This is a genomic window from Pseudomonas sp. NFIX10, assembly GCF_900111955.1.
GTDB classification, from domain to species: Bacteria; Pseudomonadota; Gammaproteobacteria; order Pseudomonadales; family Pseudomonadaceae; genus Aquipseudomonas; species Aquipseudomonas fluorescens_AA.
The window spans coordinates 1-57671 of record NZ_FOKH01000005.1; the positions used below are offsets into that span (position 1 = coordinate 1).

Sequence of the window (57671 nt, forward strand, 5' to 3'; positions counted from 1 at the left end):
CGTGGCTGCCTGGCGACGCGCCTGGGATCGAGTCGTCCCATTTTTTGTTTTCCCACCGGCCATTCGAAAAGTGATCTACACGACCAATGCAATCGAAAGCATCAACGCTCAACTGCGCAAGATCATTAAAACGAGAGGACACTTCCCAACCGATGACGCTGCAATCAAATTAATCTGGCTGGGCTTGCGCAATATCACGGCGAACTGGGGCAGTGCGGCCCACGACTGGAAAAGTGCCATGAATCAATTCGCGATCCTGTACGGGGACCGGTTCATCAGGCCGACGTGGTAAATGAAGGTCTGCCTAACGGCAGGCCGTTACCGGCCCGCACACAAAAAACCTGACACTCCCGACTGCTGCGCAACCGAGCGGGAGCAAGCTCCCTCGCCACAAAGGACGATGTCAGGCTTCATCCCTCAAACAATCAGCAAATAACTTCACCCTCACCATTCACCCCCTCCAATAGCATCCCTCTGAGACCCGCACGCTCCAGCCGAAGCTTCACGTCCTCGCTAACGATCAATGCCCCCAAGTGTTTCTTGATACGAAAAATATGTTTTCCCTGGACCTTGGCAGGATCAATGACGAGATTCAGAAAAACGCTGTATTCGCCAGCTCGATCAGGTCGTACGGGATCATGGACCTCATATTTTTTGAAAGCGGAGCGTGATTCGTCTACACAATCCAATTGGGTCTCGACAATCATCACATAGTAACGATCATGAGCTTGCTCGCCTGCAACCGACACAGGCTCGAGCACGACATTCATATACGGTTCATCAACGTCGGGAACGCCCAACAATGCATCCCTGGCTTTTTCACTCAAGACCGGCACAGAGGCATAGCCAGCCAAGGAAAAATCCAGACTCACACCTTCCTCACGAACCTCAAGGGCGTAAGTACATGGCTCCATGTACTCAGAAGGGGGGTCGATGAAGAGCCAGTTGTTGCAGTGCTTTATATCTCCCAAATACCAGCGCTCAGGAAACTGCACATCTTCCCGCAACAAGTAATACTTCATTTCAGCTCACCGCATGTCGTTGCTTAACTGAAAAGGGTCGCGCCTACGTTTAAAGCCCGAAGAAACGCTCGTAGGCCGTTTCCACCCGGACAGCAAGCTGATCAGAAATGATGACCAGGTGTTCTAGCGCAGCCGTCTCTGCGGACAATAAAGGGCTCGACACCGCTGGAACAGTTAAACCTAGCTGCTGTCGGACCTGGAAAATCGCGTGGATCTCCACAGGCAACAAATCGAAAGGCGCATATTTGAATTCAGGGTCCCACGCCCCACCGCGGTCTTCCGCATGGGTGAGGTGATATTGACATAGCTCTTCCAGAGCATGAGCCAGCCCTTGTTCATCTGTCCATTTGTCTATCACGTTTTGATAAATCCCCAGATCCATCGACTTGATTTCTGAAAGCGTCTCTCCTTGCGAATAGACTGAATAAAGCCAGAGCATGAAAGGCTCGAATCGACGCTGTTCAAGATAGCTGGAATCCACGGAGCCATTGATAGTCAGCATTCCGGCCAGCACATCGGCTACGGACGCGGCCAGATCTCGACGATCAGCCACTATCAATCCGGCCAGCAAGCATCCAGCAATGCTCAATTGGTTAGTCAAATTGGGGACGGTTTTGACGCCTTGAAGAAAACTCGTTTTTGAGAAAGTCTTGGCGTTGAGCATCAGCGCCCAATAACGGTACATCATCGAGCGCGAAACGTCTTCCCAGCCAGAAGCCTCTCCATCACTGACCGAGACTTCGCCCCGAATGCCGTAATATGTCGCCAGCATCCCCAACGAGTCAGCAACATTGTTCAATCCGCTTAATGAGTCGCTGGCAAGATCCTCATCAATATAGCCAAACTCTTGAGCCATCAGGCCTTCCGACTGGGAAAGCCAACGACGGTGCTGATCAAGCCGGACGTTGATTTCATCCATTTCGATACACTCCTTTTACACCAGCAGGACGTCCTTCCGCTCACCGTGCTCACTCAGGACCGCATCTGTCGAAGGATCGTTAAGTGAACCTCTAAATTGCACTTAACCAACTGATCCAGCGAAGCCGTCCCTCCAAAAAACAATGCAGGCTCAAAGCCATAGACCTCACGCTCGTCAAGTGCACCCAACTTCTCCAGCGCCCGCTCAAATAGAAACTCACCTTGATGATCCTCCAGATCATAACGTTCCTTATCAGACATAGCGAAAAATGTCTGAAGGGCTAGATCCGGATCTTTATTAGGCGTTTTCAGCTTATTCATCAATGCGACGATAGACCCCGTCGGACATGAAACTACAATTTTCTGATTGTATTTCTCCCCCCAAGCATAAAGAGCCCCAAACGCGCTCCTTGCAATAACGTGGTAATTATCTATCTGTGGAAATTCAGTACCCGCGAGCCACATATCGAGCAGATGTTTATACTCATCCGGGTTCACTGTCCAGAAAAGGCCATTGGCATATCCACACCAACCCTCCTCCTGCCAATAGTCGAGCAGCGCGTCAGGGAGCACTTTACGGTACTTCTCAATCTGGGAGTCAGACACCTGTCGATGAGATGTGGCCTCCCCCATCACGCTGATGAAATACTGGAAATCTTCATCCCTCACCTTGCCGACGCTCCTTTGAGTAGCTCTGAAAAGAAAGGGACAGATAGAGCAATCAAATAAATCCGTCCCCTTTTCCCCTCTCTACAGAGCCACCCCCGACTTAGGTATTTTGGAGTATCCACCACCGACAGCTAATTTCTGGCTCAAGTATTATTTTAGCTTCAGACACTGTATCACCGACATCAAACAAAACATGCACCCCCGCCTCAGAGCCGTCCCTCACCAACTTAATCGATCTTACATTTTCTGAAGAAACATTTACCAGTTCATGATCAGAAATACGTAACACGATCTGAAAAGACCTCATGACAGCACTGAAAGAAATATCAACTTCGAGCTGGTCAGACTCTGACTTCTTCATGTATCGGCACAATGCCAAGTCTGGATCCACCTCAACTGGCTCTATACCAAACTCCTCCAAAAAATCATACTCGCTTGGAAACTCCATATAACATCCTCCAGAGAGAAAAGGGGACAGATTTATTTAAGAACAGCGCAATTAAATAAATCTGCCCCCTTTTCCGCTCGAAGTTGAACCTCTCCGACATCAATGACACAAAAATAGTCACCTACTTCATCCTTGCTACAGACCCAGCCCTGTTCACTCAAGATTGAAACAATATCTTTTCTTCCATTACTTCGCCCCAGGAAAATTCATAATCTCTATAGGAATGCCGTTAGGGTAACCTTGATCCTTTAACGGAACCCCCGGCGTCAGGCCAAAGCTTTCAGCCACTTTCCCCCTAGGAATTGAGAAAAGGGGCCAGATTTATTTAAGACCAGGACAACCAAATAAATCTGTCACCTTTTCCCATTAACTCTTGGCAAGAGATACAGAGACTTTTCCATATCTCCAGAGGCAAGAACACGCTCAGTTCTATCAACCAACTCTTACGAGGACGGGAAATAACTAAATATACGTCGAACCTCCTCGGAGCCACTGTGCGCTTTCAACAATCCCAAAAAGTGAGACTTATCAAAAACCGCCCTGTCTTCACAGAAGGCACACCAGCTCGACAACAAAGAACTCATGTTTATTTCTCGCCAGTTTTTGGTGTAGGCGGCAATAAATCCTCGCAACCGTTACTCTTCATCCCAGAATTCCCCTGGTGGTGCATATTCACCGCCCCTCAAGATAGCGCACCAACCAAAACTCCTATAAAACATCTCAAGATCAATTATTTCATAAACCCCACCCCCAATATCCTTCAGAGTAATCAGACCAGAAGCATGATGCGTATACTGACCACCCGCCCCTGCAACAGCTCTTAACTCCAATTCTTTCCGATCCCATCCCAACACCACTCCAGACGATTCAGGAATAGTTTCCGCAAAAAAAACCTCAAACTCGCTGGCTATCTTGCATACACAGGGAATCCGCTTCTGCCGAAGCAACTCATCCGTAACCAAATTATTGGGAAATTCAATTTTCAACTTCATTACAAAGCACTCCGAGGCACAACAACCTCACCTGAAAAATTTTTCTCAAAGGTACTGACAGGGCTAAAATACTGAGTGCCATGCGGATCACGGATGGCAACAACAGGGATATTATTTCTTGTTGTAATTCCATCCACGACAACGAAATGCGAGAAATCAGAGCCTCCGGACTTGTCAAAAATACGGACAACCACTGGAGTCCCTTTTGAAGTGTATCTAGCCAAGTCAGCAACATTCCTGCTCCCAAAGGCACTTGCAGGCACACCTTCAGAATTCATCAGAATAGCAACATCTCGAGCGAAAATCCCTTTTTCAGAAGGAGGAAGCTTCTGGATAAGAGTACCTATATCAACGTTTTTTCCCAACGTATCCAAGACCATACCGCAAGAATTGTGACCGCAAGTAGGTACAGACCCCTGATTCACTGTTAGACGGTCACCGTTTCTCGGTATTGCATCATCAAGCAACGGGTTTTTGGCTCCCGCGCCAGCGATCTCACCAGCTTTCGTAAGCCTGGCCATATCAGCCATCTTTTCAAGCCCTTCCGCCCCCACCTTGATTCCGGCTTTCGCCAGCGCCACGCCACCTTTCGCCGCTCCGCCAACCCCCGTGGCAATACTGCCAACCTGCCAAACGAGTTCGCCAATATCCTGGCCCAGTTGCACGGCCCGGTCGTCGCCGCCGTTTTCCAGAGCGTCTTTCACGCGGTCGAGTTTGGCGTTGAGTTCGTTGACCACGCCATCGCCGAACTGCTTGCGGGCCTCGGGGTCGTTGATCAGGGCTTTGAGGCCGTTGATTCCGTCAACCGGATGGAGGAAGAATTGCGCCAACCCCTCGACGTCGCTCCAGCCCGCCTGCACCAGGCCTTTGCCCACGCCGAAGCGGGTCAGTACGTCTTGCTTCTGGTTGATGTACCCCCATTTGGCGATCACTTGCGCCTTCGCCAGCAGCCCATCGGCCTCGCTGTATTCCTTCTCGGCCTGGACCAATTGCTGGGTCGCCAGCCAGTTGTTGTCCACGGCGGCGCCGGCCGCGCTGGTGGCGGTGGCCGGGTCCAGCGAGGAGCTGGTAGCGGCCAGCCCAGTGACGATGCTGACAATCAGGTTGCGCTTGGCTTCGCGCTGGGCTTCGCTTTCATCGGGGCTGGCTTCGGAGAACAGGCCGGTGAGCAGGCTCGATGCCGCCGCGCCCGCGGCGCCGCTGCCACAGCTCTGGCTGCTGGCCGCGGCCCCCGCGCAGGCGACGATGCCGTGCAGGGCGGCGTGCAGCGGCGAGCCTTCGGTGAGCTTGCCGTCCGCCACCAGGTCGCCGATGTAGCCGGCGCCCTGCTGTTGCACGTAATTGACCACCAGCCCTTGGACGAACGCACTGTTGCCGCCACTGATATTGCCGCTGGCCGCGCCTACCAGGGCGGTGGTGATCTGCCGGTAGGTACCGCCCGCGCCCCACTTGTCGGCGATGCCGCTGGCTTCGGCATTGAGGCGCTGAGCGTTGCCGAGCAGCGCCAGGCGTTCGGTGTCGGTGAGTTGGGCGTTGGGGTCCAGGGCCGCTGCCTGAGCCGCCTCGGCCTGTTTGCGCTTGAGGTCGACTTCCTTGGCCTTGTTGGCGAGCAAGGTGCTGGCCTCGTTGGCGAACGCTCCGACAATCTCGAAACCGGCACGGATTTCGTCTTCGTCGAAGATCGGCTTGAGCGTGTTGGTGGTGTCGCGGTCGCTGGAGACATCGCGGTTGAGGCTGGCGACGGTTTGCTCGCCATTCTTGCCGGTGCGCTTCTGTTGCTCGGCGTCGTTGCTGATGACGATGGTGCCGCCACTGATGCCACTGCGGGTGACGCTGCTGGCGTCGTCGCTGGCACTGATGGCAATCGGCATGGTGGCGCTGAGATCGTTATCGTTCTTCGGCAAGTCGGTGCCAGGGGTTTGCGTGCCGCCGCTGGTGGCGTTGCCCTGCTGGTCCTTGCCGACTTCGCGATAGCCGCCCCCGACGCTGACGGTGCTGGCGTCGTACTCGGCCTTGTTCTTGATGTCGCGGCTGGTGAGGCTGGCGGTGACCAGGCGGTTCTTGCCGTCCTGCACCGCCTTGTCGCTGCTGGCGATGATGCCGCCAACCAAGTCAGTGTTGCCACCCACGCGAATGTCGAAGCCGTCGTCCCCGGCCTTGATGCCCGATTGCTCGGTCACGCTGGCGTAGTTGGAGTCGATATCCGTGGCACCGAAGCTGCCACTGGCACCGCTGACCGAACTCATGCCGTAGCAGAACGGCGGAATGCACAGGCTGATGCCAAAGCCCAGGCTCTTCTCATCGACCACGTAGGTGTTGGTGTCTTGCAGGCTTTCGATGTTCAGGTCGCCGCCGATGTCGGCCAGGACCTGTTTGCCGCTGGCCACCGCGCCCTTGAGGTTGGTGTCGCCGCCGGAGGCCAGCAGCAACTGGTTGCCCGCCTGGACATGGCTATTGGTGTGGGTGAGTCCATCGCCATCCGCCTGGCCGCGACTGCCGGATGCTCCCAGGTCCAGGGTGAAACCGTTGCGGGTACCACCCAGGGAAAAGCCGATACCGATGCTCGCGCTGGTGCCTTTGCTGTCGGTTTCCTGCTTGTCGGTATTGCGGGCGGCGAGCAGGTTGATGTCACCGTCCGCCAGCAGGCTGGCGTTGCGTCCGGCCTTGATATCGCTGCCTTGCACGGTGATGTTGCTGGCGGCCCCGGCGCCCGTGGCGCGCAGGCGGATGTCGTTGCCGGCGGTCATGGTCGAGCCGGCCGCGCTGTCGCTGGTGTAGGTGGTGGTGCTTTGGTTTTTCTTGGTGCCCAGCGACAGGCTGATGTTGATCCCGCCCGCCGAACCCGGGTCCATCGCCACGGCGGTCGCCGCGTTGTTGGCGGCCAGCACGGCGGTGGCGGCGGCCAGGGCCTTCATGCGCCCGTCGTCGGTTTTCTCCGAGGCCTGTTTCATTTGCTGGGACGTCTGGATCGCGCTGATCACCGGGTTGGTCACGGTGAGGGTGAACCCGGTCTGCTTGAACAGGGTTTCACGCTCGCGCTCGCGGGTATTGCGCGCCTCGACGACGTCGATGGTCTGCGCCGTGACGTCGATGTTGCCTTGGGGCGCCGACACCTGGCTGCCCACCTGGCGATAGCCCTTCCCGGCTTCGATCAACACATCGCCGGCGGTCGAGCCGACGGTGCTGGCCGCAGCCGTGTGCTCGGTGGTGAGGTCCTTGACACTCTGTTGCTGGGTCCCCAGGGTGACGGCGATGCCACCGCCGCTGAACAGGCCGCTTTTCTTCACGGACTTGTCGTGGCGCTCGCTGCTGCTGGCGGTGTCGGCTTCGATGTTGACGTTGTTGTCCGCCACCAGAACCGTCTGGGTCGTGGACACCACGTTGCTGCCCTTGAGGTTGATGTCGCGACCGGCCTGCACATAGGTCTGTTCGCCACTCAGGGTGGAGCCTTCGACCGAGGTCTGGCTGATCGTGTCACGGGTGGTGGTGGTCTTGCTGGAGAACATCCCGTTGCTGCCTTTGACCTTGTGCGCTTCATCGGCGAACTGGTAGTTCTGGCCGGCGGTCAGGTTGACGTCGCGCTTGGCCTCGGCGAATACCGCGCCTTGCTCGCTGGTGACACGGGCGGCGCGGGCGTTGAGGTCCTGGCCCGCGCTCAAGCGTACGTCGCCCTGCCCTTGGACCAGGGAGCCGACTTCGGTCCGGCTGGCGTCCTTGCGCCAGTTGCTGCCGTTCCAGGTCAGCCCTTGCTCGTGCGCTTCGCCGACGGTGGCCAGGTTGATGTTCTTGCCCGCCTCCAGCAACGTGCTGCCGCCCTTGCCGGCATTGACCACCTGGGCCCCGGTGAGGTTGAGGTCGTTGCCGGCGCTCACGCCCATCGTGCCCTGGGCACCGCTGACGAACAGCCCGGCGACCCGCGACAGGTTGGTGCGGGGGCCTTGGGCACTGCTGCTGTCCCGGCTGCTGGAGATGACGTTGATGTCCTGCCCGGCCTTGACCGACAGGCTGTCCACGGCACCGATCAGGCCGCCGAGGTTGTTGAGGTTTTCCCGCGCGGTGAGCGACGCCTTGTCGGCCTGGATACGCCCACCAAGGTTCTCGATGTTCTGCGCGGTGATCGCCATGACGCTGCGCCCGGCGAGGCTGCCACTGTTGATCAGGTCGCCGGCGATGTTCAGGTTCAACTGCTGCCCGGCAATCAGGGCGCCGGAGCCGTTGAGGTCGCCCTCCTGGACCCGTACGTACACTTGCGGCACCAGCACGTTGCGGGTGTCACCGTTGGCCAGGGTCACCTGTTTCTGCACCAGCCAGACAATGTCGCTGGTCAACTGGGCCATCTGCGCGGAGGTCAGGGCCACGCCGGGCACCAGTTGCCACTGGCTGGCGACGGTCACGGCGTTGTCGATCAGGGCACGGTATTGCGCTTCGTCATTGGCGTAGCCGTCGATGAAACGCCGGCCGGTGAGTTGCGCCACTTGCTCGCGAATCAGCTTCTGCTCATAGAAACCGTCGCCCAGACGTTGTTGCGTCAGTGCCGGGTCGACTTGCAGGCGCTGCAGCATGTAGTCCGACGACAGCCAGGTGCGATAGCTGGCAAAACGCGGATCGGTTTCGATCAGGTAACTGCTGGTGCTCTGGGGGTTGGTGCTGAACAGGCTGTTATTCGGCAATGCCAGGGATGGCCCGCCGCTGCGTATCTGCTCGGCCACGCCCTTGCCGTTCAGGGTGGTCTGGGCCGCGACCTGAACGATGGGCGCCACTTGATAGGTCCTGTCGACCGGGGCGCTGACCGTGCCTGTGGCGGCGATCTGCTCGCTGACGGCCTGTGTGGCGCGGGCGCTGATCTGGGTGCCGGTCCCGTTGCCAGCGGTGTTCTGGGCGAACACGGTCGGTTGCAGGGTGATGTCCTGGATCAAGGGCGCAGGCGTGTAGGCCGTGACAGCTGTTCCTTGGCGGTCCCGGCCCTTGCGCTGGATGCGATAGAAATTCGTAGCGGTGCCACTGTCGGTGGTGGTGCGCTGGCCGGTCAATTCGGTGTTGGTCAGGCTGGCAATGTTGGCCTGCAACAACCCGCCGGCAATGATGCGGCTCTTGTCGTTGAGCACATCGCCTGCGTTGATCTGCATCGTCCCGCCAGAGAGGATCTGCGCCGGCGCCGAGGTGGCGATCTGGGTTTCCTGGACCACGCGGGTGTAGTCATAGCGGTTCCAGTTGTCTTTGCTCCCCTCAGGCGTGTAGAGGTACAGGACCTCATCGTTGCGCAGGGAAATCTGGTCGCCCTGGTAGCGGTTCGGCGAACCGCTGAGCTGGAACTCCTGCAAGGCCGTGCGGCTGACTTCCACCTGTTGGGTGCTGAAGTGTTCGTTGGTGTTGTGCACGCTTTGCACATCGAGCGACAGGTTGCCGAGGGCCTCGATGGTCGCGCTGGCGTTGGTCAGCAGTTGGGCCCGCTCCTGGGCCTTGTCAGTGGCGCTCAGCGCACCGCCGATGGCGAGGTCTCCGGCACTGAAGATCAGCGCCCGTTCGCGGTTGTCCAGGGTGCCGGTGCCAATGTCCAGCGACTCGCGGGCGGCGATGGTCGCGGCGACACCGTTTTCATCGCGGTTGCTCAGTGCCGAGGTGGCGATCGCCAATCGATCACCGTACAGGCGCCCGGTGCCCAGGTTATTCAGCGCCAGCGCTTGCACACGCACTTGCTGGCCGTCGATCAGGCCACGGTTGGTCAGGCTGTCGTTGACGTTCAGGCGAACCTGGCCGGCGCTGATCTCGCCGTTGGCGGCGTTGTCCAGCGTCTGCGAGTGCACCAGCAGGAGATTGCCCGCCAGCAGTTTTCCGCTGTTGTTGAAAGCCCCATCGGTGCTCAGGTCAACCTTGTTATTGGCCTGGATCTGTCCACTCAGGTCCAGGCCACTTTGCAGGCTGAACGTCAGGTCGCCCAGGCTCAGCGCCCGACCGGTGCCCGCGTAATAGGCGGCGTTGAGGGACAACAGGCTGCCGGCGAGCAAGGTTCCGTCGAGGTTGTGCACCGACTGGCGACGTTGCGCCGGATCGCGGTCGGTGATGGTAAGGCCGGCCCCCGAGGAAATCAGGCCGCCCTGGTTATCCAACGCCTGGCTGACGCCGATGGACAACCCTTGGTCGGCGCGCACGGCACCGGCCTGGTTGCCGAAGGTGTTGAGCGCCAGGCTCATGGCGCGACCTTCGAGCCCCTGGTTGGCACCTTGGGTGGCGCTGTTGTCGAGCACGTCGGCAGTCACGCCCAGGGTGCCCGCGCTGCGCACCAGGCCGCCCTGGTTGTTGAGGGTCTCACCCAGCGACAACTGGACATCGCCGAGGCTCTGCAACTGACCGCCGCGGTTATCCACCCGGGCGCCTTCGACCTGAACGCTCTTCTGGCCAATGATCTGGCCGCCGCTGCCGTTGGTCAGGTTGGTGGCCTTGAGCACCAGCGCGCCCTTGGCACCGAGGAATCCGGCGCTGTTGTTGAACTGGGCGCTGTGGATTTCCACCGCGTCCTGGCCGCTGATGCCTTGGGTGGTGCCAGACTGAAGGTTGTTCAGCGCCTGGCTGCCGGTGTCGATGAACAGCTTGCCCTTGGCCTGGATCAGGCCCGCCGCGTTGCGCAACTCACCGCTACGCAGGTCGAGGGTCGCGCCGGCATTCAACGTGCCCTGGCTGTTGTCCATCAGCAGGCCGTGGCTGTTCAGGTCCAGGGCCTGACCACTGATCACCCCGCCCTGGTTATTCAAACCTTGGGCCGACAGCGTGATATCGCCCAGCGCTTCAAGGCGCCCGCCGCTGTTGTTCAGCGCATCCGCCGAGACGCTGACCAGCAACCCGGACTTCACCGAGCCCAGCACGCCGTTGGTGTTGTTCAACTGCCCGGCGATGATCTGCATGCGCTGGGTCGCGGCCAGCGTGCCACCGATGTTGTTCAAGCGATCGAACGTCGCGTCCAGCTCACCGCCGGCACTCACTGTGCCTTGGGTGTTATCCAGCGCCTCGCCGCTGACCTTTGTCGTACCGCTGGCGGCCAGCGTCCCGCCGCCGTTATTGATCTCTTTGTCGGCCGTGACGGTCAACGCACCGTTATCGGTGGCGAGGACTTTGCCGCCCTGGTTGTTCAACGTGCCGACCTTCAAGACCACCGCTGCAGGACCGCTGACTTGCCCGGCCTGATTGTCGAAGCGTTCACGGGCGGTGACCTGCAACGGTTGCGCGCCGGTCTGGAGAATGCGCCCACGCTGGTTGGACAGGGTCGTGGTGTCGAGCGTGATCTGTTGACCTTGGGTCAGGCCGTCATCGACCACCACCTCACTGGCCTTGACGCTCAACTTGCCATTGCTCGCCAGGGTGCCTTTGCTGCCGGCCAACTGGTTGGCCTGGATGTCCAGGGTGCCTTTGCCGGCGTGCTCGACCTTGCCGTTGTTGTTGTCGAGGCGATTGGCGCCAAGCTTCAGGTTGCTGGCGTTGGAGGCAATACGGCCACCGCTGTTGTCGAGCGTGGCGGCGACGGTGATCGACGTGTCGGCGGTGCCGGTCTGCACCAGTTCACCGCCGGCATTGGACACATCCCGCGCACTCAATTGCAGGTTGCCAGCGCTGACTTTGGCCGCATCGGTGCGCAGGGTCTTGGCCGCTTTGGCGGTCAGCACCTGGGCCGCATCGACTTGGCTGCCACTGAGGTTGGCATCGCCGGAACTGGCCGTCAGCGTGACGTTGCTGCCCAGGGTCTGGCTGCCACTCAGGTCCAGGTCAGCGGCCTCGACGCCGACATCGCCGCCGGCAAGGTTCTGGCCTTGCGCCTTGATCGTGGTGGCCCGTAGCGCGAGGTTGCCACTCTTGCCCAGCTTGCCGTCCGCGCCAACGCCCGCCGCCAGGCTCGACGCCTTGGTGCTGCGAATGGTCTTGGCGGTGAGTGTGGTGTGGTTCTGGCTGGCAACGGTGCCGCTGTTGTCGATATCACCGACGCTGTCGAGCTTCAGGTCGCCCTTGGCGTAGAGCGTGCCGCTGTTTTCGACGCTGGCGGCAGTGATTTGCGTCGCCGTTGCGCTGCTGATCGCCCCCTGGTTTTGCAACTTGCCGTCGGCGCTGATCACCACCTCGCCAGCCATGGCGCCGATCTGCCCGGCATTGCGCACCCCCACGCCGGACTCCGTGCCCACCAGCATGATCTTCCCGGCATACATGCCGCCGAGCTTGGCAACGTCGATGGCAACGGTGGGTTTTTCTCCCTCGGTGCCTGGCAGCGGCGTGGCCTGGGTGTTATCGGCATTGACCTGATTACGTCCGGCGGTGACCTTCAAGTCGTTGGCCCACACCCCGGCGTTGACCTGCACCGAACGGGCAATCAGGTCCGTGTAGTCGGCCTCGCGAGCATCCAGGCCTTTGCCTTCGATGTTGATCGCGCCGCCCTGCACGGTGTAGCCCGTGATGCGACCGTTCTCCAACTGCGCGCGGCCGGTGCTGAGGGTGGCCCGGTCGGCGTTGATGAAGCCGCAACCGTTGCAAGTGATACCGGAGGGGTTGGCGATGACCACTTCGGCGCGCTGGCCGGCGACTTCGACGTAACCACGCAATTGGCTGGGGTTGCTGGAATTGACTTCGTTGAGGATGACCCGCGCGCTGCCATTGCCCAACATCGGGTTGCCTTCGATCCAACCGCCCAGTTTCGTCTGGCTGTTGCCTGCGCCGTTGTTGAGGATCACCCCCCGGCTGTCGACATCGAACTGGTTGTAGGTGTTGCGCGAGACCCCGCCGGCGCTGGGCGCGCGGATATTCACCTGCGGCGTGCCGTTGGCGCTTTGTATCACCGTCGGTTGTTGGCCAGCCGGAGCGCCTGGGTCGGCGACGATGGTGCCGGCCCAGGTCGGTGCGACGCTCAGGGACACCAGGCCGATCGCGGTCATCACGGCAAAGCGCAACGCCCCCAGTGTCGCCGTGCAAGCCGCTACGCCCGTCGTCGGCCCGGAGCGGGTCCCCGGCGCCTTGACCTGGCTGGTGACGTTTTCGGCTACGACCATCAACAGCCCGCGGGCCTTGTTGAAAACGATTCGGTACAGATGCTTGTTCATAGCAATTCCATTTGCGGAGCCTGCCCGCACGACCAGTGGTTGGAGTTACGCGTCGACTGCCAGCGGGTGGGCGGCAAACCAGGCCTGGGCCTGTTCGGGGATGACCCCGATCCCTTGGAATGTCTTGACCCGCAGGCCACGCTCGTCGCCTCGGTGATAGAGGGCTCGGGCGCAGCGATCGATGAAAAGGTGACGTTGCAACAGGCGGCTCAAGATCGCCGTGTGGCCAAAGGGGGCGACCCAGTCGTTGAGCCAGAGACGTTCGCCGCTGTTCCAATCCTCCTGGCTCAGTGCCAGCGGCGACTGGTGCAAGTAACGTCGCTCTGCCGCCTCGTCGAGGTTGAGCCAGGACAGGTAGAACACCGGCTTGCCGTGTTCGGAGCCGAGCACGAACTGGCGATGCTTGAGCGCCGGCAACAGCAACGTCGGCAAGGTGTGCAACGGCGCATCGCGATGGGCCTTGGAATGCATCCACAACCAGGTGGCGGAGCCGAACACTGCGGCTTCGCTCCAGGGTTCGTCGATCAGGCCGGGAGCGATAATGTCTAGCGTCTCGAACTGCATGGGATCACCTCAGAAGGACCAGATGACGGTGAACGCGCTGGTCACGTTGGCCGTCTCGAAACCATCGGGTTTCTTCAACGACGTACCCACCGACCAGTCATAGGACAGGCCCTTGTAACCGCCGCGTATGCCCACCACGGCCCCCGCCAGGCGCTGGCCGATCAGGAACTCACTGGATTGGCCGCTGACTTCGCCATAGTCGATGCCGGTGTAGAGTTCCTGGCCAGTCTGGCCCAGGGACAGGCCGATTTCGTTGCGCAGGGTCCAGCCACGGTCGGCGGAAAGAATGTTTTCACCATCGAAGCCGCGCACGCTGTAGCGCCCGCCGATGGAGAAGCGATCCTGGGGCACCAACGGCGTACGGTTCCATTGCGCGCGCCAGCCACCGATGTAGCGCAGGCGCTGATCACCGACCTGGAACGGCACCTGCAATTGGGCATCGGCGGTGATGATCTGCGAGCGCGACGTACCGGCGTCAAAATCTTCCTCAGGTGCCCTGAGCGCGTCGTGGGCACCGGTGCCGCGACGATAGGCAACGCCCAGGTCAAGAATCGAAGCGCCAATGAACTCCCGATGGTCCAGCCCCAACTGCCAGCCGGCCATGCGGCGTTTCTGGTTGCCGATTTCAGTGTCGTCGATGAAGTTCTCCGATGAGCGCGTCCACAGGCTGCCCCAAGCGGTGGTCTTGCGAACGGCGTCGCGGTACAGCAGACGCGACAGGCGCACCTCGTTGTTACGACTCTCGCCTCGGTACTGATAGGTCTGGTTAGCGCCGGCGACAGACTGTTCGTAGTTGTATTCGCTGCTGGTGAACCCCAACTGCCAGTAGCCGAACGGCAGCGAATAATGCAGCGTGTTGCCATCGGAACCGCGGTGCCCGGACTCGCCGCCGCCCAAGTCATGATTGACGCTGGCGTAGAACAAGTCGTTGAGCGACAGCAGGTTGTCCAAGGACAGCGATACGTTGCCCTGGTATTTGCCCGTGCTCTTGCTGCCGGAATTGTCCACCGACAGGCTCACCCGGGCAGGGAACCGCTGGCTCCAGGCGATCACCACGTCGCTCTCACCGGGCCTGGCGTCGGCGGCACGGGCTGGTGCGATCTTGATGTCGGCCTCTGCGGTCGGCACGCGCTTGAAGTTCTCCAGCGCCTGTTCGATGTCGCGCAAGTTGAGCAGGTCGCCAGGACTGGCCGGCATCGCGTTCCAGGCATTGGCACGGGCGCTGGTACCCTCCTCGAAACGAATCTCGCGAATGCGCCCTGGCACCAGGGTCAACACCAGCACCCCACTGTTCAAGTCCTGGGCTTCGGCGAGTACGCGAGTGGTGACGTAGCCGGCCTCGATGATCGCATTCTGCATGCGCTTCATCGTCAGGTTGATCCCGCCGCCGCCCAGACAACGACCGATGGCGGGATCATCCTCGGGATTGGCGGCGCGCAACGCCCACTGGAATTTTTCCGACGCCTCGCCGATCAGGCGGATGTCATTGATGGCAAAGCAGGGAGTTTCCTTGGCGGGCAAGCGCCCGGCACCTTCATCCACGGGTGCCGCCTGCAGACGCACGTCGGGCCGGGACTCCAACTGATCGCGCAAAACCCGTTCGCGCTCTTGCTGGCGCAACAGTTCTTCTTCAGGTCCGGCCGCCTGCGCAGCGCTCCACGCGCCCGTCATCCACGCCGCTATCAGCAGCAGGGCAAGACGCTTGGCGTTCTGTGCGGATGAACGAGTTCCGCCAGCACAACGGTGAGGGGTGCTTGGTTTACGCGTTCGGCAGGGTGCGGCTGGCTGCATGTCACATCCTTGTGGCCTGAATCGAAGACACGGTGAGTCAGGCCCGCCGAAAGCGGCATTGGCATTGGCACTGACACAGATAAATAACGAGGTACGTAATCCACCGGAAACGAAGGAAAAGCCCTACAGCGTACCGAGACGGTCTGATGGTAGAGAGGGGAGAAAGTTTCCCGTGACCGAAATATGTTCGATACAAATGGGTAAAAATGGGCAGTTGGTCACAGCTTGGGGAAATGAGGCGCTGTGCGAGGCATGAACGACACGCTCAAGCCGAGGTTGAATCGTACGGGGATGGGATTTCAAGCAGGAAAAGTCAGCGGCAATTGCGCTAACCCACTGTTTGTAATGGTGTCCCAGGGCAGGTTCGAACTGCCAACCTTCCCCTTAGGAGGGGGATGCTCTATCCAATTGAGCTACTGAGACACAAGTCGACCACGAGAAACGTGGTGCGCGGGACGGCGTGCATGGTAACGACCTGCCCTGCGTTTGTCATGTCGTCGCTGTTTTTTAAGTGTAGGCAAATGGTACCGCCTGGAAGCCAGACAAGGCCCTGGCGGCCAATAATCGCCACCATTCATCTGTCCCAGGCTCGTTCATCCTAGTAAATCGGCCATTTGCCACTATCCTGTACAAGACAGGGACGGCAAGCGTTTTAGTCCATTTCCGTTATCCGCCAGACGGTATGGCACAACGACACAATTCGACGGTCACAAAATGCGAACCTGTTGTTTTTTCCAACCAGTCCGCATTTTTTGATGAAAGGTGCTGGCATAACGCCTTTACCCGGATCAGAATTTGTCACAGAATTGGCGCCAATGATCTGGCAATTTTGAGGCATGATGCGGGCCTCTTAACAATTCAGGTTGAACATTTGGCAGCAGAGCTTGTCCTATCGACATCCTGCGGCCAATCCCGAGAACCGCTCCCCTGAACTAACCGGTTAAATAAATATGCGCCCAATGACAAAGGCAATTTATTCCAGCCGTACGGCTGACAAGTTCGTCGTGCGTCTGCCAGACGGAATGCGGGAACGCATTGCCGAGGTGGCTCGTAATCATCACCGCAGCATGAACTCTGAAATCATTGCGCGCCTGGAGCAAAGCCTGATTCAGGAAGGTGCACTGGGTGAAGAGCTGAGCATGCGCCTGGACAGTCCGGAGCTGTCTTTGCATGAGCGCGAGCTGCTTCAACGCTTCCGACAACTCTCCCACCGCCAGCAGAACGCCCTCGTTTCGCTGATTGCCCATGACGTAGAGATGGCCGCAGACGCGACCTGATCACAGCCAAAACACTCAAGCCAGCCTCGTGCTGGCTTTTTTGTGCCTGGCGTTTGGCCCAGCTGAAATGCATGACAGCGCACACATCGTGAACACCCACGACCCCCTGTGGGAGCGAGCTTGCTCGCGATAGCGGTGTTACCGTTGCATAGCGGCTGGACCTGCCGGTTGCTCTTGCTTTGGGCGCTTGATCTCGACACCCCGTCATTCGAAAGAAGCTCAAAAAACGGCGCTTCCCATTTCTGAAAGAAGCGCCGTTTTTTCCAAGCGAACAGTTCTACGCCAAACAGGCGGGTTTCTCGATGAGCGACTCAGAGCAGGAAAATCGTCGCCAACCCCAGGAAAATGAAGAACCCGCCGCTATCGGTCACAGCGGTAATCATGACGCTGGCACCCATGGCAGGATCGCGTCCCATGCGGGCCAGGGTCATGGGGATCAAGACCCCCATCAATGCCGCCAGTAGCAGGTTGAGCGTCATTGCGGCCGTCATGACCACTCCCAGCGACCAGCTGCCATAAAGCAGATAAGCCACCACACCAATCACCCCTCCCCAAATCACGCCGTTGATCAAGGAGACCGCCAGTTCCTTGCGCATCAATCGCGATGTATTGCCGGTGCTGACCTGGTCCAGCGCCATGGCACGGACGATCATGGTGATGGTCTGGTTACCGGAGTTGCCACCGATACCGGCGACGATGGGCATCAGCGCCGCGAGCGCCACCAGCTTCTCGATGGAGCCTTCGAACAGGCCGATGACCCGGGAAGCGACAAACGCCGTGATCAAGTTGATCGCCAGCCAGGCCCAACGGTTACGCAGGGACTTCCAGACCGAGGCGAAGATGTCTTCTTCTTCGCGCAGACCGGCCATGTTGAGGACTTCGCTTTCGCTTTCCTCACGAATCAAGTCGACCATTTCATCGATGGTCAGACGGCCGATCAGCTTGCCGTTCTTGTCGACCACCGGTGCGGAAATCAAGTCATAACGTTCGAATGCCTGGGCCGCATCGTAGGCGTCTTCGTCCGGGTGGAAGCTCACCGGATCGCTGGCCATGACCTCGGCCACCTGCTTTTCCGGGTCGTTGACGAGCAAACGCTTGATGGGCAGCACGCCCTTGAGCACGCCGTCGTAGTCGACCACGAAAAGCTTGTCGGTATGGCCGGGCAGTTCCTTGAGACGACGCAGGTAGCGCAAGACCACTTCAAGGCTGACATCCTCGCGGATCGTCACCATCTCGAAGTCCATCAACGCACCGACCTGCTCCTCGTCATAGGACAACGCCGAGCGCACACGCTCACGTTGCTGGCCGTCGAGGGCCTCCATCAGTTCGTGGACAACGTCCCGTGGCAGTTCGGGCGCAAGGTCGGCGAGTTCGTCGGCGTCCATTTCCTTGGCCGCCGCCAGCAACTCATGATCATCCATGTCGGCGATCAGGGTTTCGCGAACCGAGTCCGACACTTCGAGCAGGATGTCACCGTCTCGATCAGCCTTGACCAACTGCCAGACCGTCAGACGCTCTTCCAGGGGCAAGGCTTCAAGAATGTAGGCGACGTCGGCGGAGTGCAGGTCATCGAGCTTGCGTTGCAGCTCGACGAGATTCTGCCGGTGGACCAGGCTCTCGACCCGGTCATGATTCGGGCCTTCCTGGCGATGCGTCAGGTCTTCGACGACCCGCTGGCGCTGCAGCAGCTCAACGACTTGAGCGAGACGATCCTGAAGGCTTTCCTGCGTTTTTTTTACTTCTACTTGGGTCATAGGCGAACTCCACTCCCAGCAGTGGAGCACGCCGGAAGGATCAATCAGTTAATTCATGATTGGCAAAACTAAATATTGAGTAACTACTGGGTAAGTCCATGGAGATATTCCAAAGCCCCGGCGGGGCTGACGGGCGCAATCATACACCGCTTGACGCTTTAAAACGCTAAAAAATCATGGCAAGAACAAGCGCTTGCGAGACAAACCTGAACGCAGGCTGAACCTTGTGCTTTACGACGACTTATCCGGAAAAGAAAACACACGCCTCGACAGAAATGCGGCGACTACCCTGTTCTCCTGCACCGTCAAGGAGGACGACCGGATGCCCATCAACCACTACCTGATTCTGCTCGCCAGCCTGCCCTGCCTGCCTTTGTGGGCCGCCGGGCAAACCGTGCATCGCTGCGAAAGCATCGCGGGGCACGTGACATTCACCACCTTGAGTTGTGGCCCGGGTGAAGCCCTGTCACTCCAGCAGATCCATCCCTACAGCCCAGGTTCGATCGAGCCGACGACCGAGGCGATGCTGCCCGAAGCGGAGCGCTGGCAAACATCCGGCAACACAACCACGCGCAAGGAGCCGACCGTGGTCGGCCAGTTCCAGGACCGCTGCGGGAACCTCATCGATGCCAGGCAACGCCGCGATGCCATCCTGGAACGACGAATCGTCGTCGGCATGAGCCAACAGGACGTCGAGAGCGCCCTGGGCAAGCCAGACTCAGTCAAGATTCGAAATTCGAGCACACGGTATACCTACAAGGCGAAGAAAGGCCGCAGCGCAGAGGTCGTGTTCGATGAAAGGGGGTGCGTGAAAGGCAAATCGTAGACAGCAAAAAGCCCGCGTTAAACGCGGGCTTTTTGGTGTTTGGTGCACTCGACAGGATTCGAACCTGTGACCGCTCGGTTCGTAGCCGAGTACTCTATCCAGCTGAGCTACGAGTGCAAGTTGTGGTTTTATACCAGATCACAACTGGTTGAAGCCAAGTTATTTGCATTGCTGCAAACAACTCTTAAATGGTGCACTCGACAGGATTCGAACCTGTGACCGCTCGGTTCGTAGCCGAGTACTCTATCCAGCTGAGCTACGAGTGCATTTGTTGCCGCGCATTATAGGTCGTCAAATCCTTTTGTAAAGCGCTTTTTTTCAGTAATTTCAATCACTTACTGATCAAGCCAGGTTCTGACGCACTAAACGAATAATGGCGGAGAACGGGGGATTCGAACCCCCGACACCCTTTTGAGGTGTACTCCCTTAGCAGGGGAGCGCCTTCGGCCACTCGGCCAGCTCTCCGCAACACGGGGCGTATATTAACCACCTTCATCCCCGTTTGCAAACATAAAAATCGATAAAAATTAATGGCTTGGTTCGTCGTCCTTCTCTTTCTTGATACGCAGGTAGATTTCCTCCCGGTGTACAGCAACCTCTTTCGGGGCGTTGACGCCGATACGCACTTGGTTTCCTTTGACGCCGAGCACGGTCACGGTGATTTCGCCATCGCCAATAATCAGGCTTTCTGCACACCGACGAGTCAGAATCAGCATACCTTTCTCCTCACGCAATTCACTTAAGGGACAACAGTCTGCAAAAAAAAGGCATTGGACCTACAACCGAAACGGTCGAAGCCTACAGGCCTAGTATTGACCAGCGCGGGCAAAAGAACAGTTTTGGGACGCGCCATTCAGAAAAACAAAGGGCGCGGTCCAGCCGCGCCCTTTGGATAACGCTTACTCGCCCTGCTGGGCAGCAGCGTCGAGCTCGAAAGCCGTGTGCAGGGCGCGCACGGCCAGTTCCAGGTATTTCTCTTCGATCACCACGGAAACCTTGATTTCCGAAGTAGAGATCATCTGGATGTTGATGCTTTCCTTGGCCAGGGATTCGAACATGCGGCTGGCCACGCCCGCGTGGGAACGCATGCCGACACCGACGATCGAGACCTTGGCGATCTTGGTATCGCCCACCACTTCCCGGGCACCGATCTCGCCAGCGGTCTTTTTCAGGATCGCTTCGGCAGACTGGTAGTCGTTGCGGTGCACGGTGAAGGTGAAGTCAGTGGTGTTATCGTGCGAGACGTTCTGCACGATCATGTCGACTTCGATGTTCGCGGCACTGATCGGGCCGAGAATCTTGAACGCCACGCCGGGGGTGTCTGGCACGCCACGGATGGTCAGCTTGGCCTCATCGCGGTTGAAAGCGATGCCGGAAATGATCGGCTGTTCCATGGATTCCTCTTCATCAATAGTAATGAGGGTGCCCGGACCCTCTTTGAAGCTGTGCAGGACGCGCAGCGGAACGTTGTACTTGCCGGCGAATTCGACCGCCCGGATCTGCAACACTTTCGAGCCGAGACTGGCCATTTCCAGCATTTCTTCGAACGTGATCTTGTCCAGGCGCTGGGCCACAGGCACCACCCGTGGGTCGGTGGTGTAGACACCGTCCACATCGGTGTAGATCTGGCATTCGTCAGCCTTGAGAGCCGCCGCCAGTGCTACACCCGTGGTGTCGGAACCGCCACGGCCGAGGGTGGTGATATTGCCCTGTTCGTCCACGCCCTGGAAACCGGCGACAACCACGACACGGCCAGCCTTCAGGTCGCCGCGAATCTTCTGGTCGTCGATCTGCAGGATACGCGCTTTGTTGTGCGCGCTGTCCGTCAGGATACGCACCTGGTTGCCGGTGTAGGACACCGCCGGTACACCACGCTTGATCAGCGCCATGGCCAGCAAAGCGATGGTCACCTGCTCGCCAGTGGAAACGATCACGTCCAGCTCACGGGGAACCGGTTGCTGGTCGCCGCTGATTTGCTTGGCCAGATCGATCAGACGGTTGGTCTCGCCGCTCATTGCCGACAGCACAACCACCAGGTCATCGCCCGCTTCACGGAATTTCTTAACCTTGTCGGCGACTTGTTCGATTCTCTCGACAGTGCCGACCGAGGTGCCTCCAAATTTCTGTACGATCAAAGCCATTTCAAAGCCGCCTCTGCCCATGAAGGGCGCCCAATAAATCACTCAAACAGCGGCCGGGCTCGTCACTAGACCACGAGCCCGGCGACACTGCCTTAAATACCCTGCTCTACGAATGCAACGGTCTGGGCCAGTGCCGCGTCCAGGGCGCCGACGTCGGTACCACCGCCTTGCGCCATGTCCGGACGACCACCGCCCTTTCCGCCCACTGCCGCAGCGGCCTGCTTCATCAAATCACCGGCCTTGAGTTGGCCAGTCAGGTCTTTGGTCACGCCTGCGACGAGAACGACCTTTTCCTCATGGACACTGCCGAGCAGGATCACTGCGCGGCCGAGTTTGTTCTTCAGTTGATCGACCAGCGCCAGCAGCGCCTTGCCATCCTGGCCGTCCAGACGCACGGCCAGCACCTTCACGCCCTTGACGTCCACCGCCTGGGCCGACAGATCGTCGCCCGCGGCACTGGCGGCCTTGGCCTGCAACTGCTCGAGCTGCTTCTCCAGCAGGCGGTTGCGCTCCAGCACAGCCGACAGCTTGTCGATCAGGTTGTCGCGACTACCCTTGATCAGGGTTGCCGCTTCCTTGAGTTGTTCTTCGGCCGCGTTGAGGTACGCCAGGGCCGCGGCGCCGGTGACCGCTTCGATCCGGCGCACACCGGATGCCACGCCACCTTCGCTGATGATTTTCATCAGGCCGATGTCGCCGGTCCGGTTGGCGTGGATGCCTCCGCACAGTTCAACGGAGAAGTCGCCCATGCTCAGCACGCGCACGCTGTCGCCGTACTTCTCGCCGAACAACGCCATCGCGCCCTTGCGCTTGGCGGTCTCGATGTCGGTCTCTTCGGTTTCCACCGGGGAGTTCTTGCGAATCTCGGCGTTGACGATCTCTTCCAGCGCCTTGAGTTGCTCAGGCTTGATGGCTTCGAAATGGCTGAAGTCAAAGCGCAGGCGCTGACTGTCCACCAACGAGCCCTTCTGCTGGACATGCTCGCCCAGCACCTGGCGCAACGCCGCGTGCAGCAAGTGGGTGGCGGAGTGGTTCAGCGACGTGGCATGGCGCACCTCGGCGTCGACATGGGCGGCCACCGGGGCGGCGATCATCAGGCTGCCCGACGCCAGCACGCCGTGGTGCAGGAACGCACCGCCGGTCTTGGTGGTGTCACGCACGTCGAAACGCGAGTTGCCCGCCTGCAGGTAACCGCTGTCGCCGATCTGGCCGCCGGACTCGGCGTAGAACGGGGTCTTGTCCAGCACGATCACGCCTTCCTGGCCTTCGCTCAGGATGTCGACCGATTGCCCGTCCTTATAGATGGCAACGATCTTGGCCGAGCCGGTGGTACCGGCATAACCGGTGAACTCGGTGGCCACGTCTACCTTGACCAGGCTGTTGTAGTCCATGCCGAAGGAGCTGGCGGAACGCGCACGCACCCGCTGGGCTTCCATCTCGCGCTCGAACCCTTCCTCGTCGAGAGTCAGGTTGCGTTCGCGGGCGATGTCGCCGGTCAGGTCCATCGGGAAGCCATAGGTGTCGTACAGCTTGAACACCACGTCGCCCGGAACCACGTTGCCCTTGAGTTCGGCCAGGTCCTGCTCGAGGATCTTCAGGCCTTGCTCCAGGGTCTTGGCGAATTGCTCCTCTTCAGCCTTGAGCACGCGTTCGATATGCGCCTGCTGGGACTTGAGTTCCGGGAAGGCGTCGCCCATCTCGGCCACCAATGCCGCGACGATCTGATAGAAGAAGCTGCCCTTGGCGCCCAGCTTGTTACCGTGACGGCAGGCGCGACGGATGATCCGGCGCAGCACATAGCCACGGCCTTCGTTGGACGGCAGCACGCCGTCGGCAATCAGGAAGCCGCAGGAACGGATGTGGTCGGCGACCACTTTCAGCGAGGCCTGGTTGTCGTTGGTGCAACCGATGGCCTTGGCCGACGCGCTCAGCAGGCTCTGGAACAGGTCGATTTCGTAGTTGGAATGAACGTGCTGCAGCACCGCACTGATCCGTTCCAGGCCCATGCCGGTGTCCACCGACGGCGCTGGCAGCGGATGCAACACGCCATCGGCGGTGCGGTTGAACTGCATGAACACGTTGTTCCAGATCTCGATGTAGCGGTCGCCGTCTTCTTCCGGCGAGCCGGGTGGGCCGCCCCAGATGTCGGCGCCGTGATCGTAGAAGATCTCGGTGCAAGGGCCGCATGGGCCGGTGTCGCCCATGGTCCAGAAGTTATCGGAGGCGTAAGGCGCGCCTTTGTTGTCGCCAATGCGCACCATGCGCTCTGGCGGGACACCGACCTCTTTGGTCCAGATGTCATAGGCTTCGTCGTCGGTGGCGTAGACCGTGACCCAAAGCTTCTCCTTGGGCAGGTTCAGCCACTTGTCGGAGGTCAGGAAGGTCCAGGCGAAGGTGATGGCGTCACGCTTGAAATAGTCACCGAAGCTGAAGTTACCCAGCATTTCGAAGAACGTGTGGTGACGTGCGGTATAGCCGACGTTTTCCAGGTCGTTGTGCTTGCCGCCGGCACGCACGCACTTCTGGCTGCTTACCGCACGGGTATAGGCACGTTTTTCCTGGCCCAGGAAGCAGTCCTTGAACTGGTTCATCCCCGCGTTGGTGAACAGCAGGGTCGGGTCGTTGCCCGGAATCAAAGAGCTGGAGGCTACTCGGGTGTGGCCTTGCTCTTCGAAGAAGCGAAGGAAGGCTTCACGGATTTCTGCGCTTTTCATTAGGTTCTTCCACGGAGGCTGCGGCCAAAGGCCTGTGCAAAACGTCAACAGACGAAGCAACGGCAAAGGGCCGCATTATATCGGCCCTGCGCGTGGGGTACAGCGTGTTTATGCGATAGAAACTGTCAATTGGCCCGGTTGACGGGTCAGTGGCGGGAAAATTCGACGAAAGTGGCGACCACCTGGTCGATTTGCGCCGCACTCACGTCCATGTGCGTCACCATTCGCAGGCGTGGCGCCGCGCTGAGCTTGACGCCCCGTTCATCGGCAAACACCTTGATCGCCTCGGCCCGCTCGCCCATTTGTACGTAGACCATGTTGGTCTGCACCGGCTCGACCTCGTAACCCGCCCCACGCAGGCCCTCGGCAAGCCGCTGGGCATTGGCGTGGTCATCGGCCAGGCGCTGGACCTGATGCTCCAGGGCATACAGCCCGGCTGCCGCGAGGATCCCGGCCTGGCGCATGCCGCCACCGACCATCTTGCGCAGCCGGCGGGCCTTGCCGATCAACTCGACGCTGCCGCACAGGACCGAGCCCACCGGAGCGCCAAGGCCCTTGGACAGGCACACCGACACCGAATCGAAATGTTGCGTGATTTGCCGGGCATCGACATTCAACTTGACCGCGGCGTTGTACAACCGCGCCCCGTCCAAGTGCAGGGCCAGGCCATGTTCCTGGGTGAAACGCCGGGCCCGGGCCAGGTATTCCAAGGGCAGCACCTTGCCCTGCATGGTGTTTTCCAGGGCCAGCAGGCGGGTACGGGCAAAGTGAAAGTCATCGGGCTTGATCGCCGCGGCGACGTGCGCCAGGTCCAGGGAACCGTCCGCCTGCACCTCCAGAGGCTGGGGCTGGATCGAACCGAGCACCGCCGCACCGCCACCCTCGTATTTGTAGGTATGGGCCTGCTGACCGACGATGTACTCATCGCCGCGCTCGCAGTGGGCCATCAACCCCAGCAGATTACTCATGGTGCCCGACGGCACGAACAGCGCCGCCGCGAATCCCAGACGCCCGGCCAGTTCGGCTTCGAGGCGATTGACGGTCGGGTCTTCGCCATACACATCATCGCCGGTTGGCGCGCTGGCCATGGCATCCAGCATGCCGGCGGTAGGTTGGGTGACCGTATCGCTGCGAAGATCGATAACACTCATGAATCTGGCCTCGGGTTCTGGCGGGGGAATTCCCTTTCGAAGGGCAATTACTGCGGGCAGGGCGGGAAATAATCAAGGCTGGTCGACGGAAAGCCTGAAGATTATCCAGAACGCCTGTGGGAGCGAGCTTGCTCGCGATGGCGGCAGCGCATCCAGCATCAACACAAGCTGAACCACCGCTATCGCGAGCAAGCTCGCTCCCACAGTAGGTTATGTGTTAAAAATCCTCCGCCGCCAAAAACCATGGCGGCAAAACGTTCTCAGGGCGGGGTGTAACTCCCCACCGGCGGTAATTGCACGCAACGTGCATAGCCCGCGAGCGCTTGGCGGTACACCGCTTTTTGGGGTGTAGCGGCAAGGTCAGCAGACCCGGTGTGATCCCGGGGCCGACGGTCATAGTCCGGATGAAGAGAGAACGGGATTGATACCCAAGGGCCGACTGCGACTGTCTTGTACGCGGCGTACCCTCGAATCCCCTTCGATTCATGACGCCCTGTTTTTCACACAAACAGGAACCAGAACATGCAACCCACTGCAATCGACAGCAAGAGCAAAAGTCATCCGGGCGAGCGCGTCGCGTTCATCCAGGCCTGCTGGCACAAGGAAATCGTCGACCAGAGCCGTAAAGGCTTCGTCGCCGAAATGATCATCCAGGGTTACCAGGAAAGCGATATCGACTTCTTCGAAGTCGGTGGTGCCTTCGAGATTCCGCTGCACGCCAAGCTGCTGGCCAAGTCAGGCCGCTACGCCGGCATCGTCGCCGCCGGCCTGGTGGTGGACGGGGGCATCTACCGTCACGAGTTCGTCGCCCAATCGGTGATCAGCGGCCTGATGCAGGTTCAGTTGGAAACCGAAGTGCCAGTGTTCTCGGTGGTGCTCACGCCGCATCATTTCCATGCGGGGGAAGAACATCAGAAATTCTTCTTCGAGCATTTCGTGCACAAGGGCCAGGAAGCGGCGAAGACTTGCGCCGATACCCTGCACAAGACCCGGGCGTTGCGTCGCAGTGAGCAGCGGGCGGTAGCGGTCTAAAACCACTAAAAAACCTGTGGGAGCGAGCTTGCTCGCGATGACGGAGTACCAGTCACCTGCAACATTGACTGGAACACCGCCATCGCGAGCAAGCTCGCTCCCACAATGGTTCGGTGTAGGTTTTAGGCCAGGTTTTCGTCAGTCGCCGGTACGATCAGGATCCCGGCCCGCAAGCCATTCTTGACCTTGGGGTTCGGGAAGATGATCCGGGCGCCCTCCTCTTCGATCACCCAGCGGGTCTGGGCGATGTCCTCGGCCAGCACATAACCTTTTTCAAGCTCGGAGAAGTTCTCGATGTCCGCCGGCAGGTTCAAGCGGAAGCTGTCGCTGTGCTTGATGATTTCCCGCGCCACGCTGAACAGCTGCAAGCCATCCAACCCTTCGTCCAGCTCAGGCTCGTTGCCTTCGATGATCTGTTGCAGGCGGGTCTCCAGCAGGCCGACGTTGACCCCATCGTTCTGCCCGAAGGGCCGGGCCTTGCCCAGTTCCAGGGTGAAGGACTCGGCGCCGAGCTGGTCGTAGGTGTAGGCACTGAAGACGATGGACGGCTTGTTCTGCAGCAACACCGCCTCCATGCCCGCAGCACGCAGGCGCGCCAGCTCACGGCGTGAATGCGCGCGGCCTTCCTTCCAGGGGTAAAGGGCAAACTGCTCGATCTTCGAGCCGCGGATAGCGGTGTGCAGGTCGTAATGCAAGCGACTGCGCTCCGGCCGACTGAAGAAACTGGCGGCCAGCCGCTCCAGCTCGCAGGCCCGCAGCGCTTCAGCACCGCCACTGAGCTCATGGCGACCATTGAACAACCGGTTGACGTCCTGTTCGACGAAACGCTCACCGCGCCGGATGGCCTCGGGGTTGCCGAACAGGAACAGAATGCGTGCCCGCGGCTTCAGGTCGCCACGGGCAATGTCGTGCAGCAGGCGATCGAGCAATTCGATCGGCGCGGTTTCATTGCCGTGGATACCGGCCGACAGCAGCAGGTCCAGGCCGTTATCCCGGGCTTCGGGCGGCTTGACCTCCAGCGCGCCCTCGCTCAACCAGCGCATCCGTACGCCTTCGACAGTCAGTTGAGTCTTCTCCGCCGGTTCACGGCCGGCGAGGGTCAGTTCAAGCAGTTTGCCGAGGGCGAGCATAGCGCGGTTTCCTTAGTGGTCGTGGCCGCAGTCCGGGCCATGGACATGGTCATCGTCGCCAACGTCCGCCGGTTCCATTTCCAGTTGCAGGCTGACCAGATTGGTCGCCAATGGACGCAACAACAGGTTGGCGTATTCCTCGTCCCCTTCCTCGACATCGACGCCGATCAGCAACTGACCGCGGCCATCCTGCTGGATCCACAATTCCTTGCCTTGCCACATCACCGCGACACGGGTGCAGGAGGTTTCCAGTTGGGTGCCGTCGGTGTCTTCAAGGATCAGCTGCAGGGTATCGCTCATGTCTTTACGTTCTCGTCTGGGGATAAGGCAACGCGCCCTGCTTTGACTGTAGTCAGGTCGCGCGCGCTTTCAATTGATCTGGAAAGGATAAACCGCGCCAAGTTTAAGGATTTGTGTCAGTTCATCCAGTGCCCCACGGCATTCGAGCAGCAACTGCGGGTCTGCCAGGTCATTTTCGGTCATGCGATCGCGGTAGTGCCGCTCGACCCATTGGGTCAGCGAATCGTACAGCGGCGCGGTCATGATAACCCCTGGGTTGACGGCCGCCAGCTCGGTTTCATTGAGGGCCACGCGCAACCTCAGGCAAGCCGGGCCGCCACCGTTCTGCATGCTTTGCTTGAGGTCGAAGACCTTCACTTCGCGAATGACCCCGCCAGCGCCCGTCAGGCCTTGCAGGTATTGCCAGACGCGTTCGTTGCCACGGCACTCTTCCGGCACGATCAAGAGCATGGAGCCGTCGGGACGCGACAGCAACTGGCTATTGAACAGGTAGGAACGTACTGCGTCATCGACAGTAACCGCCGAACGCGGCACGCACACCGACTGAAATTTCCCACCGACCTTGGCGAGTTTGCTGCTCAACTCGGCCAACATCTTGTCGGTCTCGAGAAACGCGTCCTCGTGATAGAACAGCACTTCGCCATTGCCCACCGCGATCACATCGTTGTGGAACACACCCTGGTCGATCACCGACGGATTCTGTTGGGCGTACACCACGCCCTCCTCCGCCAGCCCATGCAGGCGCGCAACGGCCTGGGAGGCTTCCAGGGTCTGGCGCGCCGGGTATTTCTGCGGTGCGGGATAACGGGTGTCGAAGGCGCTGCGACCGAAGACGAAGAATTCGACGCCGGCCTCGCCGTAGGCGCGGCAGAAACGCGTGTGGTTGGCCGCGCCTTCATCGCCGAACTGCGCCACCGCCGGCAACGCGGCGTGGTGGGCGAAGTGCTGCTGGTCGGCAAACATGGCCCCCAACACGCGACTGGTGGTCGGATGCTCGATGCTGCGGTGGTATTTGCAATTCAGGTTGGCGGCGGTGAAATGCACGCGTCCATCGGCGGTGTCGGCACTCGGGCTGACGGTGGCGGCGTTGGCCACCCACATGCTGGAGGCCGAGCAGCTGGCGACCAGCAACGGCATCGCTTCCTTCGCGGCCTGCTGGATGACCTGGGCATCGCTGCCGGCAAAGCCCAAGCGGCGCAGGGCCGCCACGTCCGGACGCTCCTGCGGCGCCAGCACGCCTTGCTGGAAACCCATGTCCATCAACGCTTTCATTTTCGCCAGGCCCTGCAACGCCGCTTCCTTGGGGTTGGAGGACTGCTGGCTGTTGCTCTGGGACGCGACGTTGCCGTACGAGAGCCCACCGTAGTTATGGGTCGGCCCCACTAGACCGTCAAAGTTGACTTCATAGGATTTCATCAGCGAGGCTCCACGAGAATCTGTTTTTTATAGGCATCAAATAACAACCGCATCGCGGCCTTCGCGAGCAAGCTCGCTCCCACATGGATTGCGCAGGACCCTGTGGGAGCGAGCTTGCTCGCGATCGGGGTTCACACCATTCTCACGCCGGGGGTCAGGGCAGCCGGCATGACAAGGCTTGGCGTCTCCAGGGAAGCCACCGGGTACGCGCAATAATCAGCCGCGTAATAAGCACTGGCGCGATGGTTGCCCGAGGCACCGACACCGCCGAACGGGGCGCTGCTGGCGGCACCGGTCAGCTGTTTGTTCCAGTTGACAATACCGGCGCGGCTCTGCAGCCAGAATTGCTGGTAACGCGCCTGGGAATCGGACAGCAACCCGGCGGCCAGGCCATATTGCGTATTGTTGGCCTCGGTGATGGCGGCAGCGAAGTCCGTGTAGCGGATCACTTGCAGCAACGGCCCGAACAGCTCTTCATCAGGACGCTCGGCCACGGCGGTCACATCCAGGATACCCGGCGTCAGCAATGCCGCCTGGGGCTGCGGCTGGGTCATGGCCAACAGCGGCACGGCGCCTTTGCCCAGCAAATGGTTTTGCGCGTCCATCAACGCCTTCGCCGCGCCCAGGGAAATCACCGATCCCATGAACGGTGCCGGTTGCTGGTCAAAGGCACCGACTTCAAGGGTCGAGCTGACCGCCACCAGGCGCGCCAGCAAGGCATCGCCCCAGGCGCCTTCCGGCACCAGCAGGCGGCGCGCACAGGTGCAGCGCTGTCCGGCGGAAATGAAGGCCGATTGGATAATGGTGTAGACCGCCGCATCGACGTCCGCCACCTCATCCACCACCAGTGGGTTGTTACCGCCCATTTCCAGCGCGAGGATCTTGTCCGGGCGCCCGGAAAATTGTTGATGCAGCAGATTGCCGGTGCGGCTGGAGCCGGTGAAGAACAGCCCGTCGATACCTGGGTTCGCCGCCAGGGCGATACCGGTTTCCCGCGCGCCTTGCAGCAGGTTCAGCACACCCGCCGGCAGACCGGCCTCGATCCAGCACTTGACCGTCAGTTCGGCGACTTTCGGCGTCAGCTCGCTCGGCTTGAACAACACGCTGTTGCCGGCCAGCAGTGCGGGCACGATGTGGCCATTGGGCAAGTGCCCGGGGAAGTTGTAGGGGCCGAAGACCGCCACCACGCCGTGGGGCTTGTGGCGCAGCACGGCGGTGGCGTCGCCCAGGGGGCCGCTCTTCTCGCCGGTCCGCTCGCGGTAGCTCTTCACCGAAATGGCGACTTTATTGACCATGCTGGTCACTTCGGTCGCCGCTTCCCACAACGGCTTGCCGGTTTCTTCACCGATGCACTGGGCCAGTTCGTCAGCGTGATTCTTCAGGGCCGCGGCAAAAGCTTCCAGCACCTGGATGCGTTCATCCAACGAGCGCCGTGCCCAGTCCGGAAACGCCTGGCGCGCGGCCTGCACCGCCGACTCCACTTGCGCCGCCGTGGCGCCGTTGCCCGACCACAACACCTGCTGGGTCACGGGGTTCAACGACTCAAAGAGGTCGCCCTGGCCTTCCAGCCAGCTACCTGCGATGTACAACGAATTCATCATTTCGACTCCCTGGCGGCGGACAACGCAACGGCACGCACCTGATCGCCGGCATTGAGTTGAAGACGTTTGGCGGTCAGCGGATCGACCACCAGAGTGCCTGCGGCGAAACGCGCCGGTGCAGCCGTGATGCGGCAGTCTTCGCGCTTGCGGTTGTGGATGAGGAACGGCGTGGCGTCATCGCCCGGCGTGCCGATGGCCAGCACCAGCGCCTGGCTGTCGCGAATCGCGCGGATCTTGCCGGTTTCGCACTCCACCGCCGGGCCGGCGTCGAAGATGTCGACGTAACCCTGATAGCTGAAACCTTCGCTCTTGAGCATCGACAAGGCCGGTTCAGTATCCGGATGAACCTGGCCAATCACGGCCCGGGCATCTTCGGACAAGAAACAGGTGTACAGCGGGAATTTGGGCATCAGTTCAGCGATGAACGCTTTGTTGCCCACGCCGGTGAGGTAATCGGCCTGGCTGAACTCCATTTTGAAGAAATGCCGGCCCAGGCTTTCCCAGAACGGCGAACGGCCGTTGTCGTCGGACATGCCGCGCATCTCGGCAATGATCTTGTTGCCGAACAATTGCGGAAACTCCGCGATGAACAACAGCCGCGCCTTGGCCAGCATCCGACCATTGAGGCCACTGCGGTAGTCGGCGTGGAGAAACAGCGAGCACAGCTCGGAATTGCCGGTCAGGTCGTTGGCCAGGAACAGAGTCGGGATTTCCCGATAGATGTTCAGTTCCTGGGAAGCGCTGACCGTCAGGCCGACCCGAAAGTTATACCAGGGCTCACGCAGCCCCACGGCACCGGCGATGGCGGAAATGCCCACCACTCGACCGTCATCGTCTTCGAGCACGAACAGGTAGTCCGCGTCACCGCGCCCGGCTTCGCCGCGAAAGGTCTTCTCGGCCCAACCCACCCGATGGGCCAGGCGCTCTTCGTTGGCCGGCAAGGTGGTCAGGCCGGTGCCCGTGCTGCGGGCCAGGGCGATCAGAGCGGGTAAATCGCTGCTGCGTACGGGACGAACGATCATGCTATCTCCTCAAACGGGCCGCTTGCGCCACCCGCGAAACTCATTAAACCGCCACCAGGCGCACGCTGGCGCCTTCGCCAACGCCCAAGGCTTCGGCCGCTTCCATATCCAGGGTCACCGGTTTGCCCGGCGCGTAGTCGAGTTCGAGCAGCACGGCGCGGTAATCCTGCAACTGGGCATTGGCCACCAGGTATTGGCGGCCGGCGCCCTTGACCGGCTCGCCGATCTTGACCGGCACCACGCGGCTCTGGGCGATCGAGCGGATGCCCGAGACGCGGGCATGCAGGGTCGGGCCACCGTCGAAGATGTCGATGTAGTGATCGGTCTCGAAACCCTCGCGCATCAGGATGTCGAAGGTGATCTGTGCCCGCGGATGCACCTGGCCCATGGCTTCCTGGGCGGCATCCGGCAACAGCGGCACGTAGATCGGGTAATGGGGCATCAGCTCGGCGAGGAAGGTACGGCTCTTCAGCCCGCACAGGCGCTCGGCGGCGGCATAGTTGAGGTCGAAGAAGTTGCGACCGATGGCGTCCCAGAACGGCGAGTCGCCATTCTCATCGCTGTAGCCGACGATCTCGGTCACCACCGAATCGGCGAACCGCTCCGGATGGCTGGCGACGAACAGCAGCCGCCCCCGTGAGTTGAGCTCCGACCATGGCGAGCCGACCAGTTCCGGCACCACGTAGAAACTGGTCAGCAGGCTGTTGCCGGTCAGGTCGTGGCATTGGGAGAGCACGTGGATCTTGTTATGGATCTTCAGCTCGCGGGAGGCATGGACGAAGGTCTCGTTGCGAAAGCTGTAGAACGGTTCGGAATAACCGGCCGACGCGACAATGGCCGAACAGCCCGCCAGCTTGCCGGTCGCGGTGTCTTCGAGGACGAAGAAATAGCTCTCTTCACCGTTGAAGCTGACTTCGGCGGCAAACGAGGCTTCGCTTGCAGCGATCTTGTCGCTCAGGCGTTCCACGTCATCCGGCAAGGAAGTGACACCGATCGGACTGTCCGCAGCCAGACGCTGTACCTCGCCCAGATCCGCCATTTGCGCGGGGCGCATCACCAGCATGGTGTCACTCCTTAACTTGAAATAAAGGGTTCGACCATTGGGTCGATACACAGAAAAAAACTAAACGAACACGCGGCTCCGCATTGCATCTGCCGCGGTCTTCGATTTTCAGCCGCAGCAAGCCCCCTGTGGGAGCGAGCTTGCTCGCGATAGCGGTGTATCAGTCAACATCGATGCTGGCTGGTCCGACGCCATCGCGAGCAAGCTCGCTCCCACAAGGGGTCCAGCTTCAGCGTCAGGCCTGGGTCAGTTTCGCCGCGGCCCGCTCGAAGCGGTCCAGGCCGGCGTCGATGTCGGCGTCTTCCACCACCAGGCTCGGGGCGAAGCGAATCACGTCCGGGCCGGCTTGCAGGATCATCAGGCCTTCCTGTTCGGCGGCGTTGAAGATGTCCTTGGCCTTGCCTTTCCAGGCATCGTTCAGCACGCAACCGATCAGCAGGCCCAGGCCACGCACTTGGGTGAACAGGCCGTACTTCTCGCCGATCTGCTCCAGGCGCGCCTTGAACTTGGCGTGCTTGGTTTTGACACCACCAAGCACCTCAGGCGTATTGACCACATCGATCACCGCTTCGGCCACTGCGCAGGCGAGCGGGTTGCCGCCATAGGTGGTGCCATGGGTGCCGACCACCAGGTGCTTGGCCAAGGCTTCGGTGGTGAGCATCGCCGCGATCGGGAAACCACCGCCCAGGCTCTTGGCGCTGGTGAGGATGTCCGGGACCACGCCGTAATGCATGTAGGCGAACAGATGACCGCTGCGGCCCATGCCGGTCTGCACCTCATCGAACACCAGCAGCGCGTCGTGGGCATCGCACAAGTCACGGGCGCCTTGCAGGTAGGCCTGCTCGGCCGGCAGCACGCCGCCCTCGCCCTGGATCGGCTCCAGCACCACGGCGCAGGTCTTGTCCGAGACAGCGGCCTTCAACGCGGCCAGGTCGTTGTAAGGAACGTGGGTGATGCCAGTGATTTTAGGCCCGAAACCGTCGGAGTACTTCGACTGCCCGCCGACGTTGACGGTGAACAGGGTGCGACCGTGGAAGCTGTTGAGCGCGGCGATGATTTCGTATTTCTCGCTGCCGAAACGATCGAACGCAACGCGACGGGCCAGCTTGAAGGCGGCCTCGTTGGCTTCGGCGCCGGAGTTGCAGAAAAACGCGCGCTCGGCAAACGTCGCGTTGACCAGCTTGTGGGCCAGGCGCAAGGCCGGCTCATTGGTGAAGACGTTGGAGACGTGCCACAGCTTGTTGGCCTGTTCGGTCAGTGCGCCGACCAGCGCCGGGTGGGCGTGGCCCAGTACGTTGACTGCAATACCGCCAGCGAAGTCGATCAACTCACGACCGGATTGGTCCCATACGCGGGAACCGGCACCACGCACAGGTATGAAGGCAGCAGGTGCATAGTTGGGAACCATAACCTGGTCGAAATCGGCGCGTTGTACCGCGGCTTGCTCAACGGACATCGGAGTCTCCTGATGAGGAACACCCGCCTGGAACTGGCGGGCTTGGTAAGGATTGTAAGGACAGTTTTCAGCCCGGCCTTGCCGCCAAGCGACAACTTCTTATAGCGCCAACCCACGTTTTGCGCGGGTTTACGGCAATGCGACAAATAGCGTCGCAAAGGCGCAGTTTAAACGTTGCCGAGGGATTTGAGGCGCCTGCGTCCACATTTCCGCTGCCAGACACAAAACACCTGTGGGAGCGAGCTTGCTCGCGATAGCGTCGGCTCAGCTGGCATTAGCGTCGACTGATAACCCGCCATCGCGAGCAAGCTCGCTCCCACGATTTTTTGTGTCGACCGCCCTATCCGCAGCCTTACCGCCTAGCCGCGCTCGGACGGCACCGACGACAATTCGAACGGGCTGCTGCTGCGTCGCTGATTGCGGTCTTCCCGCGGCGTGGCGCCGAAGAAGTTGCGGTAGGCACTGGAGAAGTGTGGCCCCGAGGAGAAACCGCAGGACAGGCCGATCTGGATGATGGATTTGCTGGTCTGCATCAACATCTGCCGGGCCTTGTTCAGGCGCAGCTCCAGGTAATACTGGCTGGGCACGCGATTGAGGTATTGCTTGAAGATCCGCTCCAGTTGCCGGCGGGATACACACACATGCTGGGCGATTTCGTCGGTGGTCAGCGGCTCTTCGATATTGGCCTCCATCAGCAGCACCGCCTGGGTGAGCTTTGGATGGCTGGAACCGAGACGGTTCTGCAAGGGGATGCGCTGGCGCTCGCCGCCTTCACGAATGCGCTCGACCACCAACTCTTCCGACACCGCGCCGGCCAGTTCCGCACCGTGATCCCGGGCCAGGACCGCCAGCAACAGGTCCAGCACCGACATGCCGCCGCAAGCGCTCAGGCGATCGCGATCCCAGTCGAACAGATGGCTGGTGGCGATGACCTTGGGGAAACGTTCGGAGAAGTCGTCCTGCCAACGCCAATGCACGGCGGCACGGTAACCGTCGAGCAAACCCAACTGGGCCAAGGGATAGACACCCGCCGACAAACCACCGATCACGCAACCGGCACGCACCAGTTGCTTGAGGGCGCTGCTCAGGGGCGCGGCCAGTGCGGTCGGCGGCTCATCGGCCAGCAGGAACAGCTTCTGGAACCCCTCGAGCTTGCCGGCCCAAGGCTCGCCCGGCAATTGCCAGGCGCCGGCGGCCGCTGGCTCGGCCTGCAAGAACGACAGCTCGTAGACCACATCCGGATGCACCCGCTGGGCGACACGCAAGGCCTCCTCGGCCAGCGCCAGCGTCAAGGCTTTAGTGCTGGGCCAAATCAGGAAACCTATTCGATGGGCAGTCATGGCGGGCGATCCGAAGCGAAAACAGTGTTAAAGCCAAAAGCGGCTGCAACCAAATTAGACCATCTGGCACGCGGTGCGCAGCATGACCCAAATCAGGTGCGTAACGGGAGCGATTACTTGAGGCTGCCCGAAAGAAATTGTTGCAGGCGCTCCGATTGCGGATTGACCAGCACTTCACGCGGGTTGCCGCTTTCTTCGACGATGCCCTTGTGCAGGAACACCAGTTGGTTCGAGACCTCGCGGGCAAAGCCCATTTCGTGGGTCACCACCACCATGGTCCGACCTTCCAGGGCCAGGGCCTGCATCACCTTGAGCACGTCACCCACCAGTTCCGGGTCCAGCGCCGAAGTCGGTTCGTCGAACAGCATCACCTCAGGTTCCATCGCCAGCGCACGGGCAATCGCCACGCGTTGCTGCTCGCCGCCGGACATGTGGCCCGGGTAGGCATCCTTGCGATGGGCCACGCCGACCTTGTTCAGGTAGTGCTCGGCCTTCTCCCGCGCTTCAGCCTTGGCCACGCCCAGTACATGCACAGGCGCCTCCATGATGTTTTCCAACGCGGTCATGTGGGACCACAGGTTGAAATGCTGGAACACCATCGACAGCCGCGACCGCATGCGCTGCAGTTGCTTGGGGTCCGCGGCCTTCATGGCGCCATCCTTGCCGGCGACCAGTTTCAGCTCTTCGTTGTTGAGCAGAATCTTGCCGGCATGGGGTTGCTCGAGCAGGTTGATGCAACGCAGGAAGGTACTCTTGCCGGAGCCACTGGAGCCGATGATGCTGATCACATCGCCAGCGGCGGCCTTCAGGGACACACCCTTGAGCACTTCGTGACTGCCATAGCGTTTATGCAGGTCTTGGACTTCAAGCTTGTACATGCGGTCGGTTCTCACAAAACGTCAGTCGTTGAGCAGTCGATCGGATCGATGCGTTATCAGTGCTTGCGCGGGGCCAGGTAACCCAGCCAGCGGCGCTCGGCCAGTTTGAACAGGCGCACCAGAATGAAAGTCAGGCACAGGTAGAAAGCGCCGGCCGTGATGTAAGCCTCGAACGGCAAGTAATACTGCGCATTCACCGTGCGCGCCGCGCCGGTGATGTCGATCAGGGTCACGATGGAGGCCAGGCTGGTGGTCTGCAACATCATGATCACTTCGTTGCTGTATTGCGGCAGCGCCCGACGCAAGGCCGACGGCAACAGGATCCGGCGATACAGCTTGTAGCGCGACATGCCCATGGCCTTGGCCGCTTCGATCTCACCGTTAGGCGTGGCCCGCAGGCTACCGGCGATGATTTCGGCGGTGTAGGCGCTGGTATTGATGGCGAACGCCAGGCACGCGCAGAAGGTCGCACTGGACAGCCACGGCCAGAGGAAGCTTTCGCGCACGATCGCGAACTGCGCCAGCCCGTAGTAGATCAGGAACAGCTGCACCAGCATCGGCGTGCCGCGGATCACGTAGGTGTAGAGCCAGGCCGTCATGTTGACGATCGGCTGCTTGGACACCCGCATCAACCCCAGGGGCAACGCCGCCAGCAGGCCGAAGAACAGCGACAGGGCCAACAATTTGAGGGTGGTCAGCAAACCACTGAAATACAGCGGCAAGGCCTCATAGATGACGTTGTAGTCGAAGATCATAGATCAGCCGCCCTTACGCCTACCGAGTAGCGCTTCTCAAGGTGACGCAACGCCAGCAACGAGACACTGGTGATCACCAGGTACATCGCCGCCACTGCGAGGAAGAAGGTGAAAGGCTCGCGAGTGGCATCCGCCGCCTGCTTGGCCTTGAACATCATGTCTTGCAGGCCCACCACGGAAATCAGCGCGGTAGCCTTGGTCAATACCAGCCAGTTGTTGGTGAAGCCCGGAATCGCCAGGCGGATCATCTGCGGCACCAACACCCGGAAGAACACCTGGAAGCCACTCATGCCGTACGCCATGCCCGCCTCGGCCTGGCCCTTGGGGATCGCCATGAATGCACCGCGAAAGGTCTCCGACAGGTACGCACCGAAGATGAAACCCAGGGTGCCGATACCGGCCGCCAGCGGGTTCAGGTCGATGTAGTCGTCATAGCCGAGCATCGGCGCCACGCGATTGAGCAAGTCCTGGCCGCCGTAGAAAATCAGCAGGATCAGCACCAGGTCGGGAATGCCGCGAATGACCGTGGAATACAGGTCGCCCAGCCACGCCAGCCAGCGCACCGGAGAAAGACGCAACGCAACGCCGATCAGACCCAGGACGATGGCCAGGGCCATGGACGACAAGGCGAGCTCAAGCGTCAACCATGCGCCATCGAGGATGACAGCCCCGTAGCCTTTCAACATGATTCAGGTCCTCGAAAGTGGGATGAAAAAATGGCGCAAACCGCAGAGATCCTGTTGCTTGCGCCATTTCGCACGAGTGGCGGGACGTCGTTACTTGCCGTAGATGTCGAAAGCGAAGTACTTGTCCTGGATTTGCTTGTATTTGCCGTTCTCGCGGATGGCGGTGATCGCGCCATTGATCTTGTCTTTCAGCACATCGCCCTTGCGAACCGCGATACCGATGCCGTCGCCGAAGTACTTCTCGTCGGTAAAGGCTGGGCCTACAAATGCGAAGCCCTTGCCGGCATCGGTCTTGAGGAAGCCGTCATCCAGCAGGGTAGCGTCTGCCACGGTGCCGTCGAGGCGACCAGCGGAGACGTCCAGGTAGATTTCGTTCTGCGAACCGTACGGCTTGATCTCGGCACCCAGCGGGGCCAGGACTTCACGGGCGAAACGCTCGTGGATCGAACCGCGCTGCACGCCGATGTTCTTGCCCTTGAGCTCGGCGAGGTTGTCGCTGACCTGGGTACCGGCCTTCATCACCAGACGGGCCGGGGTGTTGTAGTACTTGTTGGTGAAATCAACGGACTTCTTGCGATCTTCAGTGATCGACATGGACGACAGGATCGCGTCGATCTTGCGCACCTTCAGCGCCGGGATCAGGCCGTCGAACTCCTGCTCGACCCAGACGCACTTGACCTTCATTTCTTCACATAGCGCGTTGCCGATGTCGTAGTCGAAACCGACGATGCTGCCATCCGGGGCTTTCGAGGCGAACGGAGGGTAAGCCGCTTCGATACCAATCTTCAGGGGTTTCTCATCAGCGAAGGTCGGCAGGGACAGCACGGACAGTGCCAGGGCGCCAAGCAGCACAAGTTTCTTCATCTTGGGACTCCATCGGTAAAGGGCGAAAACGGCAGAGTGAGCGACAGCCCAATATGCGAATGGGTGGAACGAACGTGGGTGCTGCGTCCTGGGAAGCTCACGGTTTATCCGACGCGAGCCACGACGAGCGAGTGATCGGCATTCTAACGACAGGCCCGAAGCCGATATTTCTTCAATGCGACAACAAATTACAGAAGCACCGAGAAAGCGGTTCGAGCACATTGACAGCCCCGCAAATTCATGCAAGAGCAAAAGAAGGGAAACCGATCCATGCTGCAAATAGCGGGCCCATTATTCGCAAACCCTTCTAATCCGGCAAGCACAGCGTGTCGGCTTATTTTCCAAGACGCCCGCAGCCGCCCTATGACGGCGCTTCGCGTTTCACATCGCCCCGTTGTGGCGCCTTTGGTTACACATTTCGAAACACCGGTAACGCTCAGACACCTCCCACTTTAAAGATCGATATTTATTCGCCGACCGGGCTTTGCCGAACTATGAGCTATGAGCTATGAGCTATGAGCTGTGAGCTATGAGCTGTGGGAGCAAGGCTTGCCCGCGATGCAGACGACGCGGTCTTTCGGAAACCGAGGCGCCTGCATCGCGAGCAAGCTTTGCTCCCACAAGCTTTGCTCCCACAAACGAAAAAAGCCCCGCTCGGCAAAACCGGGCGGGGCTTTTCGGTGTTACTGGTTACCGTCAGGCAACGTTCATGGTCTTGTGCGTCTCAATCAAGTGCGCCACCACACCCGGGTCGGCCAGGGTGGAGATATCACCCAACCCGTCGTATTCCGCCGTGGCGATCTTGCGCAGGATGCGGCGCATGATCTTGCCGGAACGGGTCTTCGGCAGCCCTGGTGCCCACTGGATCACATCCGGCGACGCAATCGGACCGATCTCCTTGCGCACCCAGTTCTTCAGCTCCAGGCGCAGGGCCTCGCTGGTTTCTTCACCGGCATTGAGGGTGACGTAGACATAGATGCCCTGCCCCTTGATGTCGTGCGGCACCCCCACCACCGCCGCTTCGGCGACTTTCGGGTGAGCGACCATGGCGCTTTCTATTTCGGCCGTGCCCATGCGGTGGCCGGACACGTTGAGCACGTCATCCACTCGACCGGTGATCCAGTAGTAACCATCCTCGTCGCGACGAGCGCCGTCACCGGTGAAGTACATGCCGCTGAAGGTCTTGAAGTAGGTGTCGACGAAGCGGTCGTGGTCGCCGTACAGCGTACGGGCCTGGCCTGGCCACGAATCGAGGATCACCAGGTTGCCTTCGGCGGCGCCTTCGATCAGGTTGCCGAGGTTGTCCACCAGCGCCGGCACCACGCCGAAGAACGGGCGAGTGGCCGAACCTGGCTTCAACGCCGTGGCGCCTGGCAATGGGCTGATCAGCACGCCACCGGTCTCGGTCTGCCACCAGGTGTCGACGATCGGGCAACGTTCCTTGCCGACATTCTTGTAGTACCAGTCCCAGGCTTCCGGGTTGATCGGCTCGCCCACCGAACCCAACAGGCGCAAGCTGCTGCCATCGGCGCCTTCGACGGCGGCGGTGCCCGAGGCCATCATCGCGCGAATAGCCGTCGGCGCGGTGTAGAGGATATTGACCTTGTGCTTGTCGATGACCTTGGCCACCCGGGTGATGTCCGGGTAGTTCGGCACGCCTTCGAACAGCAGCGTGGTCGCACCGTTGGCCAGCGGGCCGTAGACGATATAGCTGTGGCCGGTGACCCAACCCACGTCGGCGGTGCACCAGTAGACCTCGCCTGGCTTGTAGTCGAACACGCGCTCATGGGTCAGCGCTGCGTACAGCAGGTAGCCGGCCGTGGTGTGCTGCACGCCCTTGGGCTTGCCGGTGGAACCGGAGGTGTAGAGGATGAACAGCGCTTCTTCGGCGCCCATTTCCTTCGGTGCGCAAACAGTGCCGGCCACTTTCATCAGGTCTTCGTACCAGATGTCGCGGTGCTGGTTCCACTTGATGCCACCACCGGTGCGCTTGCATACGATGACTTTCTGGATGCTGCTGGTTTCCGGGTTGGTCAGCGCGTCATCGACGTTGGCCTTGAGCGGGATCTTCTTGCCGGCGCGAACGCCTTCGTCGGCGGTGATCACCACTTTGGATTTGCAGTCGATGATCCGGCCGGCCAGCGCTTCAGGGGAGAAGCCGCCGAACACCACCGAGTGAATCGCACCGATCCGGGTACAGGCCAGCATCGCGACCACAGCCTCAGGGATCATCGGCATGTAGATGGTCACCACGTCGCCGCGATGCACGTCCTGGCCACGCAGGGCGTTGGCGAACTTGCAGACTTCTTCATGCAGTTCGCGGTAGGTGATGTTGCGGCTCTCGGACGGGTCATCGCCCTCCCAGATAATCGCAATTTGATCGCCGCGCTCGGCCAGGTGACGGTCGAGGCAGTTGTAGGACACGTTCAAGGTGCCATCGGCGAACCACTTGATGTCGACATGGTGATCGTCGAAGGAGGTCTGCTTCACCGTGGTGAACGGTTTGATCCAGTCGAGGCGCTTGGCCTGCTCGCGCCAGAAGCCATCCGGGTTGACGACCGACTGCTGATACATCGCCTTGTAGGTCGCCTCGTCAGTCAACGTACTGGCCGCAACCTCGGGGCGAACGGGATACAGAGAAGCCGCACTCATCTTTACTTACCTCGGAGACATAGTTGTTTTTGTATGGTCCCGTTGTAGCCCGGGGCGGGCCTATAGAACCATTCGACGATGGTAGTAACAAGTCCCTACAAAATGTCGGTACTAACCGGCAACCCCCTGCCTGCAGGCATTTTCCTGTGTGGGAGCGAGCTTGCTCGCGATGACGGCAGCACCTCCAACATAGATGCCACAGACAACCCCACCACCTGCAGCGATTATTACCAGATCAACCAACAGTGTTTATCAAAACCAAGGCTTTTTGTGCCCAGCCCCACTCCCTAAAATTCATCTCGCCAACCGGCAAATACGATTAACGCAACACAGCCCCCACGAAGGCCGTTAATCCAACTTCCAATACTTGCTCCACACGCAGCCCCAAAAAGGTTGCGTGACCCCACTCGACCTCAAGAAAGGTGAATCAGATGAAAGCTTTATGGGTTCTGGTCCTCGGCAGCCTGTGCGCCACCGCGATGGCGGACGAGGCCCCGACCGATGTCGCACAGCAAAAACCGGCCATTGAGGAGTACACCTACTCCACTCACCTGGACATCGCCAAAGTCATCTCCATGAGCAACATCCCGAATGTCTGCGAAGTGGTCCCGGCGAAGATGGAATACGACGACTCCAAGGGCCAGCGCCACATCCTGCGCTACAGCGTCATGGGGACCGGTTGCTCCAACGGCTGATCACAACTGGCAATTTCCACGGCCCGATTTCGCTCGGGCCTGGTTGTGTCTGGAGCCACCAAAAACGCCCCACAAACACAACATGTAGTGCAAAACCGCAAAAAACGCTGATTTTTTGATCAAAAAAATCTGCGATCCGCTTCGTGCAAAAAAAATCTTAAGCGGCCAAAGCCTTGTAAACCCTCGCTCCCACGCGGATATGCCACCCGCCGCCCCTTCTGTGAGCTATTTCGCCGCACCACGTAGGCAAAAAAGTCCTTATAATGCCGCCTTAAACGGGCCTGCAATATTCCCTTACAGGGGATCACGCTTACTGGGAGCCTACGCAGAGGCCAATCGCCTCCTCGCGTTCACCGCCGCTCCGGTATGACCCGTACATTTTTCTGTTTATTGCCTGCGTCAGCTGCTGCAACAAACGATTTTTCCAAGATCCATCGCGGCCAGTAGGCCTTCATCGGGCATCTGGCCCTCACGCAGGAGACGACACGTCATGCTGAGCTGGGACGAATTCGACAAAGAAGACGGCGAAGTTGCTGTAAAAGGCGCCAACGCCGGCCACGCTTCTGAAGCCAACATGGACCGCCTCGACAGCGCCGGCGGTGCCGCCGCCCTCGAAGCCCGGGCCGTGACGGCCAGCGACTCGGCCGCGATCATTCGCGCCAAGGCCGCCCTCGACAAACTCGACGTCGCCGAAGGCCTCGCCGAACTCGAAGGCGCCTCCGCCCGTGTCGCCGTCGATGAAAAGCGCATGATCAACTGCCGCGCCGACCTCAACCAGCTCGTACCTTTCAAATACGACTGGGCCTGGCAGAAGTACCTGGATGGCTGCGCAAACCACTGGATGCCGCAAGAAGTCAACATGACCGCCGACATCGCCCTCTGGAAAAACCCGGAAGGCCTGACCGACGACGAGCGCCGCATCGTCATGCGCAACCTGGGCTTCTTCTCCACCGCTGACTCCCTGGTTGCCAACAACCTGGTCCTGGCCGTGTACCGCCTGATCACCAACCCGGAATGCCGCCAGTACATCCTGCGCCAGGCCTTCGAAGAGGCGATCCACACCCACGCCTACCAGTACTGCATTGAATCGCTGGCCATGGACGAAGGTGAAATCTTCAACATGTACCACGAGATCCCATCGGTCGCGAAAAAAGCCGCCTGGGGCTTGAAGTACACCCGTTCGATCTCCGATCCGAAGTTCGAAACCGGCACCCCGGAAACCGACAAAGAGCTGCTGCGTAACCTGATCGCCTACTACTGCGTCCTGGAAGGCATCTTCTTCTACTGCGGCTTCACCCAGATCCTCTCCATGGGCCGCCGCAACAAAATGACCGGCGTCGCCGAGCAGTTCCAATACATCCTGCGCGACGAATCCATGCACCTGAACTTTGGCATCGACGTGATCAACCAGATCAAGATCGAAAACCCGCACCTGTGGGATGCCGAGATGAAGGAAGAAGCGACCCAGATGATCCTGCAGGGTACGCAGCTGGAGATCGAATACGCCCGTGACACCATGCCTCGCGGCGTGCTGGGCATGAACGCGGCGATGATGGAGGACTACCTCAAGTTCATCGCCAACCGTCGCCTGTCGCAGATTGGTCTGAAAGAAGAATATCCAGGCACGACTAACCCGTTCCCTTGGATGAGCGAGATCATGGACTTGAAGAAAGAGAAGAACTTCTTTGAGACGCGAGTGATTGAGTATCAGACGGGTGGGGCGTTGAGCTGGGATTGATGTCGAACGATCCTAAGCAGAACCCGCCGAGTTACTTGGCGAGCGCTTAACTAAAAACCCCGTAAAAACGGGGTTTTTTGTGCCCCGCAGAATCAGCCGTGTTTAGCTTCAGGGCAAGCATGCCTCCTTTCCCCTACGAAAAAACCAGAATTTTTCCGCATTGACGCCGTATCGCCTGGTTACCTATCTTATTCGCAGGTGCCTAAGAAACGCCCAACGTAGTAGCTAATCGCCAAACATCGAACCGCGTACCGTCCGAGGACGTATGCGACTCCGTGGTGAGAAATAGCTTGTTGGGATCTTCTTACACCCTCTACGTCGGGCTCGCGCCGCTAACTTCATACGTAGAGGTCGTTATGCTTAGAAGAAATCCAACCTGCTCTCCGCACACCTCGGAGAGTGATCATGCGTGACGCTTACATTCCGGCAGTTTTCACCCGTCACAACCTCCACCTCCACGCCCTCCTCCTGGAAAACCAACCTTGGTTCTGTGCTCGCGATCTCGGTCGTTTAATGGGTGTGCATCTGAACGACCGCATGGTCAGCAAGCTGGATGAAGACCAGCGACACATCCTGCCGATTTGTTACCACGGCCAACCTGAAAAGCGGCTGATGCTCAGCGAGTCCGGTGTATACGCCTTGTTGGTTTACCACTACGCGCCCGGAAATCGCTTGTTGCGTGAATGGCTCACACATCATGTAGTGCCAGCGTTGAGGGACGCACAGACCCCAAGCGATACCGAGCGGCCAATGCTGAGCGTTTTGGATTGGCCGGAGATGTCGTTGAGTCTACTGCATTGGCAAAACGACGGTTGGATTCGGCTGCGGGACATGCCGTATCTGTTGCTTAACCGGACTCGGGGTCGAGCGAAGGTGGTTAAGCCTTGGTGGCGTAGGTTACTTGAGGCTTTTCATGAGGCTGGGCATTCAGTCTCCTAGGATCCATCCGAACGAAAACTGAGCTTTTTCTGTAGGAATTTTCGTAGACAGCCGTAATGGCCTGTCAGTATCGTCCGAGGGTTTTTAACCCTCGGCGAACGTATGGATACCCCAAAGGAAAAAAGCGGTTGGAGCGACAGAGAGCTTGAGGCTTCGATTGATGCTTATTTGAAAATGCTAGATCGAGAGTTAAACGGCCAGACCTTCAAGAAGTCGATTGAAAATCAGCTTCTGCGTGACGGACCGCTGAGCAAGCGCAGCGCCTCGTCGGTTGAATACCGCATGCAGAATATTTCGGCAGTGTTGGAGCAAATGAGTCTGCCGCGAATCAGTGGCTACATGCCTGCCAAAAATATCGGTGCAGGTGTTGCCCAGCGAATTCGTAAGGTGCTTGCCAGCAAGGTGATGCCTAGCGCGGGAGAATTCGCTCCGACATCTGATCAGCGAACGTTAATCAGCAGAGCCTCGAATCTGCAGAAGAAAGGACTCAAGGTCGAGCCTTTAGGCAATCCAAATCCACAGCAAGTCAGCACGACCACGACGTCCTACGTTCGGGATCCAAAAATCCGGGCATGGGTTGCTGAACTGGCTAAGGGTGTCTGCGAAGGTTGCGGCCAGAAAGCACCGTTCGAGGTTGATGGGTTACCCTTTCTTGAGGTGCATCATGTGAAGCATTTAGCTCAGCAAGGATCGGACAGCATTACCAACGCGGTTGCGTTGTGCCCGAATTGTCATCGGCGTTGTCATCTTGCCAGTGATAAGGAGGCGTTCACTTTGTCGCTGTATGGGAAGGTCAGTCGGTTGGTTGCTGAGTGAAGATTGGGGCTGCTTCGCAGCCCAGCGGGAGCAAGCTCCCTCGCCACGGGGATGGGGCAAGGCTTCAGTCCGACTTCTACTGGAGATATTTAATGGCTGACGAATTCAAAGTGAGGCCTTCGAGTCGATTCACAGCTCGGCCGAAGCCCTGCTGAAAATCGACGCTATCGACGAGGCGACCATGGGGGAATTCGACCAGGCTTGCATTGCTGAAGTGCCTGTTGATCCGCCTATTGGCGACGAGGCTTAGTGCCACGAATGGGCGCATTAGAGACAGGCTTTTCCTGCCCAAGCGGCGGCGTGTAAATGGTTTGTGGCGCTCTGGTCAGCCCGAGACGCAGTCCGAACTTCCTCATGATGGCGTCAATGGTGCTGAGGGTCGGATTACCCTTGTCCTTCTCGATCTGGTACAGGGCTTTGGTCGACATCTTGCACATCAGTGCAAAGGTTTCCTGGTCCAAACCGGTGACCTCGAGTCGTAGTCGGCGAACGGCGGTTCCCAGGGTTTCGTTTCCCGTCGCGTGCTGGGTCGAGATATCTTCAAGCAGTGCCTGGCGACCTTCGGGGGTGTCTTCTTTCATTGATTTTCTCGTTCGACCGGGCGCTCAGCTTTCAGCAATATAATTCCGGTTAGCCAAGGGTTTCACCGCGTAACCGGCATTATGATGCCGGTTGTCTTGGGGCTGCTTCGCAGCCCAGCGGGGCGGTGCGACGTTTCGCTAAATCCCCTCGCCACAGGGGCGGTGGCGGGTTTGGAGTAATCAGTGTTCTTGAGCCTGGGCAATCAACATTTGCTCATAGGGATCACGAGGGTTCCAGGGGACCGCCCTCGAATCCATCGATGATGTCGTCGAGGGTCTGGTTGAATTCCGCAGACATCCGGACCCTACCCTTCAACCGCCCAGGCTTGCGCACCCGTGGTGTATCGGGATGAGGCCGCAGCTCCAGATATAGCTGGCCGGCTCTGGTGATCACCACCTTGTCGCCACGCCATACACGTTCAGCCAGTTGGGAAAGTTGGGACTTGGCCTAGCCGTATATCTACTTGCACCCGCTCACTCATAATTACCTCCCTGGGGTTCGCTAAGCTAGCCCACCCCGGAGATTTCCGATAGCCACCGGACGCCTCACGCCCGAGCAGCTTGGCCCTCCCGAAACCTCGGTTCACCTAAAGGCAACGGCGACCGCCCTCCTCCCCACCACGCTTCCCCCCATTTATGGGAAACCGCCTTGCGCTCTTCGCTATAACCTTAGAAGCAACTGCGAATTAGACTTGCCGGAGTTAAGTCCGCGTTGTGATTAAGGAAGACAACATGCAAGAAATTTTCAGCATCAACTGGTTGCTTTGGCTATCGACCATGGTTCCGCTGACCCTGAGTGCGGGCCCCGGCAACTTGATGGTGGCGACGTCGGGTGCGCAAAGCGGTGTGCGTCGTTCGGTGCGGTTTATCGTTGGGCTCGACATTACTTACTTCCTGATCGCCGTGCTGGTCGGCTTAGGCCTTTATCACACGCTGATGAACAATCCGACGCTGGTATGGGCGCTGCAAGTGGTGGGCAGTTTCTACATCTTGTGGCTGGGTGTGCGCATGCTGCGTCGTCCATTGAAAGCGCCCACCGACAAGGCTATGCACCTGCAATTTCGGGACGGCATTGTTATACAGCTGGGCAACGTGCAAGGGATCGTGATGTTGCTGGTGATGTTTTCCACCTTCATGCCTTCCGGCGAGACCAGCAGCACTGTCGTGTTGATCCTCAGTGCGGCGCTGATTTCGCTGAACTTCTTCTCCCATGTCATCTGGGTGTCGATGGGTTCGACCGTGCAGAAACTGATCCAGTCCCGCCCCAAACTGCTGATGTTTCAGAACGCGGCGTTCGGTCTGATGCTGATAGCGGTTGCCGTATGGATTTTCCTGCGCATCGGCCCGCTTTAAGGAGGCTCCCATGACCCAGACCCACGGAATTGTCTTCGCCGCCCCCGGGGCACCCAACGTCATGGAATTGCGCAAATATCCACTGCGTACCACCGGCCCTGAAGAAATCACTGTGGCCATCGAAGCCGCCGGCGTGAACTTCATCGACCTGCACCGGCGCTCCGGCGTGCTGGACGATGGTTCAGCCTTCCCCCGGGGTTTGGGCATGGAAGGTGCTGGGCGTGTCGTCGAATGTGGATCGCAGGTGAAAAACCTGGCTATTGGCGATCGAGTGGCCTTCGTCGACAGCTCGACCGGCAGCTACGCCGATCACGCGGTCGTTCGCGCTTCGCGGGCGATACGCTTGCCCGACGGCGTGCCGAGCGAAGTCGCGGCGGGCATCATGTTCAAAGGGCTGACGGCCGAATACCTGACGCATCGCTGCGTGCCGCTGGCGCCTGGTGACTTTGTGGTGTGGCACGCGGCGGCGGGCGGCGTGGGCAGCATTGCCACAAGCTGGTTGGTCGCTCGCGGTGTACACGTGATAGGTCTCGCTTCGACCGAAGCCAAACGCCGTCAGGTTCTGGATGTGGGGTGCATCGCGGCCCTCAATGCCGAAGCGCCAGACACACAGGGGTCGATCCGTGAATTGACCGATGGCAAAGGCGCCCATGTCGTATTCGACTCTATCGGTAAAGATACCGTAGAGCTGTCATTGGCGAGTTTGCGTCCGCGCGGCCACCTCGTGCTGTTTGGCAATGCTTCGGGCGACGTGACGGATTTCAACCTGTCCCGGCTCGGGCAAATGGGTTCGCTGCATGTGACGCGGCCGTCGTTGAAGCACTACATCGGCGGCGACGCTGAATTGACCCACGCGGCCGAACGTGTGCTGCAAGCCGTGGCCAGCGGCGCGATTCGTTTGCCGGCAATAGCCCGCTTTCCCCTCGCGCTGGCTGCCCAGGCCCACTGCGTCATGCAATACCGCCAAACCCAAGGTTCATTGATTCTGGTGCCATGACCTCGCGGTAAGACGGTCGTCAGTGCATGCCGACCGCTTTGCCGTGAAACAGCTCCGTCAGATATTCCACCACTCGATCAACGCGGCTCACACCCTGGGTCGCCTGATTGCGCAGCAACCAGATTTCCGAACGGCGAGCAGGGTGATTGGCCAACACCTGGCACAGACCGGACTGGTGTCCGACATAGACGGGGAGCGCGGCAATCCCCAGATCGGCTTCGACGGCCTTGAGCTGCGCATTCAGGTTTGAAACACGCATCCACAGCTTCTGGTCTCCGGACATTTCGCTCAACCATTGGGCGAGCGGCATATACGACATTTCTTCGGTCCAGCCGATCAGGCTATGGTGCTTGAGGTCGGCGGGTTCGGCCGGCAGACCGTTGGCATCGGCATAAGCCCGGGAACAGAAAAGCCCCTGCATCAGGGTCCCGACCCGGCGCATGGTGAAGTTACCGTTCTCCGGTCTGCGCAAGCGGATAATGATGTCGCTGTGGCTCTGCGTGAGTTTCGACGACACCGCCGAGTTAATGAAGTCGAAGCTGATCTCCGGGTGCTGATCATGAAATACCGCGAGTTGCGGAATGATCAAGTGCGTGCCCATCAGTTCCGGACAATCGATGCGCACCTGTCCCGCCATCCGATCACCCGGTTGCGACATCTGCCGCTCGATCAGTTTGAAACGCTCTTCCGTTTCCAGTGCCAATGGCAGCAACGCTCTTCCTGCTTCGGTCAGGAAGTAACCGTTGGTCTTCTTCGAAAACAATACCGTGCCGAGCGATTCCTCAAGCGCCGCGATCTTGCGCGACACCGTCGAGGCCGAAACCTTGAGCGAGATTCCGGCCTCGGTCACGTTGTTCGATTTAGCCACGAAGATAAAAACCTTCAGATCATCCCAATCCATGTCGATGACATACCCAAAAATGGAAAATCGATCCCCACCTATTTCTATTCGAAATATCCAGAGGCCACGTTACAGTTTTTGCATGGAGCAAAACCCTAGAGGAAACATGGATGATACGTAACTCAATGCGCGCCCTTCCAGGGTTCATGCAGCCGTTTCTGAGTTGGCTGACAGCCAAGCCTCTGCCCGAAGATCTCGATAAAGTCCGTCCTCTGAAGCCGTTCCACCATATCGTTGTGTCGGCGGGATTAATAGCCGGCGGCGCACTGTTGGCCGGTATCGGTTATTCGCAAGCCAGCATTGCGCTGTGGCTGCTGGGCTTTGTCCTGGCCACCGGTGGCATCAAGCAGATGCAAGTGATGATCTGCCACAACTGCGCCCATGACATGGTCTTCGAATCGCGCGAGACCAATATGACCGTCGGCCGAATCATTTCCGGCGTCCTGATGCTCAAACCCTTCGATACCTACAAGCGCGAACACGCGCTGCATCACAGTTCGAAAACGCTGCTGACCGACGATGACGATACCCTCTCCTACCTGCAAAGTGTGGTGGGGTTGAAACCGTCCGACAGCATCGCCAGCATGTGGATCAAACTGGTCTCGACCGCGCTGTCGCCACTGGCCGTGCTGCGTTCGTGCTGGGGCCGATTGAAAGGCACCGCCACGGCTGAAAACCGCCGCGTCGCAGCATTGACCCTGGTCTTCTGGGTGGGCCTTGCACTGCTGTCGGCAGCCTTGGGCCATTTCGATCTGTTCATCGTGGCGTGGGTGATTCCGATCTTCGCCGGCTACCACATCAGCACCACATTTCGCCTGGCGGCCGAGCACACCTGGCCCAGCGTGGACGTACTGGAACGGCGCGGCATCGACTTCATTTGCGAGAGCACCACCGGCGTATTCATCGGCGAAGAACTGCGCATCCCCGAGGGTGCGGGGACTGTTCGACGCTTCGCCCATATCAGCGTTTGGCTGATCAAGATGCTGGCGTTCCACTTGTTTGTCCGGGTGTTTGTGATGGTCGGCGATACACCGTGTCACGACTTCCATCACCGGCGCCCACGATCCAAAGACTGGCCGAACTACATCACTGCCCGCGAACGCGACAGGATCGAAGGTTCCAAACCCTTTCCCAGGAACTATGCCGAGACCTGGGGCTACATCAACTCGGTGACCACCAACTTTCGCAACTTTCAACGGGCACTCCCGTACTACGCAACCAGGACAGCAACTTAAAAAGGGACTTTACGATGACTTTCAGCAAAACCGCTCTGCTCACCACCGTGCCTTCGGATTCCCATAGCTGGAATCTGGTGTTCATGGAGTTCCTGCTCACGGACATGGGCTGCAACGTCGAGAATCTGGGACCGAACACGCCCATGGATGAAGTGATCGCGCGGCTCAACCGCCACGCCAGTGCCATGGTCGTCGTCAGCACGGTCAATGGCCATGGCTACATCGAAGGCGCTGAACTCGCGCGGCGTATTCGTAGCGAAACCAAACACACCGACGGGGTGTATATCGGCGGCAAGATCTGCACCGAAAACGATCCTCAGACCATTGCCCGACATAGCGACACATTGCGCGCCGCCGGTTTCGATGAGGTGTTCGACGACAGCGTGGCCAATAGCTTCGATGCCTTTCAGCAATTGGTGTCCGCCCAGTTGTATCCAGAGCATTACCTGGAGAAACGGATCGCTCACTGACCCGTTGCACCCTTACCGATTCGCAGAAAAAGGCAGATCAGGATGATCGATTTCAACACTCATGTTCTTGAGCGCTTCAACGCGCATGGCCCGGTGCTCCAGCCGCGAATGGGCTTCAGTGACCCGACCCGGATGCAAGCCGGCCTGGAAGCCACGGCAGCGAGCCGGGCGAACACGGTGTGCACCATCACCCTTGATGCGTTCACCCGGGTAAACAATCTTGAAGCAGCGCAACGGGCCATCGACAGCGAATCGATGCTCAACGGTTATCCGATCGTCAACCATCCGCCAGCGCAGACCCGTGCCATGATCGACCAGATCGATGCGCGCTACCGCCTGCCCGTGCAGGTGCGTCATGGTTCGCCCGACCCCTTGCACATTTTCGAGCGCATGGTCGAAGTCGGTCTGCCCACCACCGAGGGCGGGCCAATTTCCTATTGCCTGCCATACAGTCGCACGCCGTTGCGCGAGGCGTTCGGGCATTGGGAAAAAGCCTGTCAGGTGCTGTCCAGCGGCGTCGACAACAGTCACATCGAAAGCTTCGCCGGTTGCATGATGGGACAGATGTGCGACCCGGTGATTCTGGTGGCGCTGAATATTCTTGAAGGGTTGTTCTTGCGCTCCCATGGCATCAAGACGCTGTCGTTCTCCTACGCTCAAGGCACCTCGCCGGTGCAGGATCGTGCGGCGGTGACAGCCCTCCAGCAACTCGCGGCCGAATATTTTGCCCCGGGCAGCTATCACTTTGTCGGTTATGTGTTCATGGGGTTCTTCCCGCGCTCGCTTGGCGGTTTTTGCCGAATCACTGGCGATGCGCTGGCGATGATCCGCGCCACGGGTGTGCAGCGCGTGATCATCAAGACACCGGTGGAATCAAGGCGCATTCCCCGGGTGGAGGAAAATATCGCGGCGCTGGAGTACTGCGACTACTGCCTGAACACCGACGGCGTCTTACCGCAGATTCCGTTCGATTCCCAGGAACACGGACGCGTCCTGCGCAGCGCGAAACGCCTGATCGAAGGTACGCTGGCCCACGACAGCAACTTGTCCGAAGCCCTGCTCGGTGCCTTCGACAGTGGTTTTCTGTCGATCCCTTACTGCCTGCACCCCGACAACAAACGCGGTGCCGGCACCGTGCTGACGCCGGAAAGCTATTACCATGGCTTCCAGGGCGAGCGGGTGGAAAACGCCTTCTCGTTTCTGGCGGCGCTGAGACAGAACATCCGCACTTACGACTGCGTGCTTTGACGCTGGAACGACCCGCTCGCTGCCTTAACTGGGGGCTGCTGCGCAGCCCAGCGGGGATAAATCCCCTCGCCACAGGGTTGGTGTCGAGCTGGGGATATCAATAAAGTCTCGGGTGCTGTCCATGGCCGGGGTCTTGCTGCAGATTTTGCACTGAGCTGAAAACAGTCAGTGCAACCCACCCCGTCTCCCGCTATTAATATCCTTTCCCCCTCAAGGTCCCGAGTCCGCAATGAAATTCGACCTCGCTTACTGCCGCAGCCTCGACGACAAGCTGTCGATCTATGACGTGCGCGATCTGAATTTCGACGAGACGGTGGCGTTCGATTCCGCGAAAGAACAGTTCCAGTGCCCCAACGATGCCTGTCGGGCGGCGTTTGATGAGGAGAATCGGCTGACGACATTCAATGCCAAGAACGTCAATTACATTCGCACGCCACATTTCAAGAACCAACCAACGACCCAGCATATCGAGGGCTGCCCTTATGTCAGTCCGAAAACGCCGGGGTTGGGTGCTCAGAGTGACGAGGCGGAAACGGATGACGACCGCGAAGAGCATTTTCCGTCGGAGCTGTTGCTGACTCGGCGTCAGTACGTGCGTCAACCGTCCGATCTGCCGAAGGATGTTGAAGCGACTCGCCCTACGCCCCTCTCTGTATCGCCCCACGGTGATAACACTCATTCCGCCCAGGACTCGACACCGGACAAGACCAGTGTCTTCGCACACCCGGTGGAATGTTTCGTCTCGAATTTCGATAACAAGGATCTGCTCAAGCGCATGCCGCTGAAGATCGGCGAGCACACGGCGCCCTATGGATCGTTCTTCAAGAAGATCGAGTACTTGCAGGACAACAGGGGCTTGATCTACTGGGGCAAGATCAAGGAGATCAAGGATTACACGCTGAGCTTTCGCATCGATTTCGAAGCAAAGGTCTGGTTCAAGCAAGCGGACGAGGCAAAAAAGAAGCCTTACTCAGTCAACGTTTACCTGAGCAAGAAGCTGATCGACAACTACCGCAAGCGCAAAGCGTTCCTGGCAGAAATCAAGCACGCCATCGACAGTGATGCGCCGTTGTACTGCTTCTTTTATGGCGTGACGCCGGAGTTCAAGCAGGTGCCGAGCAAGAAAAACCCCGACCAGACGTTCGGGGTGTTCAGTGCCAATATCGAGAACCTGGACCACTTCATTATTCGGGAAGCGCCGGGGTTGGCCGACAAGTAACTTCGTCCAGGGTGGTTGTAGCGCTACGCCTTCTTCATTGCGCTCCTTGAGCAAGTTGCCGTTCGAACGCCCATATCTCTCGTTTCACTTCCATACGCCGCTCACGGCTGCCTGGGCGGCGGACTCATCCAGACCGCCGTAACGCCGCAACCAGTGCACGATCATTTCCTCATCCGGAAAGTAATAGCCCTTATGACCTTTGCTGCTTCTCGGGGTGTCGTTCATATCGCCATCGAAGCGGCCCACAGCGTATTCATCTGCGGGTAACGTGCCCCATTCGGCGGCACAGTCCTCGAAAATCCAGGAAATTTCGTTGATGTGCTTTTGCGCACCGCGATGACCGCGTTTGTAAAAAGCGTACTCACGGCAACTTTTCTGGAAGCGCTCCATCATCGGTTCGTCATCGACCCAGCGAAGGAGGTCGTGCTGTCCCGCGTGACGCATCAAGCCATTGATCCATCGCTCTGAAAACCGTTGGACAAAACCTTCAACATCGGCTTTTTAGCATCGGCGAAAATCATGCAATAACGGGTTTGCACATGGATGACGAACAACACATATTTGCGTTGCACAGTGATTGCATGAACCAGCCACTGTTCGGCGAACTCACCCACCTCATCATCCTCTATGACGGATGAGGGTGGCTTTTCCACTGGCGTGATTTTCTTACCTTTGTTTACACGGCTGAAGAAGGCGCAGGCCGCTTCAGTACAGTTGAAGATCAACATTCAGGTTCTCTGGAAAAGACTTGAAAAAACTAGGCGTCTTCAGCCCATTCAATCTCATACGGCTGGCGAACAGCGTCGGAAATCCTTTCACGTAACTCGTCACTCAGAACCGCCAATTCCTGATCGTCCAGCAGGTCATAGGCAATCATCAATCTCAGCGATAAGGAAATCTCTCGGCGTCGGCCTACATTGAATGCCATTGCCATGTCCTTGTCCCGATTCCGCATAAAGCGATAGAGCGTACGATATCGCGCTTGAGCTGATAGCGCGTCGTTCTGAGCGATCGTCTGGGCATTAGCAAGAACTCCTTGGCAAAAGCGGTCCAGCGCCAGATCGTAAAGGTGGTTGTAGTTTTTCCAGTCACTGTCGGATGTTGGCATGGAGCCCCCTCACTAGATGAGCAACGCCGTACAGAAGCCTTACTCTGTCAACATAATCAGCATCACGATACCTAACAATCCAATATAGACCCAAGCATGAAGTCGATCCGGTATCCGCCCGATCCACGGCGTTGCCAGGCCGATGCCCACTAGCGCCCCGAGCGTGAGTACAGCGAAGGCCAGCAAGTCGACATAACCGACGAACCACGGCCCCAAGTCTGTTCCGGTGAAAGCGGCCAAGACCATGTAGGTCACGGTGCCGGCCAGAGCGACAGGCAGGCTCAGCGGATTGGCCATGGACGTGGCCTGGGACATGTTCAAACCACATCGGCGCAGCAGCGGCACGGTCATGACACTTCCGCCAACCCCCAGGAACGTGGCAATGATTCCGACAGCGGTCCCCCCCAACGCCGTTTCCATTGCCGTAAGGGGTCGTGGGACAGCATCGCAGGCGCGTGTCAGAAAACCTCGGCGCAACAGGCAGTCCAGAATGGTCAGGCCCAAGTAGACAATGAAGGCGTAGCGGATAATCTCGCCGCTCATCCAGGTGGCAGCCGTGGCGCCGAGGGTCGCGCCCAGGGCGATGAAGCCGCCGAACGGCCACAAGTAATGAGGAAGCAGCTGACCGGCGCGGTGATGTTTTCCAGTGGCAACCAGGGCGTTGACGATCATGACGCAAGTGGAAGTGGCCACGGCGATGTGCATCGCCGATTCACCGATAACGTCACCTGCGTGGCGAGCCATCAGCAGGCGGTAGATCAACGGCACCACGACAAAACCACCGCCGAACCCAAACAGCACCGCGGTCACGCCACTCAAGCAGCCGAAACAGGCGAGCAATAGATAGTACATTTAGGGAAGTCCGTGGAATGGGGAGGCGTCCACGATAGGTAAACGAGGGTTGGCCCGCTCTAGAAAACCGGCCAATAATGTTCGCGTTTACGCCAATCGCGAGTCACCCTTCGATGCGCAACACTTCGATCGATTTGTTGGATGCGACACCCAGAGCGGTCGTCGCCATTGGTACCGATTACCCCCCCGGGCATTTGCTGCCGTTGCACCGTCATCGCCGGGCACAGTTGCTCTACGGTGCCACCGGGGTGATGCAGGTCAGTACGGCAGATGGCAATTGGGTGGTGCCGCCGCAACGAGCAGTCTGGATTCCACCGGGGGTCGACCATGAAGTACTGATGCTGGGCGTGAGCACCCGCAGCCTGTACATCGAACCGGCGGCGGTAACGGCCATGGGCACGTGGTGCCAGGTCATCAGCGTGTCGCCCTTGATGCGCCAGTTGCTGATGGAGGCCGTGGAGCTTGCGCCGGACTACGACGAGGCTGGACGCGATGGCGCGCTGATCGATCTGCTGCTGCACGAACTGCTGCGCAGCGCCCATCTGCCGCTGCACCTTCCACTGCCCCAGGACCCGCGCCTGCTCGGCCTGTGCCAGGCGTTCCTGAAACACCCCGACACCCATGCCTCGCCCGTGCAATGGGCGGCGCAACTGCATATCAGCTTGCGCTCATTCAATCGCCTGTTCAGCCGGCAGACCGCGCTGAGTTTCAGCCAGTGGCGGCAGCAGGCGTGTGTCATGGCGGCGTTGGCTCGTTTGGCCGAAGGGGATTCGGTGACGCGCATAGCCCTGGATCTGGGCTACGACAGCCCCGCTGCGTTTTCCACCATGTTCCGTCGGGTACTGGGTCACGCACCGAGCGCCTGGCTGGAGAAGACCACCGGTCATTGATCAAAAAATGAGATTGATCAGGATTCAAAACAACTGTACAAAAACACAGTATTTTTTTGAATCCCACAGCTTTGGAGCACCCCATGGCCTCTCTCGCAATCAAAACCACCCTGGAACGCATCGCTGTCTATCAATTCACCCCTGCTCACAGTGCGCAGGCCCGAGCCATGCTGGGCTGGAGTGTCGAGGAGCTGTCCCGGCAATCCGGCGTTTCGGTCCAGGCCATCCGCCGCTTCGAGGCCGGTGGCGAGTTGCTCGATGTCACCCGCTTGGCCCTCGCGTTTCGCCTGGAGGCCGAGGGCCTGGTGTTCTTCCCCGGCTTCGCACCGGGGCGCGGCATGAACATCAAAGGCGCGACGCCAGACCCGATGGGGCGCTCCGATTACGCGATGATCGAATAACACCCACTGCGCAGGTGCTAGGCAATACCGGCCCGGTCCGGGTACGCCGAGGTTTCTACGTCCAGCCACCAGGCGCGGCCACGTTGAGGCTGCGCCAGGGTGAATGCTTCGCCCATTTGCGGAGTGGTGATGCACACGTTGCGCTCCCAGGCCAAGGCCAGGATGCGATCGAAGGGTTCATACCAGGCATGCATCGCCAGGTCGAACGTTCCGTTGTGGATCGGCAGCAGCCAGCGGCCCTTCAGGTCGATATGAGCCTGCAGGGTCTGCTCCGGCTGCATGTGGACATGGGGCCAATCGACGTTATAGGCGCCGGTTTCCATCAGCGTCAGGTCGAAGGGGCCGTATTGTTCGCCGATGCGTTTGAAACCCTCGAAGTAGCCGGTGTCGCCGCTGAAGAAAATCCGCGTGGCGCCATCGATCATCACCCACGAGGCCCATAAGGTGCTGTTGCTGTCGAACAGACCGCGACCGGAAAAATGCTGGGAGGGCGTGGCGATGAACTCGATGCCGTCCACCTCGGTGCCTTGCCACCAGTCCAACTGACGCACCTTGCTGGCATCGACACCCCATTTGATCAGGGTATCGCCCACGCCAAGGGGGGCCAGGAAGTGGCGAGTCTTGGCCGCAAGCTTGAGGATGGCCTGATGATCGAGGTGGTCGTAATGATCGTGGGAAAGGATCACCGCTTC

General features: G+C 59.5%; 48 protein-coding genes, 4 tRNA genes, 1 pseudogene and 1 riboswitch (1 of these 54 running past the window's edge). Of the genes and pseudogenes, 16 read left to right on the top strand and 37 right to left on the bottom strand.

Annotated elements, in window-relative coordinates; all coding sequences use genetic code 11:
* A partial coding sequence (locus BM321_RS05990; RefSeq protein ID WP_139230455.1) for a transposase occupies positions 1-292 on the top strand: 292 nt, incomplete at its 5' end.
* A gap of 133 nt (positions 293-425) precedes the next feature.
* Here the strand turns inward: BM321_RS05990 and BM321_RS05995 are convergent.
* The 10 genes from BM321_RS05995 to BM321_RS06035 all read right to left on the bottom strand — a co-directional run bounded on the left by BM321_RS05995 (position 426) and on the right by BM321_RS06035 (position 15901).
* Positions 426-1022, bottom strand: a complete 597-nt coding sequence (locus tag BM321_RS05995; protein ID WP_092169904.1) for an imm11 family protein — start codon at positions 1020-1022, stop codon at positions 426-428.
* A 49-nt stretch (positions 1023-1071) separates the two neighbouring features.
* Positions 1072-1941 carry a hypothetical protein gene (locus BM321_RS06000; RefSeq protein ID WP_092441888.1) on the bottom strand — a complete coding sequence of 290 codons (870 nt, stop codon included), beginning with the start codon at positions 1939-1941 and terminating at the stop codon, positions 1072-1074.
* 53 nt (positions 1942-1994) lie between these two features.
* Positions 1995-2609 carry a GAD-like domain-containing protein gene (locus tag BM321_RS06005; RefSeq protein WP_092441889.1) on the bottom strand — a complete coding sequence of 205 codons (615 nt, stop codon included), beginning with the start codon at positions 2607-2609 and terminating at the stop codon, positions 1995-1997.
* A gap of 100 nt (positions 2610-2709) precedes the next feature.
* Positions 2710-3057, bottom strand: a complete 348-nt coding sequence (locus BM321_RS06010; protein WP_092441890.1) for a hypothetical protein — start codon at positions 3055-3057, stop codon at positions 2710-2712.
* A 32-nt stretch (positions 3058-3089) separates the two neighbouring features.
* On the bottom strand, positions 3090-3263 hold the full coding sequence (locus BM321_RS31205; protein ID WP_371856611.1) for a DUF6990 domain-containing protein: 174 nt from the start codon (positions 3261-3263) through the stop codon (positions 3090-3092).
* Positions 3264-3692: 429 nt separating this feature from the next.
* Positions 3693-4049, bottom strand: coding sequence for a hypothetical protein (locus tag BM321_RS06015; protein ID WP_092330541.1), 357 nt, complete (start codon positions 4047-4049; stop codon positions 3693-3695).
* On the bottom strand, positions 4049-13123 hold the full coding sequence (locus BM321_RS06020; RefSeq protein ID WP_092441891.1) for a two-partner secretion domain-containing protein: 9075 nt from the start codon (positions 13121-13123) through the stop codon (positions 4049-4051). The genes BM321_RS06015 and BM321_RS06020 overlap by 1 nt, the downstream gene beginning before the upstream one ends.
* Before the next feature lie 45 nt (positions 13124-13168).
* Entirely contained in the window at positions 13169-13687 is a 519-nt protein-coding gene (locus BM321_RS06025; RefSeq protein ID WP_092441892.1) for a toxin-activating lysine-acyltransferase, read from the bottom strand.
* A 9-nt stretch (positions 13688-13696) separates the two neighbouring features.
* Positions 13697-15358 carry a ShlB/FhaC/HecB family hemolysin secretion/activation protein gene (locus tag BM321_RS06030; protein WP_092441893.1) on the bottom strand — a complete coding sequence of 554 codons (1662 nt, stop codon included), beginning with the start codon at positions 15356-15358 and terminating at the stop codon, positions 13697-13699.
* A 466-nt stretch (positions 15359-15824) separates the two neighbouring features.
* Positions 15825-15901 (bottom strand) — tRNA-Arg (locus BM321_RS06035).
* 527 nt (positions 15902-16428) lie between these two features.
* Here BM321_RS06035 and BM321_RS06045 point away from each other — a divergent pair.
* The gene (locus BM321_RS06045) at positions 16429-16755 is read left to right on the top strand and encodes an Arc family DNA-binding protein (protein WP_092169876.1); all 327 of its coding nucleotides are present in this window, start codon (positions 16429-16431) and stop codon (positions 16753-16755) included.
* A gap of 311 nt (positions 16756-17066) precedes the next feature.
* Here BM321_RS06045 and mgtE read toward each other — a convergent pair whose 3' ends face one another.
* Complete coding sequence (gene mgtE, locus BM321_RS06050) at positions 17067-18509, bottom strand: magnesium transporter (RefSeq protein WP_092441895.1); 1443 nt, start codon at positions 18507-18509, stop codon at positions 17067-17069.
* A 322-nt stretch (positions 18510-18831) separates the two neighbouring features.
* Here mgtE and BM321_RS06055 point away from each other — a divergent pair, with 322 nt between their 5' ends.
* Positions 18832-19335 carry a cell envelope protein SmpA gene (locus BM321_RS06055; protein ID WP_092330552.1) on the top strand — a complete coding sequence of 168 codons (504 nt, stop codon included), beginning with the start codon at positions 18832-18834 and terminating at the stop codon, positions 19333-19335.
* A 40-nt stretch (positions 19336-19375) separates the two neighbouring features.
* Here BM321_RS06055 and BM321_RS06060 read toward each other — a convergent pair.
* The 7 genes from BM321_RS06060 to ltaE all read right to left on the bottom strand — a co-directional run bounded on the left by BM321_RS06060 (position 19376) and on the right by ltaE (position 25341).
* Positions 19376-19452 (bottom strand) — tRNA-Arg (locus BM321_RS06060).
* A 72-nt stretch (positions 19453-19524) separates the two neighbouring features.
* A tRNA-Arg gene (locus BM321_RS06065) sits at positions 19525-19601 on the bottom strand.
* A gap of 108 nt (positions 19602-19709) precedes the next feature.
* A tRNA-Ser gene (locus BM321_RS06070) sits at positions 19710-19800 on the bottom strand.
* Between the two features lie 62 nt (positions 19801-19862).
* Positions 19863-20051 carry a carbon storage regulator CsrA gene (gene csrA, locus BM321_RS06075; protein ID WP_003178872.1) on the bottom strand — a complete coding sequence of 63 codons (189 nt, stop codon included), beginning with the start codon at positions 20049-20051 and terminating at the stop codon, positions 19863-19865.
* 183 nt (positions 20052-20234) lie between these two features.
* Entirely contained in the window at positions 20235-21476 is a 1242-nt protein-coding gene (locus BM321_RS06080) for an aspartate kinase (RefSeq protein ID WP_060741016.1), read from the bottom strand.
* 92 nt (positions 21477-21568) lie between these two features.
* Complete coding sequence (gene alaS / locus BM321_RS06085; RefSeq protein WP_092333564.1) at positions 21569-24190, bottom strand: alanine--tRNA ligase; 2622 nt, start codon at positions 24188-24190, stop codon at positions 21569-21571.
* Between the two features lie 146 nt (positions 24191-24336).
* Positions 24337-25341: a low-specificity L-threonine aldolase gene (ltaE, locus tag BM321_RS06090; protein ID WP_092441896.1), complete on the bottom strand. Its 1005-nt coding sequence runs from the start codon at positions 25339-25341 to the stop codon at positions 24337-24339.
* 252 nt (positions 25342-25593) lie between these two features.
* A riboswitch (FMN riboswitch) is annotated at positions 25594-25762 on the top strand.
* A 101-nt stretch (positions 25763-25863) separates the two neighbouring features.
* Here ltaE and BM321_RS06095 point away from each other — a divergent pair.
* Positions 25864-26373, top strand: coding sequence for a 6,7-dimethyl-8-ribityllumazine synthase (locus BM321_RS06095; protein WP_024618891.1), 510 nt, complete (start codon positions 25864-25866; stop codon positions 26371-26373).
* 122 nt (positions 26374-26495) lie between these two features.
* On the opposite strand, the gene astE is transcribed toward BM321_RS06095, so the two are convergent.
* The 13 genes from astE to acs all read right to left on the bottom strand — a co-directional run bounded on the left by astE (position 26496) and on the right by acs (position 41536).
* Complete coding sequence (gene astE, locus BM321_RS06100) at positions 26496-27503, bottom strand: succinylglutamate desuccinylase (RefSeq protein WP_092333560.1); 1008 nt, start codon at positions 27501-27503, stop codon at positions 26496-26498.
* 12 nt (positions 27504-27515) lie between these two features.
* Complete coding sequence (locus tag BM321_RS06105; RefSeq protein WP_003178862.1) at positions 27516-27803, bottom strand: hypothetical protein; 288 nt, start codon at positions 27801-27803, stop codon at positions 27516-27518.
* A 69-nt stretch (positions 27804-27872) separates the two neighbouring features.
* Positions 27873-29219, bottom strand: coding sequence for an N-succinylarginine dihydrolase (astB, locus tag BM321_RS06110; RefSeq protein WP_092441897.1), 1347 nt, complete (start codon positions 29217-29219; stop codon positions 27873-27875).
* Between the two features lie 131 nt (positions 29220-29350).
* Positions 29351-30820 carry a succinylglutamate-semialdehyde dehydrogenase gene (astD, locus tag BM321_RS06115; RefSeq protein ID WP_175534904.1) on the bottom strand — a complete coding sequence of 490 codons (1470 nt, stop codon included), beginning with the start codon at positions 30818-30820 and terminating at the stop codon, positions 29351-29353.
* Positions 30817-31842 (bottom strand): arginine N-succinyltransferase, encoded by a 1026-nt coding sequence (astA, locus tag BM321_RS06120; protein WP_039591862.1) that lies wholly within the window; start codon positions 31840-31842, stop codon positions 30817-30819. Before astA ends, astD begins: the two co-directional genes overlap by 4 nt.
* Positions 31843-31885: 43 nt before the next feature.
* A complete protein-coding gene (gene aruF / locus BM321_RS06125; protein ID WP_003178851.1) occupies positions 31886-32905 on the bottom strand; it encodes an arginine/ornithine succinyltransferase subunit alpha in 1020 nt (339 codons plus the stop codon).
* 235 nt (positions 32906-33140) lie between these two features.
* Positions 33141-34361, bottom strand: a complete 1221-nt coding sequence (locus BM321_RS06130) for an aspartate aminotransferase family protein (RefSeq protein ID WP_060741008.1) — start codon at positions 34359-34361, stop codon at positions 33141-33143.
* A gap of 359 nt (positions 34362-34720) precedes the next feature.
* Positions 34721-35701: a GlxA family transcriptional regulator gene (locus tag BM321_RS06135; protein WP_092333552.1), complete on the bottom strand. Its 981-nt coding sequence runs from the start codon at positions 35699-35701 to the stop codon at positions 34721-34723.
* 113 nt (positions 35702-35814) lie between these two features.
* A complete protein-coding gene (locus BM321_RS06140; protein ID WP_053124413.1) occupies positions 35815-36579 on the bottom strand; it encodes an ABC transporter ATP-binding protein in 765 nt (254 codons plus the stop codon).
* 56 nt (positions 36580-36635) lie between these two features.
* A complete protein-coding gene (locus BM321_RS06145) occupies positions 36636-37334 on the bottom strand; it encodes an ABC transporter permease (RefSeq protein ID WP_060741005.1) in 699 nt (232 codons plus the stop codon).
* A complete protein-coding gene (locus BM321_RS06150) occupies positions 37331-38020 on the bottom strand; it encodes an ABC transporter permease (protein WP_060741004.1) in 690 nt (229 codons plus the stop codon). Before BM321_RS06150 ends, BM321_RS06145 begins: the two co-directional genes overlap by 4 nt.
* 90 nt (positions 38021-38110) lie before the next feature.
* Positions 38111-38884, bottom strand: coding sequence for an ABC transporter substrate-binding protein (locus tag BM321_RS06155; RefSeq protein ID WP_092441899.1), 774 nt, complete (start codon positions 38882-38884; stop codon positions 38111-38113).
* 696 nt (positions 38885-39580) lie between these two features.
* Entirely contained in the window at positions 39581-41536 is a 1956-nt protein-coding gene (gene acs / locus BM321_RS06160) for an acetate--CoA ligase (RefSeq protein ID WP_092333548.1), read from the bottom strand.
* Between the two features lie 431 nt (positions 41537-41967).
* On the opposite strand from acs, the gene BM321_RS06165 reads away from it, so the two are divergent.
* From BM321_RS06165 to BM321_RS06180, 4 genes are all read left to right on the top strand, one after another.
* Positions 41968-42231 carry a DUF2790 domain-containing protein gene (locus BM321_RS06165; RefSeq protein ID WP_092441900.1) on the top strand — a complete coding sequence of 88 codons (264 nt, stop codon included), beginning with the start codon at positions 41968-41970 and terminating at the stop codon, positions 42229-42231.
* Between the two features lie 490 nt (positions 42232-42721).
* Positions 42722-43969: a ribonucleotide-diphosphate reductase subunit beta gene (locus BM321_RS06170; RefSeq protein WP_024776511.1), complete on the top strand. Its 1248-nt coding sequence runs from the start codon at positions 42722-42724 to the stop codon at positions 43967-43969.
* Positions 43970-44374: 405 nt separating this feature from the next.
* Positions 44375-44908 carry a BRO-N domain-containing protein gene (locus BM321_RS06175; protein ID WP_092441901.1) on the top strand — a complete coding sequence of 178 codons (534 nt, stop codon included), beginning with the start codon at positions 44375-44377 and terminating at the stop codon, positions 44906-44908.
* Between the two features lie 102 nt (positions 44909-45010).
* The gene (locus BM321_RS06180; RefSeq protein ID WP_092441902.1) at positions 45011-45724 is read left to right on the top strand and encodes an HNH endonuclease; all 714 of its coding nucleotides are present in this window, start codon (positions 45011-45013) and stop codon (positions 45722-45724) included.
* A gap of 230 nt (positions 45725-45954) precedes the next feature.
* On the opposite strand, the gene BM321_RS06185 is transcribed toward BM321_RS06180, so the two are convergent.
* On the bottom strand, positions 45955-46305 hold the full coding sequence (locus BM321_RS06185; RefSeq protein WP_092441903.1) for a helix-turn-helix domain-containing protein: 351 nt from the start codon (positions 46303-46305) through the stop codon (positions 45955-45957).
* A 732-nt stretch (positions 46306-47037) separates the two neighbouring features.
* On the opposite strand from BM321_RS06185, the gene BM321_RS06195 reads away from it, so the two are divergent.
* Together BM321_RS06195 and BM321_RS06200 are read left to right on the top strand one after the other, a co-directional pair.
* Positions 47038-47658 (top strand): LysE family translocator, encoded by a 621-nt coding sequence (locus tag BM321_RS06195; RefSeq protein ID WP_092201650.1) that lies wholly within the window; start codon positions 47038-47040, stop codon positions 47656-47658.
* 10 nt (positions 47659-47668) lie between these two features.
* Positions 47669-48655 carry a quinone oxidoreductase family protein gene (locus BM321_RS06200; protein ID WP_256573380.1) on the top strand — a complete coding sequence of 329 codons (987 nt, stop codon included), beginning with the start codon at positions 47669-47671 and terminating at the stop codon, positions 48653-48655.
* Between the two features lie 19 nt (positions 48656-48674).
* Here the strand turns inward: BM321_RS06200 and BM321_RS06205 are convergent, their stop codons facing one another.
* Positions 48675-49556: a LysR family transcriptional regulator gene (locus BM321_RS06205; RefSeq protein WP_092441905.1), complete on the bottom strand. Its 882-nt coding sequence runs from the start codon at positions 49554-49556 to the stop codon at positions 48675-48677.
* 110 nt (positions 49557-49666) lie between these two features.
* Here BM321_RS06205 and BM321_RS06210 point away from each other — a divergent pair, with 110 nt between their 5' ends.
* The 4 genes from BM321_RS06210 to BM321_RS06225 all read left to right on the top strand — a co-directional run bounded on the left by BM321_RS06210 (position 49667) and on the right by BM321_RS06225 (position 53728).
* Positions 49667-50791, top strand: a complete 1125-nt coding sequence (locus BM321_RS06210; protein ID WP_175534905.1) for a fatty acid desaturase — start codon at positions 49667-49669, stop codon at positions 50789-50791.
* 14 nt (positions 50792-50805) lie between these two features.
* Positions 50806-51261, top strand: coding sequence for a cobalamin B12-binding domain-containing protein (locus BM321_RS06215; RefSeq protein ID WP_092441907.1), 456 nt, complete (start codon positions 50806-50808; stop codon positions 51259-51261).
* Positions 51262-51303: 42 nt separating this feature from the next.
* On the top strand, positions 51304-52509 hold the full coding sequence (locus tag BM321_RS06220) for a methylaspartate mutase (RefSeq protein ID WP_092441908.1): 1206 nt from the start codon (positions 51304-51306) through the stop codon (positions 52507-52509).
* Positions 52510-52738: 229 nt separating this feature from the next.
* Positions 52739-53728 carry a hypothetical protein gene (locus tag BM321_RS06225; protein ID WP_092441909.1) on the top strand — a complete coding sequence of 330 codons (990 nt, stop codon included), beginning with the start codon at positions 52739-52741 and terminating at the stop codon, positions 53726-53728.
* A gap of 34 nt (positions 53729-53762) precedes the next feature.
* On the opposite strand, the pseudogene BM321_RS06230 reads toward BM321_RS06225, so the two are convergent.
* The 3 genes and pseudogenes from BM321_RS06230 to BM321_RS06240 all read right to left on the bottom strand — a co-directional run bounded on the left by BM321_RS06230 (position 53763) and on the right by BM321_RS06240 (position 55688).
* Positions 53763-54456: pseudogene (locus BM321_RS06230) on the bottom strand (hypothetical protein).
* 29 nt (positions 54457-54485) lie between these two features.
* Positions 54486-54836: a hypothetical protein gene (locus BM321_RS06235; protein ID WP_092175476.1), complete on the bottom strand. Its 351-nt coding sequence runs from the start codon at positions 54834-54836 to the stop codon at positions 54486-54488.
* 39 nt (positions 54837-54875) lie between these two features.
* A complete protein-coding gene (locus tag BM321_RS06240; RefSeq protein ID WP_092441910.1) occupies positions 54876-55688 on the bottom strand; it encodes a sulfite exporter TauE/SafE family protein in 813 nt (270 codons plus the stop codon).
* A gap of 113 nt (positions 55689-55801) precedes the next feature.
* Between BM321_RS06240 and BM321_RS06245 the strand changes: the two genes are divergently transcribed.
* Complete coding sequence (locus BM321_RS06245) at positions 55802-56578, top strand: AraC family transcriptional regulator (RefSeq protein WP_092441911.1); 777 nt, start codon at positions 55802-55804, stop codon at positions 56576-56578.
* 83 nt (positions 56579-56661) lie between these two features.
* Entirely contained in the window at positions 56662-56979 is a 318-nt protein-coding gene (locus BM321_RS06250) for a helix-turn-helix domain-containing protein (RefSeq protein ID WP_003204826.1), read from the top strand.
* Between the two features lie 17 nt (positions 56980-56996).
* Here the strand turns inward: BM321_RS06250 and BM321_RS06255 are convergent, their stop codons facing one another.
* Positions 56997-57671 carry the 3' portion of an MBL fold metallo-hydrolase gene (locus BM321_RS06255; protein ID WP_092441912.1) on the bottom strand. The gene runs 384 nt beyond the window's last position, so 675 of the gene's 1059 nt are visible here — the last part of the coding sequence; its start codon lies off the right edge, out of view; the stop codon is at positions 56997-56999.

Excerpts from the sequence above, each read along its gene's own strand:
- BM321_RS06240 (WP_092441910.1), bottom strand. The coding sequence starts at position 55,688 with ATGTACTATCTATTGCTCGCCTGTTTCGGCTGCTTGAGTGGCGTGACC.
- BM321_RS06055 (WP_092330552.1), top strand. The coding sequence starts at position 18,832 with ATGCCCATCAACCACTACCTGATTCTGCTCGCCAGCCTGCCCTGCCTG.
- BM321_RS06215 (WP_092441907.1), top strand. The coding sequence starts at position 50,806 with ATGACTTTCAGCAAAACCGCTCTGCTCACCACCGTGCCTTCGGATTCC.
- BM321_RS05995 (WP_092169904.1), bottom strand. The coding sequence starts at position 1,022 with ATGAAGTATTACTTGTTGCGGGAAGATGTGCAGTTTCCTGAGCGCTGG.
- BM321_RS06010 (WP_092441890.1), bottom strand. The coding sequence starts at position 3,057 with ATGGAGTTTCCAAGCGAGTATGATTTTTTGGAGGAGTTTGGTATAGAG.
- BM321_RS06220 (WP_092441908.1), top strand. The coding sequence starts at position 51,304 with ATGATCGATTTCAACACTCATGTTCTTGAGCGCTTCAACGCGCATGGC.
- BM321_RS06205 (WP_092441905.1), bottom strand. The coding sequence starts at position 49,556 with ATGGATTGGGATGATCTGAAGGTTTTTATCTTCGTGGCTAAATCGAAC.
- aruF (WP_003178851.1), bottom strand. The coding sequence starts at position 32,905 with ATGCTGGTGATGCGCCCCGCGCAAATGGCGGATCTGGGCGAGGTACAG.
- BM321_RS06175 (WP_092441901.1), top strand. The coding sequence starts at position 44,375 with ATGCGTGACGCTTACATTCCGGCAGTTTTCACCCGTCACAACCTCCAC.
- BM321_RS06015 (WP_092330541.1), bottom strand. The coding sequence starts at position 4,049 with ATGAAGTTGAAAATTGAATTTCCCAATAATTTGGTTACGGATGAGTTG.
- BM321_RS06155 (WP_092441899.1), bottom strand. The coding sequence starts at position 38,884 with ATGAAGAAACTTGTGCTGCTTGGCGCCCTGGCACTGTCCGTGCTGTCC.
- astD (WP_175534904.1), bottom strand. The coding sequence starts at position 30,820 with ATGATGAATTCGTTGTACATCGCAGGTAGCTGGCTGGAAGGCCAGGGC.
- BM321_RS06140 (WP_053124413.1), bottom strand. The coding sequence starts at position 36,579 with ATGTACAAGCTTGAAGTCCAAGACCTGCATAAACGCTATGGCAGTCAC.
- astE (WP_092333560.1), bottom strand. The coding sequence starts at position 27,503 with ATGCTCGCCCTCGGCAAACTGCTTGAACTGACCCTCGCCGGCCGTGAA.
- BM321_RS06095 (WP_024618891.1), top strand. The coding sequence starts at position 25,864 with ATGCAACCCACTGCAATCGACAGCAAGAGCAAAAGTCATCCGGGCGAG.
- mgtE (WP_092441895.1), bottom strand. The coding sequence starts at position 18,509 with ATGACCCAAGTAGAAGTAAAAAAAACGCAGGAAAGCCTTCAGGATCGT.
- ltaE (WP_092441896.1), bottom strand. The coding sequence starts at position 25,341 with ATGAGTGTTATCGATCTTCGCAGCGATACGGTCACCCAACCTACCGCC.
- BM321_RS06130 (WP_060741008.1), bottom strand. The coding sequence starts at position 34,361 with ATGTCCGTTGAGCAAGCCGCGGTACAACGCGCCGATTTCGACCAGGTT.
- BM321_RS06030 (WP_092441893.1), bottom strand. The coding sequence starts at position 15,358 with ATGACGGGCGCGTGGAGCGCTGCGCAGGCGGCCGGACCTGAAGAAGAA.
- BM321_RS06225 (WP_092441909.1), top strand. The coding sequence starts at position 52,739 with ATGAAATTCGACCTCGCTTACTGCCGCAGCCTCGACGACAAGCTGTCG.
- BM321_RS06245 (WP_092441911.1), top strand. The coding sequence starts at position 55,802 with ATGCGCAACACTTCGATCGATTTGTTGGATGCGACACCCAGAGCGGTC.
- BM321_RS06235 (WP_092175476.1), bottom strand. The coding sequence starts at position 54,836 with ATGCCAACATCCGACAGTGACTGGAAAAACTACAACCACCTTTACGAT.
- csrA (WP_003178872.1), bottom strand. The coding sequence starts at position 20,051 with ATGCTGATTCTGACTCGTCGGTGTGCAGAAAGCCTGATTATTGGCGAT.
- BM321_RS06145 (WP_060741005.1), bottom strand. The coding sequence starts at position 37,334 with ATGATCTTCGACTACAACGTCATCTATGAGGCCTTGCCGCTGTATTTC.
- BM321_RS06000 (WP_092441888.1), bottom strand. The coding sequence starts at position 1,941 with ATGGATGAAATCAACGTCCGGCTTGATCAGCACCGTCGTTGGCTTTCC.
- alaS (WP_092333564.1), bottom strand. The coding sequence starts at position 24,190 with ATGAAAAGCGCAGAAATCCGTGAAGCCTTCCTTCGCTTCTTCGAAGAG.
- BM321_RS06210 (WP_175534905.1), top strand. The coding sequence starts at position 49,667 with ATGATACGTAACTCAATGCGCGCCCTTCCAGGGTTCATGCAGCCGTTT.
- acs (WP_092333548.1), bottom strand. The coding sequence starts at position 41,536 with ATGAGTGCGGCTTCTCTGTATCCCGTTCGCCCCGAGGTTGCGGCCAGT.
- BM321_RS06250 (WP_003204826.1), top strand. The coding sequence starts at position 56,662 with ATGGCCTCTCTCGCAATCAAAACCACCCTGGAACGCATCGCTGTCTAT.
- BM321_RS06150 (WP_060741004.1), bottom strand. The coding sequence starts at position 38,020 with ATGTTGAAAGGCTACGGGGCTGTCATCCTCGATGGCGCATGGTTGACG.
- BM321_RS06165 (WP_092441900.1), top strand. The coding sequence starts at position 41,968 with ATGAAAGCTTTATGGGTTCTGGTCCTCGGCAGCCTGTGCGCCACCGCG.
- BM321_RS06020 (WP_092441891.1), bottom strand. The coding sequence starts at position 13,123 with ATGAACAAGCATCTGTACCGAATCGTTTTCAACAAGGCCCGCGGGCTG.
- BM321_RS06135 (WP_092333552.1), bottom strand. The coding sequence starts at position 35,701 with ATGACTGCCCATCGAATAGGTTTCCTGATTTGGCCCAGCACTAAAGCC.
- BM321_RS06025 (WP_092441892.1), bottom strand. The coding sequence starts at position 13,687 with ATGCAGTTCGAGACGCTAGACATTATCGCTCCCGGCCTGATCGACGAA.
- BM321_RS06080 (WP_060741016.1), bottom strand. The coding sequence starts at position 21,476 with ATGGCTTTGATCGTACAGAAATTTGGAGGCACCTCGGTCGGCACTGTC.
- astB (WP_092441897.1), bottom strand. The coding sequence starts at position 29,219 with ATGAAATCCTATGAAGTCAACTTTGACGGTCTAGTGGGGCCGACCCAT.
- BM321_RS06180 (WP_092441902.1), top strand. The coding sequence starts at position 45,011 with ATGGATACCCCAAAGGAAAAAAGCGGTTGGAGCGACAGAGAGCTTGAG.
- BM321_RS06170 (WP_024776511.1), top strand. The coding sequence starts at position 42,722 with ATGCTGAGCTGGGACGAATTCGACAAAGAAGACGGCGAAGTTGCTGTA.
- BM321_RS06185 (WP_092441903.1), bottom strand. The coding sequence starts at position 46,305 with ATGAAAGAAGACACCCCCGAAGGTCGCCAGGCACTGCTTGAAGATATC.
- BM321_RS06105 (WP_003178862.1), bottom strand. The coding sequence starts at position 27,803 with ATGAGCGATACCCTGCAGCTGATCCTTGAAGACACCGACGGCACCCAA.
- BM321_RS06195 (WP_092201650.1), top strand. The coding sequence starts at position 47,038 with ATGCAAGAAATTTTCAGCATCAACTGGTTGCTTTGGCTATCGACCATG.
- astA (WP_039591862.1), bottom strand. The coding sequence starts at position 31,842 with ATGATCGTTCGTCCCGTACGCAGCAGCGATTTACCCGCTCTGATCGCC.
- BM321_RS06200 (WP_256573380.1), top strand. The coding sequence starts at position 47,669 with ATGACCCAGACCCACGGAATTGTCTTCGCCGCCCCCGGGGCACCCAAC.
- BM321_RS06045 (WP_092169876.1), top strand. The coding sequence starts at position 16,429 with ATGCGCCCAATGACAAAGGCAATTTATTCCAGCCGTACGGCTGACAAG.